At 64.4% G+C, this 54,715-nt stretch carries 58 protein-coding genes and 1 tRNA gene (2 of these 59 running past the window's edge); 21 read left to right on the plus strand and 38 right to left on the minus strand.

The window, feature by feature from the left end; translation table 11 throughout:
• Positions 1-297: the 5' end (the start) of a 3-deoxy-7-phosphoheptulonate synthase AroG gene (gene aroG, locus MHZ91_RS02620; RefSeq protein ID WP_175124622.1), read on the minus strand. It extends 777 nt beyond the left edge of the window; the window shows 297 of its 1,074 coding nt (coding positions 1-297); the start codon lies at positions 295-297; the stop codon falls past the left edge of the window.
• Between the two features lie 246 nt (positions 298-543).
• Positions 544-2,004, minus strand: coding sequence for a metalloprotease TldD (tldD, locus tag MHZ91_RS02625; RefSeq protein ID WP_239212375.1), 1,461 nt, complete (start codon positions 2,002-2,004; stop codon positions 544-546).
• Between the two features lie 746 nt (positions 2,005-2,750).
• On the opposite strand from tldD, the gene MHZ91_RS02630 reads away from it, so the two are divergent.
• Entirely contained in the window at positions 2,751-3,134 is a 384-nt protein-coding gene (locus tag MHZ91_RS02630; RefSeq protein WP_056567295.1) for an H-NS family nucleoid-associated regulatory protein, read from the plus strand.
• 88 nt (positions 3,135-3,222) lie between these two features.
• Here MHZ91_RS02630 and MHZ91_RS02635 read toward each other — a convergent pair whose 3' ends face one another.
• On the minus strand, positions 3,223-3,858 hold the full coding sequence (locus MHZ91_RS02635) for a DUF4136 domain-containing protein (RefSeq protein WP_175124624.1): 636 nt from the start codon (positions 3,856-3,858) through the stop codon (positions 3,223-3,225).
• Between the two features lie 151 nt (positions 3,859-4,009).
• Here MHZ91_RS02635 and pepN point away from each other — a divergent pair, with 151 nt between their 5' ends.
• Together pepN and MHZ91_RS02645 are read left to right on the plus strand one after the other, a co-directional pair.
• Positions 4,010-6,715, plus strand: coding sequence for an aminopeptidase N (gene pepN / locus MHZ91_RS02640; protein ID WP_239212377.1), 2,706 nt, complete (start codon positions 4,010-4,012; stop codon positions 6,713-6,715).
• Positions 6,716-6,725: 10 nt separating this feature from the next.
• On the plus strand, positions 6,726-7,745 hold the full coding sequence (locus tag MHZ91_RS02645) for a class 1 fructose-bisphosphatase (RefSeq protein ID WP_175124626.1): 1,020 nt from the start codon (positions 6,726-6,728) through the stop codon (positions 7,743-7,745).
• Positions 7,746-7,836: 91 nt separating this feature from the next.
• Here MHZ91_RS02645 and MHZ91_RS02650 read toward each other — a convergent pair whose 3' ends face one another.
• The 4 genes from MHZ91_RS02650 to alaC form a co-directional block, all read right to left on the minus strand.
• The gene (locus MHZ91_RS02650; protein ID WP_056567306.1) at positions 7,837-8,058 is read right to left on the minus strand and encodes a YgdI/YgdR family lipoprotein; all 222 of its coding nucleotides are present in this window, start codon (positions 8,056-8,058) and stop codon (positions 7,837-7,839) included.
• A 177-nt stretch (positions 8,059-8,235) separates the two neighbouring features.
• On the minus strand, positions 8,236-9,645 hold the full coding sequence (gene thrC, locus MHZ91_RS02655; RefSeq protein ID WP_175124627.1) for a threonine synthase: 1,410 nt from the start codon (positions 9,643-9,645) through the stop codon (positions 8,236-8,238).
• Positions 9,646-9,696: 51 nt separating this feature from the next.
• Positions 9,697-11,001 (minus strand): homoserine dehydrogenase, encoded by a 1,305-nt coding sequence (locus MHZ91_RS02660; RefSeq protein WP_175138809.1) that lies wholly within the window; start codon positions 10,999-11,001, stop codon positions 9,697-9,699.
• 168 nt (positions 11,002-11,169) lie between these two features.
• Positions 11,170-12,357 (minus strand): alanine transaminase, encoded by a 1,188-nt coding sequence (gene alaC / locus MHZ91_RS02665; protein WP_056567313.1) that lies wholly within the window; start codon positions 12,355-12,357, stop codon positions 11,170-11,172.
• Between the two features lie 234 nt (positions 12,358-12,591).
• Here alaC and MHZ91_RS02670 point away from each other — a divergent pair, with 234 nt between their 5' ends.
• From MHZ91_RS02670 to MHZ91_RS02680, 3 genes are read left to right on the plus strand one after another with little or no spacing between them, the layout of a single operon-like run.
• Positions 12,592-13,053 carry an Mth938-like domain-containing protein gene (locus tag MHZ91_RS02670; protein WP_239212379.1) on the plus strand — a complete coding sequence of 154 codons (462 nt, stop codon included), beginning with the start codon at positions 12,592-12,594 and terminating at the stop codon, positions 13,051-13,053.
• On the plus strand, positions 13,050-13,514 hold the full coding sequence (locus MHZ91_RS02675) for a peroxiredoxin (RefSeq protein WP_056567320.1): 465 nt from the start codon (positions 13,050-13,052) through the stop codon (positions 13,512-13,514). The genes MHZ91_RS02670 and MHZ91_RS02675 overlap by 4 nt, the downstream gene beginning before the upstream one ends.
• Positions 13,515-13,569: 55 nt before the next feature.
• The gene (locus MHZ91_RS02680; RefSeq protein WP_175138774.1) at positions 13,570-15,270 is read left to right on the plus strand and encodes a PhoH family protein; all 1,701 of its coding nucleotides are present in this window, start codon (positions 13,570-13,572) and stop codon (positions 15,268-15,270) included.
• 71 nt (positions 15,271-15,341) lie between these two features.
• Here the strand turns inward: MHZ91_RS02680 and MHZ91_RS02685 are convergent, their stop codons facing one another.
• From MHZ91_RS02685 to MHZ91_RS02720, 9 genes are all read right to left on the minus strand, one after another.
• Positions 15,342-15,473: an entericidin A/B family lipoprotein gene (locus MHZ91_RS02685; RefSeq protein WP_056567326.1), complete on the minus strand. Its 132-nt coding sequence runs from the start codon at positions 15,471-15,473 to the stop codon at positions 15,342-15,344.
• Positions 15,474-15,511: 38 nt separating this feature from the next.
• Positions 15,512-16,207 carry a fumarylacetoacetate hydrolase family protein gene (locus MHZ91_RS02690; RefSeq protein WP_128827800.1) on the minus strand — a complete coding sequence of 232 codons (696 nt, stop codon included), beginning with the start codon at positions 16,205-16,207 and terminating at the stop codon, positions 15,512-15,514.
• A 291-nt stretch (positions 16,208-16,498) separates the two neighbouring features.
• The gene (gene ppa / locus MHZ91_RS02695; RefSeq protein ID WP_175124630.1) at positions 16,499-17,029 is read right to left on the minus strand and encodes an inorganic diphosphatase; all 531 of its coding nucleotides are present in this window, start codon (positions 17,027-17,029) and stop codon (positions 16,499-16,501) included.
• 29 nt (positions 17,030-17,058) lie between these two features.
• Positions 17,059-18,696, minus strand: a complete 1,638-nt coding sequence (locus MHZ91_RS02700) for a heme biosynthesis HemY N-terminal domain-containing protein (RefSeq protein WP_175124631.1) — start codon at positions 18,694-18,696, stop codon at positions 17,059-17,061.
• A gap of 4 nt (positions 18,697-18,700) precedes the next feature.
• Entirely contained in the window at positions 18,701-19,891 is a 1,191-nt protein-coding gene (locus tag MHZ91_RS02705; RefSeq protein WP_239212381.1) for a uroporphyrinogen-III C-methyltransferase, read from the minus strand.
• Between the two features lie 37 nt (positions 19,892-19,928).
• A complete protein-coding gene (locus MHZ91_RS02710; protein WP_175124633.1) occupies positions 19,929-20,747 on the minus strand; it encodes a uroporphyrinogen-III synthase in 819 nt (272 codons plus the stop codon).
• Complete coding sequence (hemC, locus tag MHZ91_RS02715) at positions 20,747-21,688, minus strand: hydroxymethylbilane synthase (RefSeq protein ID WP_239212383.1); 942 nt, start codon at positions 21,686-21,688, stop codon at positions 20,747-20,749. The genes MHZ91_RS02710 and hemC overlap by 1 nt, the downstream gene beginning before the upstream one ends.
• 9 nt (positions 21,689-21,697) lie before the next feature.
• Complete coding sequence (locus MHZ91_RS28230) at positions 21,698-21,820, minus strand: hypothetical protein (RefSeq protein ID WP_255357201.1); 123 nt, start codon at positions 21,818-21,820, stop codon at positions 21,698-21,700.
• Positions 21,807-22,505 (minus strand): TerC family protein, encoded by a 699-nt coding sequence (locus MHZ91_RS02720; protein ID WP_218895259.1) that lies wholly within the window; start codon positions 22,503-22,505, stop codon positions 21,807-21,809. Before MHZ91_RS02720 ends, MHZ91_RS28230 begins: the two co-directional genes overlap by 14 nt.
• On the opposite strand from MHZ91_RS02720, the gene MHZ91_RS02725 reads away from it, so the two are divergent.
• Entirely contained in the window at positions 22,392-22,667 is a 276-nt protein-coding gene (locus MHZ91_RS02725) for a hypothetical protein (protein WP_239212497.1), read from the plus strand. The genes MHZ91_RS02720 and MHZ91_RS02725 overlap by 114 nt on opposite strands.
• Here the strand turns inward: MHZ91_RS02725 and MHZ91_RS02730 are convergent.
• The 5 genes from MHZ91_RS02730 to metE form a co-directional block, all read right to left on the minus strand.
• A complete protein-coding gene (locus MHZ91_RS02730; protein ID WP_239212385.1) occupies positions 22,641-23,339 on the minus strand; it encodes a TerC family protein in 699 nt (232 codons plus the stop codon). The genes MHZ91_RS02725 and MHZ91_RS02730 overlap by 27 nt on opposite strands.
• 264 nt (positions 23,340-23,603) lie before the next feature.
• Positions 23,604-24,485: a succinate--CoA ligase subunit alpha gene (gene sucD, locus MHZ91_RS02735; RefSeq protein WP_056567350.1), complete on the minus strand. Its 882-nt coding sequence runs from the start codon at positions 24,483-24,485 to the stop codon at positions 23,604-23,606.
• A 21-nt stretch (positions 24,486-24,506) separates the two neighbouring features.
• On the minus strand, positions 24,507-25,667 hold the full coding sequence (sucC, locus tag MHZ91_RS02740) for an ADP-forming succinate--CoA ligase subunit beta (protein WP_056567354.1): 1,161 nt from the start codon (positions 25,665-25,667) through the stop codon (positions 24,507-24,509).
• 10 nt (positions 25,668-25,677) lie between these two features.
• Positions 25,678-26,280: a DUF2889 domain-containing protein gene (locus MHZ91_RS02745; RefSeq protein ID WP_175124635.1), complete on the minus strand. Its 603-nt coding sequence runs from the start codon at positions 26,278-26,280 to the stop codon at positions 25,678-25,680.
• A 174-nt stretch (positions 26,281-26,454) separates the two neighbouring features.
• The gene (gene metE, locus MHZ91_RS02750; RefSeq protein WP_239212386.1) at positions 26,455-28,752 is read right to left on the minus strand and encodes a 5-methyltetrahydropteroyltriglutamate--homocysteine S-methyltransferase; all 2,298 of its coding nucleotides are present in this window, start codon (positions 28,750-28,752) and stop codon (positions 26,455-26,457) included.
• 184 nt (positions 28,753-28,936) lie between these two features.
• On the opposite strand from metE, the gene MHZ91_RS02755 reads away from it, so the two are divergent.
• Positions 28,937-29,854: a LysR family transcriptional regulator gene (locus tag MHZ91_RS02755; RefSeq protein ID WP_175138779.1), complete on the plus strand. Its 918-nt coding sequence runs from the start codon at positions 28,937-28,939 to the stop codon at positions 29,852-29,854.
• Positions 29,855-29,932: 78 nt separating this feature from the next.
• Here the strand turns inward: MHZ91_RS02755 and recX are convergent, their stop codons facing one another.
• Positions 29,933-30,661, minus strand: a complete 729-nt coding sequence (gene recX / locus MHZ91_RS02760; RefSeq protein ID WP_239212388.1) for a recombination regulator RecX — start codon at positions 30,659-30,661, stop codon at positions 29,933-29,935.
• A gap of 141 nt (positions 30,662-30,802) precedes the next feature.
• Positions 30,803-31,864 (minus strand): recombinase RecA, encoded by a 1,062-nt coding sequence (gene recA, locus MHZ91_RS02765; RefSeq protein ID WP_175124639.1) that lies wholly within the window; start codon positions 31,862-31,864, stop codon positions 30,803-30,805.
• Positions 31,865-32,089: 225 nt separating this feature from the next.
• Between recA and MHZ91_RS02770 the strand changes: the two genes are divergently transcribed.
• The 3 genes from MHZ91_RS02770 (at position 32,090) to MHZ91_RS02780 (ending at position 36,124) form a co-directional block, all read left to right on the plus strand.
• Complete coding sequence (locus tag MHZ91_RS02770; RefSeq protein ID WP_175124640.1) at positions 32,090-32,779, plus strand: response regulator transcription factor; 690 nt, start codon at positions 32,090-32,092, stop codon at positions 32,777-32,779.
• Between the two features lie 112 nt (positions 32,780-32,891).
• Positions 32,892-34,268 carry a sensor histidine kinase gene (locus MHZ91_RS02775; protein WP_175124730.1) on the plus strand — a complete coding sequence of 459 codons (1,377 nt, stop codon included), beginning with the start codon at positions 32,892-32,894 and terminating at the stop codon, positions 34,266-34,268.
• Between the two features lie 194 nt (positions 34,269-34,462).
• Positions 34,463-36,124, plus strand: coding sequence for an MFS transporter (locus tag MHZ91_RS02780; protein WP_370633080.1), 1,662 nt, complete (start codon positions 34,463-34,465; stop codon positions 36,122-36,124).
• 399 nt (positions 36,125-36,523) lie between these two features.
• Here MHZ91_RS02780 and MHZ91_RS02785 read toward each other — a convergent pair whose 3' ends face one another.
• A complete protein-coding gene (locus MHZ91_RS02785) occupies positions 36,524-36,733 on the minus strand; it encodes a hypothetical protein (protein ID WP_056322527.1) in 210 nt (69 codons plus the stop codon).
• 150 nt (positions 36,734-36,883) lie between these two features.
• Between MHZ91_RS02785 and MHZ91_RS02790 the strand changes: the two genes are divergently transcribed.
• Positions 36,884-37,783 carry a recombination-associated protein RdgC gene (locus tag MHZ91_RS02790; protein WP_056567374.1) on the plus strand — a complete coding sequence of 300 codons (900 nt, stop codon included), beginning with the start codon at positions 36,884-36,886 and terminating at the stop codon, positions 37,781-37,783.
• Between the two features lie 51 nt (positions 37,784-37,834).
• Here the strand turns inward: MHZ91_RS02790 and MHZ91_RS02795 are convergent, their stop codons facing one another.
• The 5 genes from MHZ91_RS02795 to MHZ91_RS02815 form a co-directional block, all read right to left on the minus strand.
• Positions 37,835-39,280: a diguanylate cyclase gene (locus MHZ91_RS02795; protein ID WP_239212390.1), complete on the minus strand. Its 1,446-nt coding sequence runs from the start codon at positions 39,278-39,280 to the stop codon at positions 37,835-37,837.
• Positions 39,281-39,405: 125 nt separating this feature from the next.
• Complete coding sequence (locus tag MHZ91_RS02800; RefSeq protein WP_056322519.1) at positions 39,406-40,698, minus strand: aspartate carbamoyltransferase; 1,293 nt, start codon at positions 40,696-40,698, stop codon at positions 39,406-39,408.
• A 99-nt stretch (positions 40,699-40,797) separates the two neighbouring features.
• Positions 40,798-41,208, minus strand: coding sequence for a hypothetical protein (locus tag MHZ91_RS02805; RefSeq protein ID WP_175124643.1), 411 nt, complete (start codon positions 41,206-41,208; stop codon positions 40,798-40,800).
• Between the two features lie 4 nt (positions 41,209-41,212).
• On the minus strand, positions 41,213-41,644 hold the full coding sequence (locus MHZ91_RS02810) for a BPTD_2524 family lipoprotein (protein ID WP_175124644.1): 432 nt from the start codon (positions 41,642-41,644) through the stop codon (positions 41,213-41,215).
• A gap of 132 nt (positions 41,645-41,776) precedes the next feature.
• Entirely contained in the window at positions 41,777-41,911 is a 135-nt protein-coding gene (locus MHZ91_RS02815; protein ID WP_105241420.1) for an entericidin A/B family lipoprotein, read from the minus strand.
• 184 nt (positions 41,912-42,095) lie between these two features.
• On the opposite strand from MHZ91_RS02815, the gene MHZ91_RS02820 reads away from it, so the two are divergent.
• Together MHZ91_RS02820 and MHZ91_RS02825 are read left to right on the plus strand one after the other, a co-directional pair.
• Complete coding sequence (locus MHZ91_RS02820; protein WP_175124645.1) at positions 42,096-42,455, plus strand: hypothetical protein; 360 nt, start codon at positions 42,096-42,098, stop codon at positions 42,453-42,455.
• Positions 42,456-42,519: 64 nt separating this feature from the next.
• Positions 42,520-42,924 (plus strand): hypothetical protein, encoded by a 405-nt coding sequence (locus MHZ91_RS02825; RefSeq protein WP_175124646.1) that lies wholly within the window; start codon positions 42,520-42,522, stop codon positions 42,922-42,924.
• A gap of 50 nt (positions 42,925-42,974) precedes the next feature.
• Here the strand turns inward: MHZ91_RS02825 and MHZ91_RS02830 are convergent, their stop codons facing one another.
• The 4 genes from MHZ91_RS02830 to MHZ91_RS02845 form a co-directional block, all read right to left on the minus strand.
• The gene (locus tag MHZ91_RS02830; RefSeq protein WP_239212392.1) at positions 42,975-44,210 is read right to left on the minus strand and encodes a TIGR03862 family flavoprotein; all 1,236 of its coding nucleotides are present in this window, start codon (positions 44,208-44,210) and stop codon (positions 42,975-42,977) included.
• Between the two features lie 304 nt (positions 44,211-44,514).
• The gene (locus tag MHZ91_RS02835; protein ID WP_175124648.1) at positions 44,515-44,859 is read right to left on the minus strand and encodes a hypothetical protein; all 345 of its coding nucleotides are present in this window, start codon (positions 44,857-44,859) and stop codon (positions 44,515-44,517) included.
• Positions 44,860-45,084: 225 nt separating this feature from the next.
• Positions 45,085-45,161: transfer RNA gene (locus MHZ91_RS02840), tRNA-Met, on the minus strand.
• A 20-nt stretch (positions 45,162-45,181) separates the two neighbouring features.
• Positions 45,182-45,574, minus strand: coding sequence for a hypothetical protein (locus MHZ91_RS02845; protein WP_370647775.1), 393 nt, complete (start codon positions 45,572-45,574; stop codon positions 45,182-45,184).
• 157 nt (positions 45,575-45,731) lie between these two features.
• Here MHZ91_RS02845 and MHZ91_RS02850 point away from each other — a divergent pair, with 157 nt between their 5' ends.
• The gene (locus tag MHZ91_RS02850) at positions 45,732-47,171 is read left to right on the plus strand and encodes a PLP-dependent aminotransferase family protein (RefSeq protein WP_239212395.1); all 1,440 of its coding nucleotides are present in this window, start codon (positions 45,732-45,734) and stop codon (positions 47,169-47,171) included.
• On the plus strand, positions 47,168-47,731 hold the full coding sequence (locus MHZ91_RS02855; protein WP_175138786.1) for a DedA family protein: 564 nt from the start codon (positions 47,168-47,170) through the stop codon (positions 47,729-47,731). The genes MHZ91_RS02850 and MHZ91_RS02855 overlap by 4 nt, the downstream gene beginning before the upstream one ends.
• Before the next feature lie 12 nt (positions 47,732-47,743).
• Here MHZ91_RS02855 and MHZ91_RS02860 read toward each other — a convergent pair whose 3' ends face one another.
• A complete protein-coding gene (locus tag MHZ91_RS02860; protein ID WP_224776755.1) occupies positions 47,744-47,974 on the minus strand; it encodes a hypothetical protein in 231 nt (76 codons plus the stop codon).
• A 226-nt stretch (positions 47,975-48,200) separates the two neighbouring features.
• Complete coding sequence (locus tag MHZ91_RS02865) at positions 48,201-48,446, minus strand: hypothetical protein (protein ID WP_056567399.1); 246 nt, start codon at positions 48,444-48,446, stop codon at positions 48,201-48,203.
• 205 nt (positions 48,447-48,651) lie between these two features.
• Here MHZ91_RS02865 and MHZ91_RS02870 point away from each other — a divergent pair, with 205 nt between their 5' ends.
• The 5 genes from MHZ91_RS02870 to MHZ91_RS02890 all read left to right on the plus strand — a co-directional run bounded on the left by MHZ91_RS02870 (position 48,652) and on the right by MHZ91_RS02890 (position 52,301).
• On the plus strand, positions 48,652-49,257 hold the full coding sequence (locus MHZ91_RS02870) for a hypothetical protein (RefSeq protein ID WP_175124654.1): 606 nt from the start codon (positions 48,652-48,654) through the stop codon (positions 49,255-49,257).
• Positions 49,258-49,336: 79 nt separating this feature from the next.
• Positions 49,337-49,795 (plus strand): Lrp/AsnC family transcriptional regulator, encoded by a 459-nt coding sequence (locus MHZ91_RS02875; protein ID WP_175124655.1) that lies wholly within the window; start codon positions 49,337-49,339, stop codon positions 49,793-49,795.
• A gap of 82 nt (positions 49,796-49,877) precedes the next feature.
• A complete protein-coding gene (locus MHZ91_RS02880; RefSeq protein WP_175124656.1) occupies positions 49,878-50,186 on the plus strand; it encodes a hypothetical protein in 309 nt (102 codons plus the stop codon).
• An 18-nt stretch (positions 50,187-50,204) separates the two neighbouring features.
• The gene (gene pdxA, locus MHZ91_RS02885; RefSeq protein ID WP_218345108.1) at positions 50,205-51,185 is read left to right on the plus strand and encodes a 4-hydroxythreonine-4-phosphate dehydrogenase PdxA; all 981 of its coding nucleotides are present in this window, start codon (positions 50,205-50,207) and stop codon (positions 51,183-51,185) included.
• Positions 51,186-51,323: 138 nt separating this feature from the next.
• Positions 51,324-52,301, plus strand: coding sequence for a bile acid:sodium symporter family protein (locus MHZ91_RS02890; RefSeq protein WP_175124658.1), 978 nt, complete (start codon positions 51,324-51,326; stop codon positions 52,299-52,301).
• A 63-nt stretch (positions 52,302-52,364) separates the two neighbouring features.
• On the opposite strand, the gene MHZ91_RS02895 is transcribed toward MHZ91_RS02890, so the two are convergent.
• From MHZ91_RS02895 to rplI, 3 genes are all read right to left on the minus strand, one after another.
• On the minus strand, positions 52,365-53,747 hold the full coding sequence (locus MHZ91_RS02895; protein ID WP_056322477.1) for a replicative DNA helicase: 1,383 nt from the start codon (positions 53,745-53,747) through the stop codon (positions 52,365-52,367).
• On the minus strand, positions 53,744-54,583 hold the full coding sequence (locus tag MHZ91_RS02900; RefSeq protein WP_239212396.1) for an RIO1 family regulatory kinase/ATPase: 840 nt from the start codon (positions 54,581-54,583) through the stop codon (positions 53,744-53,746). Before MHZ91_RS02900 ends, MHZ91_RS02895 begins: the two co-directional genes overlap by 4 nt.
• 131 nt (positions 54,584-54,714) lie before the next feature.
• Position 54,715, minus strand: partial view of a 50S ribosomal protein L9 gene (gene rplI / locus MHZ91_RS02905; RefSeq protein ID WP_175124660.1) — a 1-nt sliver only. It continues 455 nt past the right edge of the window; only 1 of the gene's 456 nt is visible here; the start codon falls outside the window, past its right edge; only part of the stop codon is in view: it crosses the right edge, with 1 base visible at position 54,715.

Below are 54,715 nucleotides of genomic sequence, written 5' to 3' on the forward strand. Positions count from 1 at the left end.
GCGCGGCTTCTCGAAGTACACGCGCATCACGATTTCCAGGTCCGCGCTCAGGCGGTCGCGCACGGGCTTCAAACGCTTGGCGTATTCGATGGCGGCGCGCGTGTCGTGGATGGAACACGGACCGATCACGACGATCATGCGATCGTCCATGCCGTGCAGGATGCGGTGCATGCCTTGCCGCGCGGCGAAGACGGTCTCGGACGCCTCCTTGGTGCACGCGAACTCGCGCATCACGTGCGAGGGCGGATTCAGTTCCTTGATTTCTCGAATACGAAGGTCATCGGTGTTGTGCGACACGGTACTGCTCCTGGGTTGCCCGCCACGGCGGCATAAAAAAAGCCGCCAGATCTGCTGGCGGCTTTTTTGGGGGGATTCTGTCCAAACTTCAGATTGAGCGCGTCCCTTCCTCCGCCAGCGGCTTCAGAAAACCAAAAAAATAAAAATAAAAGGCGGGGGACGCGAATTTCATGGGGACCGACTCTAGCACAGTTTTTTGAGGGCGTCACGCCGGATTTTTGCCGGATGCCGCCCCCATTTATGCCATCAGGCCGTGCCGCCGACCGTCAGGCCTTCCATGCGGACCGTCGGCATGCCGACACCGACGGGCACGCTCTGGCCGTCCTTGCCGCAGGTGCCCACGCCAGAATCCAGCTGCAGGTCGTTGCCGATCATGGTGACGCGGTTCATGGCGTCGGGGCCATTGCCGATGAGCGTGGCGCCCTTGACCGGATACGTAACCTTGCCGTCTTCGATCATGTAGGCCTCGGAGGCCGAGAACACAAACTTGCCGTTGGTGATGTCGACCTGGCCGCCGCCAAAGTTGACGGCATACAGGCCCCGCTTGACCGAGGCGACGATTTCGTCGGCGGGCTTGTCGCCGGCCAGCATGTACGTGTTGGTCATGCGCGGCATGGGCAGATGCGCGAAGGACTCGCGGCGGCCGTTGCCAGTGGCCGCGGTCTTCATCAGGCGCGCATTCAGCGTGTCCTGCATGTAGCCGCGCAGAATGCCGTCTTCGATCAGGACATTGCGCTGCGTGGCATTGCCTTCGTCGTCGATGTTGAGCGAACCGCGGCGGTCGGGAATCGTGCCGTCGTCGATCACGGTGACGCCCTTGGACGCCACGCGCTCGCCGATGCGGCCGGAGAACACGCTGGATCCCTTGCGGTTGAAGTCGCCTTCCAGGCCATGCCCGACGGCTTCGTGCAGCAGGATGCCAGGCCAGCCCGAGCCCAGGACAACCGTCATTTCGCCGGCCGGTGCGGGACGCGCCTCGAGGTTGATCATGGCTTCGTGCACGGCGCGCTCGACATAGCCCTGCAGCATCTCGTCGGTGAAGTAGGCCAGGCCCAGCCGCCCACCGCCGCCGGCGTGACCCATTTCGCGACGGCCATTGCGTTCGGCAATCACGGTGAGCGACAGGCGCACGAGCGGGCGCACGTCTGCGGCCAGGCGGCCGTCGCTGCCCGCGACCAGCACCACGTCGTATTCCGCGCCCAGTCCGGCCATGACCTGGATCACGTGGGGATCGCGCGCCCGCGCCATGCGCTCGATGCGCTCGAGCAGTGCGACCTTTTCGGGCGCGCTGAGGCTGGCGACGGGGTCGATGTCCGCATACAGGCTACGGCCCATCTCGGCCTCGACGTGAGCGGCGACCTTGACCTTGCCGGCGCCGCGGCGCGCGATGCCGCGCACAGCGTGCGCCGACGACAGCAGCGCGTCGGGCGACAGGGAATCCGAATAGGCGAATGCAGTCTTTTCGCCGCTGACGGCCCGGACACCCACGCCCTGGCTGATGGAGAAACTTCCCGTCTTCACAATCCCTTCTTCAAGACTCCAGCCTTCGCTGCGCGTGTACTGGAAATACAGGTCGGCGTAATCGACCTTGTGGGTGAAGATTTCACCCAGTGCCCGCGCCATGTCCGCTTCGGTCAGCCCCCAGGGGTCGAGCAGAAGGGATTTGGCGGTGGCCAGGGAAGCAATGGCGGGATCGATGATTTTCATAGGCTCAGTTCAGGAACGGCACCGGGGCCGCGCATGCGCGTCATGGCGCTCAAGACCGTATCGTACCGCCGACAAGGACCCGGCGTCGCGCCGGACACCAAAAGTCGCGGTGCGCCGTAGTGGCAAATGCGGCACGCCATGCGGGACAAAATGATCTCGCATTATCTTGCCCATACAGATGGGGGCGGCATACTGGGCATCAAGTTAAGTATCAAGTTAAGCAATTACGCCCGGACCGCATTGCCTATCAGACGATTTCGATCTTGTCGTACGACCTGACAACAAAATGAAATCCGAGGGACGGAACACCGTTGTTCCGGGGGTATACCACCGCAGGGGGGTCACAAAGCCATAATGTATAACGCGTGCGTTTGCGACAAATTCAGCACGCAGCGAGCGCTCGGTTATTGACGCCAGACTCGCTTCGATAGTTCCCCGCGCTAGCTTGCAGACCGACGATTTCGTCAGCCTGCAAGCCATTCCTGGGGTTGTCCGACAATCAACGATCCCAATGCAAACCCGTTAGCCAAGCGGCAGCTTGTTTCAGTTTGTCCCAAATTTAAGATATTGCTTCCTATGTTGTGAAAATTGCGGCGACCCGCAAGCGGTAAGTCTTCCCGCGCTTTTGATACAAAGTAATTAGTCTGAGAATGACGATACCCCGACTTAAATTCTGTATTATGCGAAGCACAACAAATAAATAACTTCGCCGGCGATTAAAGCAGTTCCATAATCAGGAATAAACCATGGCCCGAGAAACCTACGCAGCTCTGCAAGCAAAGATCGAAAAGGAAATCAACAAGCTCCAAAAGAAGGCCGAAGTCCTCCAGACGAAGCGCCGCAAGCCGGTGATCACGTCCATCATCACGTCGATGCGCGAGTACGACATCACGCCTGAAGAAATCATCGCCGCCTACGGCGCCGGCAAGCCCGCCCGCGCTGCCACGGGTGGCCGCCGCAAGGCCAGCGCCCCCGCCCGCGCAGGCGGCGCCGCGAAGCGCGCGGTGGCGCCCAAGTATCGCCACCCGCAAACCGGAGAAACCTGGAGCGGCCGCGGCAAGGCGCCGCGCTGGCTCGCTGCCGAAGAAGCCGGCGGCGCAACCCGCGAGAGTTTTCTTATCAAGGAATAAAACCTATTCCTCAGTAAGAAATAAAACGGCGCACCATCATGGTGCGCCGTTTTTATTTTAGGAAACCACCGCCGAGAACCTTCCCGGCTCAACGCGCGGGGAATTGAATCTCTCGTTCAGCGCCGTTATTGCCGGGGAAATTGTCGAATATGGCGCGCACCAGATAGGGCATGGTGCGAAGCAAATCATCGCGCTCGCTCAAAATGAAGGCGGTCGAACGGTATACCTCGGCACCGCCCTGCTGGGTATCCCGTATGAAGAGCGACAGCGAATTGCGCTGGACCACCATGGGCACGTCGACCCAGTCCGGACCCCAGAAACCCGCGCCCATGCCCCACGGTCCTGGCCCATAAAAACCGCCATAGCCGCCATAGAAATACGGATCGTACGGACGGCGCACCATCACCTGCGTCTGTGTGGTGCCATAACGGAACGACACCTCGAAGCGGGCCTTTACGCCTTGGCGGGCTTCGACCAGACCCGTAGCGCCGATACCCGCGCGCACCATGTCCTGGAACGACTGATATTCCAGATTATTGATTTGGGATGGGTCGGCGGGAACAAACTGATAGGTCTGGCCTTCGACAGCCGCCGGCCATTGCTGAAACGACGTCACGCGGGCCGAGACGGTCGGCGCGGCGCAGCCCGTCAACGTCATCGCCCCCAGGACGGCAAGAATACCGGCCCACCGGCCAAGACTGCTGAACCAAGACGACCTGGACATTTGCAACTCCTTCAGCGCACGACGGCGCCATCATAACGAGCTTTGACATAAGCGCTTGCCAAAAGTTTTCAGGCTAGCCCGTAAGCCCAAGGTTCCGCTCATCGGCCAGCCACTACAATAGCCTTCTTGTTCATACAGGACTGCAAATCCCATGCGCACCGACACGCCCGTTACCGTTTACCGCAAGGATTACCAGCCCTACCCCTACGAAATTCCCGAAGTCGCCCTCGCCTTCGACCTCGCGCCCGACGCGACCGAAGTGCGCTGCACGATGCACGTGCAGCGCAGGCCTGAGGCCAGCGCCGACGCCGCCCTGATCCTGGACGGAGAAGAGTTGGAACTCGTGTCGGTAGGCGTGAATGGCGAGCCGCTGCCCGCCGCCAGCTACCACCTTTCCGAGCACACCCTCACGCTGCGTGGCCTGCCCGCCGACGCCACGGTTGAAATCGTCAGCCGCTGCAAGCCGTCCGCCAATTCCACCCTGATGGGTTTGTACGTGTCGGGCGGCAATTTCTTCACGCAATGCGAGGCCGAAGGCTTCCGCCGCATTACGTGGTTTGCTGACCGCCCCGACGTCATGTCGCGTTATCGCGTGACGCTGCGCGCGCAGCCCGAGTATCCCGTGCTGCTGTCCAACGGCAACCTGATCGCCTCGCGCCAGTTGCCCGACGGCCGCAACGAGGTCGAATGGGAAGATCCGTTCCCCAAGCCCTGCTATCTGTTCGCGCTGGTGGCGGGCAACCTCACGCATCGCGAAACCACAGTCAAGACGGTCAGTGGCCGCGATGTGCTGCTGCAGGTCTACAGCGACCCCGGCTCCGAAACCAAGACCGAATGGGCGCTGGATTCGCTGGTGCGTTCGCTGCGCTGGGACGAAAGCCGCTTCGGGCTTGAACTGGACCTCGACCGCTTCATGATCGTGGCCGTCCATGACTTCAATATGGGAGCCATGGAAAACAAAGGTCTGAATATCTTCAACGCGGCTTACGTGCTGGCCGATCCGCAGACGGCCACCGACGCGAACTACGAAGGTATTGAATCGGTAATCGGGCACGAATACTTCCACAACTGGACCGGCAACCGCGTCACCTGCCGCGACTGGTTCCAACTGAGCCTGAAAGAAGGCCTGACAGTCTTCCGCGACCAGGAATTCAGCGCCGACATGATGGCGCGCGACATGGACGCCGCAGCCGCGGCCAGCGCGCGCGCCGTCAAGCGCATCGATGACGTCGTGGCGCTGCGCGCCGCGCAGTTCCCTGAAGACGCCGGCCCCATGGCGCATCCGATCCGTCCGGAAAGCTACCAGGAAATCGGCAACTTCTACACGGCCACCGTGTACGAAAAAGGCGCCGAGGTCATCCGCATGCAGCACACGCTGCTGGGCGAAACCGGCTTCCGCGCGGGCATGGACGAATACTTCCGCCGCCACGACGGCCAGGCCGTAACGTGCGACGATTTCGTCGCCGCTATGGAATCGGTTTACGTCAAGCAGCATCCCGGCCGCGACCTGTCAGTGTTTCGCCGCTGGTACCGGCAGGCCGGCACGCCCCGCGTTTCGGTCAGGCTCGATCACGACGCCGCCGCGCGCCGTTGCACCGTGACACTCACCCAGTCGTGCCCGCCCGTCGGCGTCGAAAAGAAGGCCGGCCCGGACTACGTCAAAGCGCCCTTCCACATTCCCTTTGCGATCGGCCTGCTGGACCGCGATGGCAATGCGCTGCCGCTGCGCCACGAGGGCGCCGTCGTGGACACCGCACTGCTGGAACTGACCACGCAAAGCCAGCAATGGGTATTCGAAGATATCGCCGAACGGCCCGTGCCTTCGCTGCTGCGCGACTTCTCCGCGCCGGTCATCGTGGATTACGACTGGTCCAACGAAGAACTGGCGCTGCTGTCCGCACACGACGGCAATCCGTTTGCGCGCTGGGAAGCCGGCCAGGAACTGGCCACCCGCCAGATTCTGGCGCTCGCGGACGCCCGCCAGGCGGGCCGTACGCTGCACGCCGAGGCGGCTTTCATCGACGCCTGGCGCGCGTTGCTCACCGATCCCGCATTGGATGCCGCCTACCGTGCGCGCGCCTTGGCGCTGCCGTCGGAAAAGACACTGGCCGAACGCATGCAGGAGGTGGATCCGCCCGCTCTGGCCGTGGCACGCGACTTCCTGCGCGCCGAACTGGGCCGTCAACTCCAGGCCGAGTTCCGCCGCGCCTTCGACGAGAACCAGACGCCGGGCGAGTACAGCCCTGCCCCGATTCCCGCCGGCATGCGCGCCCTGAAGAATCTGGCGCTCAGCCACCTGATGGCGGCCGGCGAGCCCGAAGCCCAGCGCCTGGCCGAACAACAGTACGCCAATGCGGGCAACATGACCGACAGCATGGCCGCGCTGACTGCCCTGATCAATTTCGGACAAGGCGACTTCCCGCAGCAGGCGCTGGCCGCTTTCTATACGAAATGGAGCGCCAATCCGCTGGTGGTGGACAAGTGGTTCGCGTTGCAGGCGGCCGCCCGCTCGACAACCGTGCAGACCGCCCGCGAGCTGATGAAGCACCCGGCCTTCACGCTGCGCAACCCCAATCGCGCCCGCGCGCTGATTTTCCAGTTCTGCCTCAACAACGCCCGCGGCATGCACCATCCGGACGGCTCGGGCTATGCCTTTTGGGCCGAGCAGGTGCTGGCGCTGGACGCGCTGAACCCGGAAATCGCCGCGCGCCTGGCGCGTGCGCTGGACAACTGGTCGCGCTTCGTCCCCACGCTGCGCGCGCCCATGCAGGCCGCGCTTGAAAAAGTGCGCCAGCACGACGGCCTGTCGCGCAACGTGCAGGAAATCGTATCCAAGGCTTTAGAATTCGCCGCATAGGGAGATCCTTTTGAAACGTAAAACACTGACTCAATACCTGGTGGAGCAGCAACGCTCCGCCCAAGCCCTGGCGCCGGAAGTCCGGCTGCTCATCGAAGTGGTGGCGCGCGCCTGCAAGGCCATCAGCCATGCGGTCAGCAAGGGCGCGCTGGGCGGCGTGCTCGGCAGCCTGGAAAGCGAAAACGTCCAGGGCGAAGTCCAGAAGAAGCTGGACGTGCTGTCCAACGAGATCCTGCTGGAAGCCAACGAATGGGGCGGCCACCTGGCGGCCATGGCCTCGGAAGAGATGGAAACCATCCATCTGATCCCGAACCGCTACCCCAAGGGCGAATACCTGCTGCTGTTTGATCCCCTGGATGGCTCGTCGAACATCGACGTGAACGTCTCCATCGGCACCATCTTTTCGGTGCTGCACGCGCCGCATGATGTGTCGGGCGCCCCCGTCTGCGAAGACGACTTCCTGCAGCCGGGCAACAAGCAGGTGGTGGCCGGCTACGCCGTCTACGGTCCCCAGACGATGCTGGTGCTGACCATCGGCAACGGCGTCGTGGGCTTCACCCTGGATCGCGAAATGGGATCGTGGGTGCTGACGCACGAGAACATCCGCGTGCCGGAAGACACCAAGGAATTCGCCATCAACATGTCGAACATGCGGCACTGGGCCCCGCCGGTCAAGCGCTACATCGACGACTGCCTGGCTGGCTCCACCGGCCCGTTGGGCAAGGATTTCAACATGCGCTGGATCGCCTCGATGGTGGCGGACGTGCATCGCATCCTGACCCGCGGCGGCATCTTCATGTACCCGTGGGACGCGCGCGAACCCGGCAAGGCCGGCAAGCTGCGCCTGATGTACGAAGCCAACCCCATGAGCTTCCTGATCGAACAGGCGGGCGGCGCGGCCATCAACGGCACGCAGCGCATCATGGACATCCAGCCTGAAAAGCTGCACCAGCGCGTGAGCGTGATCCTGGGTTCCAAGAACGAAGTCGAACGCGTGGGCCGCTACCACGCCGAGGACGCGGGCAAGTAAACTGCGCCCGTTCGTTCCGCACCAAAACAAAAGCCCCGGCCATGACAGCCGGGGCTTTTGCTTGGTGCAGACAGTAAAGAGTCAGGCTGGCTTACTTGACCTCTTCGATCGACTTCACGTCGTCCTTGTTGATCTGAACCTTCTTGCCGTTCTGTTCGTATTCATACATGCCCGACTTCTTGTCGTATTCGGGCTCGTCGGGCGCTACGGTCGAAGATCCGTCGCGTTGGTTGATAACCGAAGGCGACGAGCATCCGGCCAGTACTCCAACGCCGGTCATCACCAGGGCCAACGTCATGGTCTTCAGGTTCATGGTCGTGTTCTCCGAGTGTTGAATAGTGATTTCACTCTAGCCGAATCGACCCCCGAAATCGTGTCGGGTTGTGCGCAAAATGCTTAAGAACGTAATCGGACCCGGCCCCAATAAAGAAAAACCCCTCTAAGGGGGCGCCTGAGAGGGGTTGCAACCGTATACAAGCGGCAAGCGTGCTTACACCTTGGCGTGCGCCTCGATGAAACGGCGTACGGACGCTTCGTCGCAGTCCATCACTTCGACGCGCTGCGGCAGCGATTCAAGATCGGCGAGGTTGCCGGGCGGCGTCGCGGGACGGCCAAGCGCTTCCTCGATGGTCTCGGAGAACTTGGCCGGCAGCGCGGTCTCCAGCACGAGCATGGGGATGCCCGGCTCGACGAATTCGCGCGCGACCTTCACGCCGTCCGCGGTGTGCGGGTCGACCAGCACGCCAGTAGCGTCGTACAAGGCGCGAATCGTCGCCAGACGGTCCACATGCGAGCTGGCGCCCGACACGAAGCCATACTGCGACTCGAACTGATCCTTCATGTCGGACAGATCGAACGCGCCATCCCGCGGCAGCGCCGTCCACAGCGCCTTCACGCGATCGGTATCGCGGCCCACCAGATCGAACACGAAGCGCTCGAAGTTGGAGGCGCGCGAGATATCCATCGACGGGCTGGAGGTGGCGTACGTCTGCTCGGCGGGACGCGGACGATACACGCCGGTACGGAAGAACTCTTCCAGCACGTTGTTCTCGTTCGTGGCCAGCACGAGGCGGCGGATCGGCAAGCCCATGCGGCGGGCAATGTGACCCGACAGGATGTTGCCGAAGTTGCCCGACGGCACGGCAAAGGACACTTGCTGTCCGGCGCGTTCGGTGGCGCGCAGCCAGCCGTGGAAGTAGTAGACGACCTGGGCGGCAATGCGCGCCCAGTTGATCGAGTTCACGGCGCCCAGGCGATACCGGTTCTTGAAGTCCAGGTCGCCGGCCAGCGACTTGACGATGTCCTGCGCCTGGTCGAACACGCCGCGCACGGCGATGTTGTGGATGTTCTCGTCTTGCAGCGAGTACATCTGCGCGCGCTGGAAGGCGCTCATTCGGCCGTGCGGCGACAGCATGAACACCGCCACGCCCTTCTTGCCGCGAAGCGCGTATTCCGCCGCCGAGCCCGTGTCGCCGGAGGTGGCGCCCACGATGTTCAGCGTAGTGCCGCGCTTTTCCAGCACGTATTCGAAGACCTGGCCAAGAAACTGCATGGCCATGTCCTTGAACGCCAGCGTCGGCCCTTCCGACAAGCCCAGCAACGACAGCCCGCCGTCGAGCGGACGCAGCGGCACGATGTCCTCGCTGCTGAAGATCTGCGGCGTGTAGGCGGCGCGGGTCAGACGGCGCAGGTCGTCCGCGGGAATGTCCGTGGCGAACAGCGACAGCACTTCGAATGCCAGGTCGGCATACGAAAGGCCGCGCCAGGATTCCAGCGTGTCAGCAGAGACCTGGGGCAGCGTCTGCGGCACGGCCAGCCCGCCGTCGGGCGCCAGGCCTTCGAGCAGGATGTCGGAGAATTCGAGCGGGGCCATGCCGCCGCGCGTCGAGATGTATTTCATATCAATGGCTCCTCGATGGGCCGGACTCCCTGGCGAGGGAGCCAGGCTTCATCAGGTCAGGTTCTCCACGCGCAGACGCGTCACCTTGGACCGCACGAACGGCAGCGATTCGATGCGCTCAATGGCCTGGTTGACGTTGCCTTCCATGGCCTCGTGCGTGAGGAAGATGATGTCCGCGCCGCCGATGTGCGACGGTTGCTGGATCATCGAACCGATGGAAATGCCGCGGTCGGCCAGGATGCGGGCGATGTCCGCCAGCACGCCGGGCTGATCGTCGACGCGCAGGCGCAGGTAGTAGGACGTGCTGACCTGTTCGATCGGCAGGATGGGCGTGTCCGACATGGCGTCCGGCTGGAAGGCCAGATGCGGCACGCGGTTGCCCGGATCGGCGGTGTGCAGGCGCGTCACGTCGACCAGGTCGGCCACGACGGCCGAGGCGGTGGGCTCTTCGCCCGCGCCCTGCCCGTAATACAGCGTGGGGCCGACGGCGTCGCCCTTGACCAGCACCGCGTTCATCGCGCCTTCGACGTTGGCCAGCAGACGCTCGGACGGCACCAGCGCCGGGTGCACGCGCAGCTCGATGCCGTCGGGGCGGCGCTTGGTGATGCCAAGCAGTTTGATGCGGTAACCCAGACGCTCGGCGTGCTCGATGTCTTCGGCTGCCAGTTGCGAGATGCCTTCGATGTGGGCGCGGTCGAATTGCACCGGCACGCCGAATGCCAGCGAGGCCAGCAGCGTAAGCTTGTGCGCGGCGTCCACGCCTTCCACGTCGAACGTGGGATCGGCTTCGGCGTAACCCAGGCGCTGGGCTTCGGCCAGCACGTCGGCGAACGGCAGGCCGCGCGAACGCATTTCGGACAGGATGAAATTGGTGGTGCCGTTGATGATGCCGGCCACCCACTGGATGCGGTTGGCGGTCAGGCCTTCGCGGATCGCCTTGATGATGGGGATGCCACCGGCGACGGCGGCTTCAAAGTTCACCATCACGCCGCGCTCAGAGGCGGCGGCGAAGATCTCGTTGCCATGCTTGGCCAGCAGCGCCTTGTTGGCCGTGACCACATGCTTGCCGTTGGCGATGGCTTCCAGCACCAGCTCGCGGGCCAGGGTGTCGCCGCCGATGAGCTCGACGACGATGTCGATCTCAGGATCGCGCACCAGCGCGTGACCGTCCGTATCAACCACGATGGAATCGCCCACGCGGGCGCGGGCCTTTTCCACGTCGCGCACGGCGGCGCGAACGACTTCAATGCGGCGGCCGGCGCGGCGCGCGATTTCCTCGGCGTTGCGGGACAGCACGGTCCACGTGCCGCCGCCAACCACGCCAAGACCCAGCAGACCCACCTTCATGGGTTTCATCGCGCCGCCCTCTGCGGGCGGGCGTTGAGGGGAATTCATTTCACTTCTCCATAATCCTGTGCATGAAGCTGTTGCCACCTGATCGCGATGCCGCGGATCCGGCTCCGCCGGTCCGCAGGCATGCCCCCTAGAGGGGGAAGCGCGCAGCGCTGCGGGGGTGGGCACTCATCACTTCAGCAGACCGTCCTTGCGGAACATATCTTTGATGCCGCGCACCGCCTGGCGGGTGCGCTGCTCGTTTTCGATAAGAGCGAAGCGCACGTATTCGTCGCCATACTCGCCGAAGCCGATCCCGGGGGACACGGCCACTTTCGCATCCGACAGGACACGCTTGGCAAATTCCAAAGAGCCCATCGCCCGGTAGGGTTCGGGGATCTGCGCCCAGATGTACATGGACGCCTTGGGAATTTCCACATTCCAACCTGCTTCATGCAGGCCGCGCACGAGCACGTCGCGGCGGCTTTGATACTGCGCCACGATTTCGTTCACGCAGTCCTGCGGACCGTCCAGCGCGGCGATGGACGCCACCTGGATCGGCGTGAACGTACCGTAGTCGTGATAGCTCTTGATGCGCGCGAGCGCGTTCACGAGCTCGCGGTTGCCGACCATGTAGCCGATGCGCCAGCCTGCCATGTTGTAGCTCTTGCTCATCGTGAAGAACTCGACGGCGACGTCGCGCGCGCCGGGCACCTGCATGATGGACGGGGCCACGTAGCCGTCGAACGTGATGTCGGCGTAGGCCAGATCATGCACGACGAGGATGTCGTGTTCCTTGGCCAGCGCGACCACGCGCTCGAAGAACGACAGGTCGACGCACTGCGCGGTCGGGTTGCTGGGAAAGCCCAGCACCATCATCTTGGGCTTCGGGATGGATTCGCGCACGGCGCGTTCCAGTTCCTCGAAGAAGTCCACGCCCGGCGTCATGCGCACGGAACGAATGTTGGCGCCGGCGATGACGGCGCCATAGATGTGGATCGGGTAGCTGGGATTGGGCACCAGCACGGTGTCGCCGCGGTCCAGCGTGGCCAGCATCAAGTGGGCCAGGCCTTCCTTGGAACCGATGGTGACGATGGCTTCGGAGTCCGGATCGAACTCGACCGCGTAGCGGCGCTGATACCAGTCACAGATCGCCTTGCGCAGACGTGGGATGCCTTTGGACACCGAGTAGCCGTGCGTGGTGGGACGGCTGGTCGCCTCGACCATCTTGTCGACGATGTGCTTGGGCGTTGCCCCATCCGGATTGCCCATCGACATGTCGATGATGTCTTCGCCACGCCGACGCGCCGCCATCTTGAGCTCGCCGGTAATGTTGAAAACGTACGGGGGCAAACGCTCGATGCGAGAGAACTTCCTCATGATGGGAATCCTTAGGGGCGAAAAGGCAAAAAGACCAGGGCGCGGTCGCGCGAAGGGGAAAGGGGGCTTAGAACCGCGCCAGCACACGATTGCAGCGCAGCAAAACCCTGTAATCTAGCGCAACGACGCCTGAGGGGCAAATGGGAAAAAAAAGCCCCTTTTCCCTCGTGGATACGTTGCAACATGCGCCGTGTCCGATGCGCTATTATCAAGCACGTATAGCCGGAGTTTTTATTGAAGCTGCATACCGATCCTGCGACGGCCGCTCTTAACACTGTCACCGCTTACGGCGATGGCTATATCGAGGTCAACCAGGTACGTTTTTCCTCCTCGGTCGCTTTCGGCCCCGAAGGCGAAGTGACCATCTGGCCCGTTGAGTCGCCGGCCGACATTACCTCCTCCCTCTTGCTCCAGGCAGCCGGATTGTCCGAGCCCGCCCGCACCCCCCTGGATTTTCTGGATGCCCCGGAAGCCGCGCCCAGCCGGCCGGCCAACGCGCCCGAAGTCCTGCTGGTGGGCACCGGCGGCAAGCAGCAGTTCCTGCGCCCTGAAGTATTGCGTCCCCTTTTGGCCGTGGGCATTGGCGTGGAAACGATGGACACCCACGCCGCCTCGCGCACCTACAACATCCTGATGGCTGAGGGACGGCGCGTGGTCGTCGCCCTCATCCCGCCCAATGGAGCTACCAGTCAATGACGCCGAGCATAGGCAAACCCGCCCCGCTGTTCACCGCCGAAAGCACGATAGGCCCCATCAGCCTTGAACAATGCCAGGGGCGGGCCGTGATCCTGTATTTCTACCCCAAGGACAACACGCCCGGCTGCACCACCGAAAGCCAGGATTTCCGCGATCTGCATGGCGACTTCCTGTCGGCCAGTGCGATCGTGATCGGCATCTCGCGCGACTCGCTGAAGTCGCACGAGAATTTCAAGGCCAAGTACGAGCTTCCTTTCCCTCTCATCTCCGACGCCGACGAAACCGTCTGCAACCTGTTCGGCGTCATCAAGCAGAAGAACATGTATGGAAAGCAGGTGCGCGGCATCGAACGCAGCACCTTCTTGATCGACGCCTATGGCGTGCTGGTGCAGGAGTGGCGCGGGGTGAAGGTCCCGAACCACGCGAAGGAAGTCCTGCAAGCCGCCAAGAGCATCGGTTAGCCGCACAGGAAACCCGTCAGGCGCTATAGCCGGCCCAAACAGGAGAGTGACGCATATGCCGCTTCCGAAGTTGCCTACCCGCCCCGCAGCCATCCTGACCTTCCCCTCGGGCGAATCCGCCCGGGCGCAGGCCCGCACCACCAAGACTGCCGCTGCGCGGTCCAACACCCAGGCAGCCCTCGCCGAAGACGAGGACGAACTGCTGGTACAACCAGAACTTGAAGGCATGGCGGCGCCGGCACGCAAAGCCCACACGCCGTCGCCCGCTCACCAGGCACCGCCCCCCGCCGCGCCGGCCGCTCGCGCCCCAGCGCGCCAGCAGACCAAGGCCGCGCCCGCCCCCGCCAAGCGCGGCAAGGCGCGCGCCCAGAATGAACCTCGCAAGCTGTTCGTGCTGGACACGAACGTGCTGCTGCACGATCCCAGTTCGCTCTTCCGCTTCGAAGAGCACGACATCTTCCTGCCGATGATGACGCTGGAAGAACTGGACCACCAGAAAAAGGGCATGTCGGAAGTCGCGCGCAACGCGCGCCAGGTCAGCCGGTCGCTCGATTCGCTGGTGCAGGACGCCACGCACCTGGACGAAGGCCTTGAGCTGGCCAAGCTGGGCAACAAGGATGCCACGGGCCGCCTGATGTTCCAGACCACGGCCATCCACAGCACCCTGCCCTCGGACCTGCCGATGGGCAAGGCCGACAACCAGATCCTGGGCGTGGTGCGCGCCCTGCAGGAAAAGTACCCGCAGCGCGAGGTCGTGCTGGTGTCCAAGGACATCAACATGCGCCTGAAGGCGCGCGCGCTGGGCATGGCCGCCGAAGACTACTTCAACGACCACGTCCTTGAAGACTCGGACTTGATGTATTCGGGCGTGATGCAGTTGCCTGAAGACTTCTGGAACAAGCACGGCAAGGACGTCGAATCCTGGCAACAGGGCGGCACCACCTTCTACCGCATTCACGGCCCGCTGTGTTCGCAGTTCGTGGTCAATCAGTTCGTCTACTTTGAAGGCCAGATGCCGCTGTATGCGCAGGTACGCGAAGTCAGCGGCAAGATGGCGGTGCTGGCCACCCTGCGAGACTACACCCACGGCAAGAACAATGTCTGGGGCATCACGGCGCGCAACCGCGAGCAGAACTTCGCCATGAACCTGCTGATGAACCCGGAATGCGACTTCGTGTCGCTGCTGGGCCAGGCGGGCACCGGCAAGACGCTGCTGGCGTTGGCGGCGGGCATCACGCAGGTGCTCGAAACCAAGCGCTATACCGAGATCATCATGACGCGCGTCACGGTGCCTGTCGGTGAAGACATCGGTTTCCTGCCTGGCACCGAAGAGGAAAAGATGCTGCCCTGGATGGGCGCGCTGGAAGACAACCTCGACGTGCTGAACATGGGTGATGGCGAAGGCAACGGGGACTGGGGCCGCGCGGCTACCATGGACCTCATCCGCTCGCGCATCAAGGTGAAGTCCCTGAACTTCATGCGCGGCCGCACCTTCCTGAACAAGTACCTCATCATCGACGAAGCGCAGAACCTGACGCCCAAGCAAATGAAGACGCTGGTCACCCGCGCGGGTCCCGGCACCAAGGTGATCTGCCTGGGCAACGTCGCCCAGATCGACACCCCCTACCTGACCGAAGGCAGCTCCGGCCTGACGTTCGTGGTCGACCGCTTCAAGGGCTGGCCGCACTCCGGCCACGTCACGTTGCAACGCGGCGAACGTTCGCGTCTGGCCGACTACGCGGGCGACGTGCTGTAGTTCTTCTTCGCGCTCGCAACAAAAAAGCCCCTTGATTGCTCAAGGGGCTTTTTTTCACTGCCGCGCGCCGATTATTTGTCGGCGGCGTTGGTGATGGCATTGCCCGCCCGGGACACATCCTTGCCCATGCCGGCAACGGTATTGCAACCGGCCAGCACGAAGCCGAATACGACAAAGGCAGTCAGCACAAACTTGCCGCGCATGCTCTAACTCCAAAATGAAAAGATGAAAGCGCCTATGCTCAGGCGATCTGCACGCGCAGTTCGCCCAGGCCTTCGACGCCGCCAGTGATCACGTCACCTTGGCGCACGGCGCCCACGCCTTCAGGCGTACCGGTGAAGATGATGTCGCCGGGCTGCAGTTCAAACAGGCCCGACAGATAAGAAATGCTTTCCGGAATGTTCCACAGCATCTGCGAGATGTCGCTGGATTGCTTGCGCTCGCCGTTGACGTCCAGCCAGATGGCGCCCTTGTCGAGCGTGCCGACCACGCTGCGCGGGTGGATGGGACCCAGCGGCGCGGACTGGTCGAACGCCTTGCCGATTTCCCAGGGACGGCCCTGCTTCTTCATTTCGCCTTGCAGGTCACGGCGGGTCATGTCCAGACCCAGCGCATAGCCCCACACGCATTCGTTGGCCTGATCGACGGGGATGTCGCGGCCGCCCTTGCCCAGCACCACGACCAGCTCCATTTCGTAGTGCAGGTTGGACGTCTTGGGCGGGTACGGCATCTTGCCGGTTTCGCCATCGGCCACGAACAGCACCGCGTCGGCGGGCTTGCAGAAGAAGAACGGATCTTCACGGCCGGTGAAACCCATTTCCTTGGCGTGTTCGGCGTAATTGCGGCCGACGCAATACACGCGGCGCACGGGGAACAGCGCGGCGCTGCCGGCAACGGGAACCGCGACGGGCGGCTGGGGAGGCAAAACGTAGTCCATGAGCTATCAACCTATGACAAATACGTGACCGGAAAAACCGGGAAAAATATTACCCCGACGCGCGCGCGCTTGGCTTGCCCTGTGACCCCGCGATGGGGCGGTGTTGTTGTTGGGCGGCCGGGCGTTTGAAAAAGCACTCGCGAGTGTAGCCCTTTCTGCGGCCAAAGCGAGTGCCGGATGGATCGGGCGCCCCATAAGACAACGGCGCGGCTGCGACTGGCCGCAGCCGTCGCGGCCGCGCCGCAGGAAAGTGCCAGCCAACACGATGATGCCGGCTGGCCGATAGCCTGATCAGCCCTTGGTGTAGCGCTCGGCGCTGCGCACGATTTCCTCGTGTGCGGCGTCCACGCCCTTCCAGCCCTTGACCTTGACCCACTTGCCCTTTTCCAGGTCCTTGTAGTGCTCGAAGAAGTGCTGGATGCGGGAGATGTCTTCCGTCGGCAGATCTTCGTAGGACTTGATATTGCGGTACGGGGGGTACAGCTTTTCGATCGGCACGGCCAGCAGCTTGGCGTCGCCGCCCGACTCGTCGTCCATTTCCAGCACGCCGATGGCGCGGCAGCGCACGACGGCGCCGATCTGGATCGGGAACGGCGTCAGGACCAGCACGTCGGCGGGGTCACCGTCTTCGGACAGGGTCTGGGGGATGTAGCCGTAGTTGCACGGGTAGTGCATGGCCGTCAGCATGAAGCGGTCAACGAAGATCGCACCGGAATCCTTGTCGACCTCGTACTTCACCGGGTCGGCGTTCATGGGGATTTCGATGATGACGTTGAAGTCTTCGGGCAGCTTCTTGCCAGGGGAGACGCGATCAAGACTCATGGTTCAACCTTGTTTGTCTGAAAAGATATTCAAATCGAGCCGTCGTCCTTGAACGGCGGCTTGGTGGTCGGCACGGGCGCCGCGGGCGGCGCCGGCTTGGCGGCGGGCGCAGCGGGCGCCGGCATTGGCGCGTAGGTGGGCACCGGCTCGTCGAAAGCGGCAGCCGGGATCGGCGCGCTGTCGAAGTATTCATCAATGTCGGACGTGCCGCGTGCCAGCGGCGCATCTTCGGGCGCGAGGGCGCGGTCGTGCTGTGCCTTGCTGACGCGCGCGTCCGGGTCCAGCACGTAGTCCGAGGCCGACGCGGCGACGGGCGCTGCCGCGGCACCGGCGGGCAAGGCCGGGTAATCGCCGCCGACGTCCGTGTCGCTGTCGGTGTCCGACAGGCCGACGGCATAGCCGCCTTCGGCGTCCACGCGGTAGGGATCCGAACCGGTGTCCGCGGCGGGAAGCGCTGCATCCGAGGCCAGCACGGGCAGAGCCATGCTGGCGGCCGTCGCCAGGCGCCAGTGGCGCACAGCGTCGACCGGGCGATCCAGGCGATCGTAGAGACTGCCCAGCAATGCATGCGTTTGCGCATCGCTGCGTCGCGCGAGGCTGCGCAGCAGATAGCGTTCGGCCTGGCCCCAAAGCTGGCCGTTCAGGCACAGCATGCCCAGCGCAGTCAGCAGGTCGGGATCGGTAGGACGTTGATGCAGCCAGGTTTCGGCCTTGGCCAGGCGGCGCGACACGTGTTCGGCGTCGCAGCGGGCGTAGGCCGCCACCAGGGCGGGATTGAACTTGACGGCGATGGCCGACTCCAGCACACGGGCGGCTTCGTTGGGTTCGCCAGCGGCTTCGAAGGCCGCCGCGCCCGCCAGGGCGATTTCAGGCAGCAGGCGCTCTTCGGCCTTGAGGTCTTTCCAGATGGGGCGCCAGGCATCCTGGCCTGCCGCAGCCCGCAGGCGCGCGGCGCCGGCCGCGTCGATCAGCACGTCGGCTTCAGGGCGGCCCAATGCATTGCGGCGCAGAAGACCGCGCGCCAGCGTGAATACCTGCTCCTGGTGATTCAAGGCCGTATGTGCGCGCAGCAGCAGGCGCATGGTGTGCAGATGGCGCGCGCCACCGTCGGCCAGTGGCCCCAGCACGGTCAAGGCCCGCTCGGCGCGGCCCTGATCCAGCAGCATATCGGCGGAAACCGTGGCCGTGGCTTCAAGCAGGCCGGGATCCGTGCCGGCCTGTTCCTGCGCGTTGGCAAGCAGGCGATCGCGCCGGTCGAATTCACCGAGGCCATGCGCGGCACGGGCGGCCGACAGCGCGGCCAGGACGCGGCGCGTACGGACCTTGGTCTGGTCCAGAAGCTTCGTCAGGTCTTTTTCGGCATGGGAATAGCGGCCTTCGAGAAGACCAATCCAGCCACGTTCCAGCAATTCATGGTCGCGCGCCTGGGCACGCTTGCCGCGCCAGGCCCGGACGCGATCGGGAATGGCGAGCAGCCATGCCAGCAGGCGCAGGCCGACATACAGGATGATGAACGTCGCGACGATGAGCAGGACGGCGAGCGTCAGCGACATCTCGATGCGCCACGGCCACACCAGAAGCAGCACGTTGCCCGAATGCGAGCGCAGAACCACCGCCAAGGCGACGGCGACGACGGCGAGCAGCAGGGTCCAGAACCAGGTACGCATGAGCTCAGTCCTGCTCGCTGGTCTTGAAGCCCGCGGCGCGCAAGGCCGCGACGGCATTCAGGCTGTCCGCCACGTCCGGCATGCGCACGGCGATGTCGGTCTGGGCCAGCTCGCGCGCGAGGGTTTGCGCGGCGACGGTGTCGGGCGAACGGCCATCGAAGTATTTGGACAGCGTCGAACCGACGTTATCGAGCTCGCTCTTCCAGACGGACGGCTGGCGCATCAGCATTGCCAATTGCGCCGTCAGCAGCCGCTGGCGCAGCGTGCCGCGCACCTGATCGGCTTGCTCGGGCGACAACAACAGCGCGGCGGGTTCATCCACGCGCTGGATGGTGATGAGTCCGCCAAGTTCATGGGCCAGCGCGGAGCCCGCGCGGCCAGGCCACGAGGCGACTTCGGCGCGCCAGCGCTGCCACCAGGGCGCGTCGGCGGGGAGCCCTGCCTGCGGATCAACGACGGGGGCCGGCGCGGGAGGCTGGGCCTGGCCTACCGGCGCCACGCCGGGCGACACGGTGTCCGGCACCAGCAGCGGCGCCTTGCCGATCAGCGCGACCAGGCGCTCGATGCGGCCCGACTGGGCGGGGATATCGACGGTGGACACGGCGCGCAGGCGGTCCAGGTCGCCGTTGATCGATTGCTGCAGGCTGGAGAAACGCGGACGGTCGGCGCGCGCAAGGCGCGATTGGGCGGTTTCCAGCGCAACGATCGCGTTGGAGACATTGCCCGCCAGACGCAATTGCTGGTTGGCGATCGTCAGCAGACGCTCGACGTCGTTGGCCAGCAGTTCGTCGCTGGCGCTGTCGTTGAAGTTCTGCCAAGCCTGCTGCAGGGCGTTGTACTGGCTTTGCGTCTCGCGCAGCGTGTCTTCGAGTTCGGCGACGCGGCCCGACTGCGCCTGCGCCAGAGCGAGGGCTTCGCGGGTGTCCTTGCGGGCTTGCGCGACGTCGGCGCCGAGCGTATCCAGGCGCGTTGCGACTTCGCGGCCGGCGGAGACGAACTGGGTGCGTTGCTTCCACAGCGCATAACCCAGGCCAACGGCCAGCAGGATGACGATTATCAGGGCGGTGACCAAGGAGCCACTGCCGCGCTTGGCCGGACGGGCCTTGACGGAGTCGGCCGGGGCCGATGCGGACGCACTTGCGTCCGGGGCGGCCGGATGAACGGCCGAATCGGTAGCGGGAGTCTTATCTGTCATGACGCGATTGTATTCGGTGTCAGTCCGAACCAACGAATCAAGCAGCAACAAAAGCCTGGAATATCGACTCGTCGTTCGGCACGCAGATTTTTACCATCGCCGCTCCGGACGCGCCATGACAGGACGGTGGCAGGCGGCGCACCAGCGAGGGGTGCGTGATCACAAAGCGGCAGCGCAGCCACCAGTCAGTCAGACCTGCTGCGTGAAGCTGATTCTGGACGGCGTCTGCGCCCTCCCCGCTGGTGAGCAGCCAAGTGGCAGAGACGTCCGCTTCGGCCCAGCGCCGCAGTGCGCCAAGCTGGTCAGAGGTCCAGTCAGCCGCGCGCCGCTGGTAGGCGGCGTGACGCGTTACGTGGACGCCATGGGCCTCGAGTTTGTCGCCGAGCCAATCGCGTCCCTGGGTGCCACGCACCACCAGCACGCGCGCGGGCAGCGTAGGCTGGGCCTCGAGCACTCGCCACAGCGCCTCGGAATCGTGGGTGGGTGCGGACTCGTCCGGATGCAGAACTGTTGTATTCGCGCCAAAAAAGCCCGTCTCGCGCAGCGCCTGTGCGCTGGCGGGCCCGACCGTGGCCGCGGCCACGCCCGCGGGCCAATCGGCGGCGCCTTCAGCCTGGGAAAGCTGGTTCAGGTACTGGCGGGCCGCATTGCCGCTGACGAACACGACGAGGTCGAACGCCGAAGGCCGGGGCAGGTCTTCGGATGCGACGGAGATGGGATGGATTTCAAGCGCGGGCAGGATGCAAGGCTGCCAACCGGCGCCCTGCAGGCGGCCAGCCAGCGCTTCGTTGCGCCCCGCGGGCCGCGTCAGGATGGCGATGCGCGGCCCTTCGGCGGCTGCAAACGCCGGATCCATCAGTGCGGCTCGTTGTGCAGGAGTTCGCGGAGGATCGCCGCGGCGCCCGCGTCCAGCAATTCGGAGGCGGCGGCTTCGCCGATGGCTTCGGCCTGATCCACCGGACCGGTGTGCGTGGCGTGAACGATGCGGGTGCCGTCGGGCGACGCGACCAGCGCGCGCAGCGACAGTGTGTCGCCGGCGATCTGGGCAAACGCGGCCAGAGGAACCTGGCAGGAGCCGCCCAGCTTGCGAGACACAGCGCGCTCCGCGAGCACGCAGGCGGTGGTATCTGCGCTGACCAGCGGCGCGAGCCACGCACGCATGTCGTCGCGATCGTCGCGGATTTCGATGCCAAGAGCGCCCTGCCCTGCGGCCGGCAGGCTGTCGGCAGGGTCGAGCAGGCTGCGAATGCGCTCGCCCATGCCAAGACGTTCCAGACCCGCCGCCGCCAGCACGATAGCGGCGTAGTCGCCTTTGTCGAGCTTGCCGAGGCGCGTATCCAGGTTGCCGCGCAGGGGCTTGACCACCAGGGCGGGAAACCGGGCACGGATCTGGGATTCGCGGCGCAGACTGGACGTGCCGACCACGGCGCCCGCGGGCAAGTCCGCCAGCGAGGCATACCGGTTGGACACGAAGGCATCGCGCGGATCCGCGCGATCGAGGACGGCGCAAAGCTCGAACGGGGCTTGCAGATCCACCGGCACGTCCTTGAGGGAGTGGACGGCGAGATCGGCGCGCCCGTCGAGCAGCGCGTTTTCGAGTTCCTTGACGAACAGACCCTTGCCGCCCACCTTGGACAGCGTGCGGTCGAGGATCTGGTCGCCTCGGGTCGTCAGGGTAAGAAGTTCAACTGCGCACGCTGGGTACAGCGTGCGCAGCCGATCGCGCACATGCTCGGCTTGCCACAGGGCAAGCCGGCTGGCGCGGGTCGCAATGACCAGACGTTGCGGCAGAGACACGTGATGCCATCAAACGAAGTTGGAGACGATGATCGTCGCGACTACGCCGAGGATGGCCAGCACGAACAGACCCTGAAGAAGGCTCAGGCCCGATTCGGATTGCTGGGGATCGGTGGATCTACGCAGACTCATGTGCTGATTCCTTGGAAGCGTTCTTGCGGCTTGCAAGCCACCGTCCAAGGACAACAACGAGCAAGGCGCCAATAATTTCAGCGGCGATTTTAACCGTAGTCGGCTGAACGCCAAATTGACGCTCGACAATAACGTCGGTGACCAGCATGCCGCCGGCGATCCAGCCCAACAGGCCCGCGCCGAAGGTGACGACCAGCGGATAGCGGTCGATGAGCTTGAGCACCAGCGTGCTGCCCCAGATGATGATCGGCACACTGACGACCAGGCCGAAGATGACCAGACCCAGTTGATGGTCGGCGTGCGCGTTTTGCGCGGCGCCGGCAATGGCGATCACGTTGTCCAGGCTCATCACGAAGTCAGCGATGATGATGGTCTTGATGGCCGCGACGATGGATGTTCCACCCTTGATGTCGCCATGCGCATCGTCTTCGGGAACCAGGAGCTTGACGCCGATCCAGACGAGCAGCAGCGCGCCCACGACCTTCAGGAACGGGATGTTCAGAAGCTGCATTGCGAAGGCGATCAGCACGACGCGCAGAATGATTGCGCCCGCGGTGCCCCACAAAATGCCTTGCATCCGTTGCTTGGGCGCCAGGTTGCGACACGCCAGCGCGATCACGACAGCGTTGTCGCCGCCGAGCAGGATGTCGATAAGGATGATTTGGAATACCGCTGCCCAACTCAGCGTCTGAAAAAACTCAAGCACTTTGAACCCCCGAAGGCATTTATGAAAAGAATGGCCGGTCCCGGCCCGGCCGCCCTGCCGCGCGCCTTCGCGCGGCAGGTTTATTTAGAAAAACATATTATTGTAGTTCAGCTTTCAGTCAGCTTTCTGGCGCATCAGTAAAACTTTACCAATCAGCAGCACCAGCACTGCACCGAGTGCGCCCGACATCAGCGCGAAGCTATGCTGCGTCACACCCAGCGCGGCGTCAATACGCGCAACGGGCTCTTGCAAAGCCGGATCGCCCACCAACAGTTCGCCCGCGATGAAGCCCAACAGCGCCGCGCCGACCCAGACGATGAGCGGGAAGCGTTCGATGACCTTCAGGAGCAGCGTGCTGCCAAAGATGACCAGGGGAATACTGATGGCCAGGCCGAGCACCAGCAACGTCGTATCGCCCATTGCCGCGGCGGCGACGGCCACCACGTTGTCCAGGCTCATGACCAGGTCGGCGATCATGATGGTGCGGATGGCGGTGAAAAGATTGCCCTGCGTCTTGCCGGCGCCGTCTTCTTCGCCTTCCGGCAGCAGCAGCGTCACGCCGATGTAGATCAGAAGCAGTGCGCCGATCAGCTTGAGCCACGGCAGCAGCAGCAACTTGGCCGCCACGAGCGTCAGCACGATACGCATGATGATCGCAGCGGCGGAACCGACCACGATCGCTTTTTTCTGTTGTGCCGGAGGCAGTGAACGCGCCGCCAGCGCAATAACCACGGCGTTGTCGCCTGATAGCAGAATGTTGACCCAAATGATCTGGAGCAACGCGATCCAGAATGCCGCTGAACTGAGTTCCATGCCTCTCTTTCCTAGGTGTGATCCCCCTAGGACAAAACCAAATTAATGGATGAATTTGAACGGAGAAACGTACTGACCGTCTTGGTGCGAGCCCGACGGCATTCTTGCTGGTACGCGCAAAATTTCTTTCATTATAGTTTCGTTCAGCTTTCCGTATGATTGCCCCGACCGCTTCCTGGACGCGGGATTACCCTAAGAAATCACCAAAAAGATGGACGAAAAAAAGCCCGCCGAAGCGGGCTTTTTATTGCGCAATGCTGAGACTTACAGCACCGACTTGAGCAGCTTGCCCATTTCGGAGGGGTTGCGCGTGGTGCGGATGCCGCAGGCTTCCATGACTTCCAGCTTGGCGTCGGCCGTGTCGGCGCCGCCGGAGATCAGCGCGCCGGCGTGGCCCATGCGCTTTCCGGGAGGGGCGGTGACGCCAGCGATGAAGCCGACGACCGGCTTCTTCATGTTGTCCTTGGCCCACTGCGCGGCGTTCACTTCGTCCGGACCGCCGATTTCGCCGATCATGATGACGGCGTCGGTGTCGGGATCGTCATTGAACAGCTTGAGCACGTCGACGTGCTTCAGGCCGTTGATGGGGTCGCCACCGATACCGACAGCGCTGGATTGGCCCAGGCCCAGTTCGGTGACTTGCGCCACGGCTTCGTACGTCAGGGTGCCCGAACGGCTGACGATGCCGATGCGGCCCTTGCGGTGGATGTGACCGGGCATGATGCCGATCTTGATTTCGTCCGGGGTGATCAGGCCGGGGCAGTTCGGGCCCAGCAGCAGCGTCTTGCTGCCCTTGGCCTTCATGCGGTTCTTGACTTCGAGCATGTCGCGGACCGGGATGCCTTCGGTGATGCAGATGACCAGTTCCAGCTCGGCTTCGACGGCTTCCCAGATGGCGGCAGCGGCGCCGGCGGGCGGCACGTAGATGACCGACACGGTGGCGCCGGTGTCAGCCTTGGCGTCCTTGACCGATGCGAAGATCGGCACGCCTTCGAAGTCTTCACCAGCCTTCTTGGGGTTCACGCCGGCCACGAAGGCGGCCTTGCCATTGGCGTACTCACGGCACATGCGGGTGTGGAACTGGCCCGTCTTGCCCGTGATGCCCTGGGTGATGACCTTGGTGTCCTTGTTGATGAGAATCGACATTGTGAATCCTTGATTTTCTCTTTACTTGACGGCGGCTACGACGCGGGTGGCAGCTTCGGCCATCGTGTCGGCGCTGATGATGGGCAGACCCGATTCAGCCAGCATCTTCTTGCCGAGCTCTTCGTTGGTGCCCTTCATGCGGACGACCAGCGGCACGTTCAGGTTGACGGCCTTGCAAGCAGCGATCACGCCTTCGGCGATGACGTCGCAGCGCATGATGCCGCCGAAGATGTTGACCAGGATGGCCTTGACGCTCTTGTTGGCCAGCATGATCTTGAAGGCTTCGGTGACCTTCTCGGCCGTGGCGCCGCCACCGACGTCCAGGAAGTTGGCCGGCTCGCCGCCGAACAGCTTGATGGTGTCCATCGTGGCCATGGCCAGGCCGGCGCCGTTCACCAGGCAGCCGATGTTGCCGTCGAGCTGGATGTAGGCCAGGTCGAACTTGCTGGCTTCGATTTCAGCGGGATCTTCTTCGTCCAGGTCGCGGTAGGCGACGATTTCCGGGTGACGGAACAGGGCGTTGGAGTCGAAGTTGAACTTGGCGTCCAGGGCGATGATGTTGCCCTTGCTGTCGCGGTTCAGGGGGTTGATTTCGACCAGGGAGGCGTCGGTGTCCATGTAGCACTTGTAGAGCTTCTGGAACACGTCAACGGCCTGGGCGGTCGAGTCGGCGGGCAGGCCGATCGCGTTGGCGATCTTGGTGGCTTGCTCGGCGGACAGGCCGGTCAGCGGGTCGATGTATTCGGTGATGATCTTTTCGGGCGTGGAGTGAGCCACTTCCTCGATGTCCATGCCGCCTTCGCTGGAAGCGATGAAAGCGACATTCTGCGTGGCGCGGTCGGTGACCAGCGACACGTAGTATTCCTTCTGGATGTCGGCGCCGTCTTCGATGTACAGGCGGCGGACCTTCTGGCCTTCGGGGCCGGTCTGGTGCGTGATGAGCTGCATGCCCAGGATTTCGGAGGCCAGCTTGCGGACGTCGTCCAGCGAGCGGGCCAGCTTGACGCCGCCGCCCTTGCCGCGGCCACCCGCGTGGATTTGTGCCTTGACGACCCAAACCGGTCCACCCAGCTTTTCAGCGGCAGCCACGGCCTCGTCGACGGAAAGAGCGGGGATCCCGCGCGGCACGGGGACGCCAAATTGCTTCAGCAGTTCCTTGCCTTGATACTCGTGGATTTTCATGTGTTACCTGTCAGGACGTATGAGAAAAAGAAGGTGAATCGGAGGACGACTCGGCCGATGCCTCAGCGCTACCCCCGGTGTACCACTCGGGATAATGCTCAGCCACCACAGGGCCGCCAGTGCTGAGCGCATGGCAGCCGTCCAGTTGGAATGGACGCCGGTTCGGGTTGGGTTCCTGCCGCCGGCGGTTGGCCATGGTCTGGACCGCCGCGGTGGGAAGCACCTGCGACAGTTCGGTCATGTGCGTACAGCCTTCCACATGCCCGAACCGCTCTTTGACCTGGCGACGGAACCCCTTGAGCAGGTTCATGCCGATCAGGTCAGTGTACGCCGGCTCGATGGCCTTGCAATGCTCGCCGTAAGGCGCCGCGTCATAGACGGCCTGAGCCGCCACGATCGAGAATTGCTCGTCGATGGTGATGCGCAGGTGCATATGGTGGATGGGTTGCCCCGCCTTGAACATCTCGCCGTCGCGCTTGGGAAAATCGTACGCCTTGACGTCGATAAGCTCGGCTTCCAGGTCCCAGTTGCCGTCGTCGCGCGCGTACGACTGCACACGTATGGAACGCGTATGCAGCGGCTGACGAGGACAATCCGGCGGTGGCAAGGGCATGCGTGGGGCCTGCGGGGCAGAGACGGCCAGCGCGTAATGGTGCGCGGCAACAAAACTTTCAAAGTATAGCGCAGGCGGCCTGCCGCAATCGTATTAATTGGCCGGGGGATGGCCCGCTATCCCACCCGCTGGCATGCGCGGCGGCACCGGCACGCGCGGGGCTGGCCCATGGCTTCAGGCCGCGCCGCGCAGCGCGCGGGCCGCCTGGACCATGCCGATCAGTGCCGCCTCGGTTTCCGGCCAGGCACGCGTCTTCAGGCCGCAATCGGGGTTCACCCACAGGCGCTCCTTGGGCAGGCGCGCGGCAGCCTTGTTCATCAGGTCCACCATCCAGTCCACCTCGGGCACGTTGGGCGAGTGGATGTCGTACACACCGGGGCCGATGTCGTTCGGGTAACGGAAATCCTCGAACGCCTTGAGCAGTTCCATATTGGACCGCGACGTTTCGATCGTGATCACGTCAGCGTCCATGGCCGCGATGGATTCGATGATGTCGTTGAACTCCGAATAGCACATATGGGTGTGGATCTGCGTCTCGTCGCGCACGCCGGCGGTCGACAGGCGGAAGCAGTCCACGGCCCAGTCCAGGTACGCCTGCCAGTCGGCGCGGCGCAGCGGCAGGCCTTCGCGGATGGCGGGCTCGTCGATCTGGATGACGTTGATGCCGGCCGCTTCCAGGTCCACGACCTCGTCGCGCAGGGCCAGCGCAAGCTGGCGGCAGGTCTGTTCGCGCGGCTGGTCATCGCGCACGAACGACCATTGCAGGATGGTGACCGGGCCCGTCAGCATGCCCTTGACCGGCTTATCGGTCAGCGACTGCGCGTAGGACGACCAGCCGACCGTCATGGGCGCGGGGCGCGCCACGTCGCCGAAGATGATCGGCGGTTTCACGCAGCGCGAGCCGTAGCTCTGCACCCAGCCGTTCTTCGTGAAGGCGAAGCCGGCCAGCAGCTCGCCAAAATACTCCACCATGTCGTTGCGCTCGGGCTCGCCGTGCACCAGTACGTCCAGGCCCACCTTTTCCTGGAAGCGGATGACTTCCTCGATCTCCTTGCGGATGGCGGCTTCGTACGCGGAATCCGTCAGGGCGCCGGCCTTCCAGTCGCGGCGCAGCGCGCGGATTTCGGTGGTTTGCGGGAACGAGCCGATGGTCGTGGTGGGATAGGCGGGCAGCCCCAGCTGCTGCTGTTGGCGCACGATGCGGCCGGCGAACGGCGCGCGGTCGCGCGACACGCCCGGGGCGGCAGCCATGCGCTGGGTTACGGCCGGATTGTGGATGCGCGCCGAAGCGCGTCGCGCGGCCAGTGCAGCGCGTTGCGCGGCCAGCCCATCCTGCACCGTCGGGTCCGTGGCGCTGTCGAGCGCGCGGCCCAGCAGGCTCAGCTCATCCAGCTTCTGGGCGGCAAAGGACAGCCAGCTCTTGAGTTCGGCGTCCAGATCCGTTTCGCTTTCCAGGTCGACCGGCACGTGCAGCAGCGAGCACGACGGCGCCAGCCACAGGCGGTCGCCCAATTGGCGCGCGACCGGAGCCAGCGTGGCGATGGCAGCGTCCAGGTCGGTGCGCCAGATGTTGCGGCCATTGATGATGCCCGCGGACAGCACCTGCCCGTCATTCAGGCCGGCGACCACCGCGGCCAGCTGCTCCGGCGCGCGCACCAGATCCACGTGCAAACCGGCCACCGGCAAGGCCTGCGCCGTCGGCAGGTTGTCCTTCAGACCATCGAAGTAGGTCGCGACGAGCAGCTTGACCGGGTTGGCGGACAGCGTTTCGTAAACCTGTTTGAACGCGTCGCGCCAGGCTTGCGGCAGATCGAGCGCCAGGATGGGCTCGTCGATCTGCACCCACTCGACGCCCAGCTTGGCAAAGCGCGCCAACACGTCCTGGTAGACCGGCAGCAGCGCCGTCAGAAGCTGCAGTTTGCCGGCATCGGCGGGGCCGCCGGAGAATGCGTCGCCCTTGCCCAGGAACAGCCAGGTCAGCGGGCCGGGAATGACCGGCTTGACCTGCAGACCCAGCGCCTGCGCTTCCTTGACCTGTTCAAACAGGGTGTCGCGGGCAACGCGGAAGGTCTGGCCGGGCACCAGCTCGGGGACGATGTAGTGGTAGTTGGTATCAAACCACTTCGTCATTTCGCAGGCGGCGGCGGGCTTGCCCGACGGCGCGCGTCCGCGGCCCATGCGAAAGAGCGTGTCCAGCGAGACCGGCTCATTGTCCTTCTGACCGAAGCGCGCGGGCACCGCGCCGAGCAGGGTCGTCCATTCGAGGATCTGGTCGTACCACGCGAAATCGCCCACGGGCACAAGCTTGACGCCCGCCGCCGCCTGAAGGCGCCAATGGCGGGCGCGCAGTTCGCGGCCCGTTTCCTCCAATGCTGCGGCGGTTTGCTTGCCGGCCCAATAGCCTTCAACGGCCCGCTTGAGCTCGCGTTGGGCGCCAATGCGGGGGAATCCCAAATTATGAATCGTAGTCATGTGAACTCGCCATCCCACAAAATTTGTTCAAGTGACGAGCATTCTGACGCCAAATCAAAATGAATCAAAATCAATGTCTACATTCATAAGATGAAGAAACCTCATAGAATGTCGGCTTGGTCCCGGGAAGCTAGATTCGTCGCCGGGATGCCCTTGTAGTTTCGTCTTGTATGAAGCCGCCCCGATGCTGGAAATTCGCCACCTTGAAACACTGACCGCCATCCGTGACGGCGGCAGCCTGCAGGAAGCTGCAGAGCGCCTGCACCTGACTCAATCGGCGCTGTCGCATCAATTGCGGGACCTGGAAACCCGGCTGGGTACGCCCCTGTTGAATCGCCGCACGCGGCCGGCCCGGCTGACGACGGCGGGCTTGCGGGTACTGGCGCTGGCCGACGAGGTCTTGCCGCGCATCCGCGCCACGGAGCGCGATTTGCAGCGCCTGGCTGCAGGACGCACCGGCCGGCTGCACCTGGCGATCGACTGCCATTCCTGCTTTCAGTGGCTGATGCCGGCGCTGGACGCCTTCCGCGTGCAATGGCCGGATGTGGCGCTGGACCTGTCCGCGGCGTTCTCCTTCGCCCCCCTGCCCGCGCTGGTGCGCGGCGACCTGGACCTGGTCATCACGTCGGACCCGCAGCCGCTGGACGCAGTGGACTACCTGCCGCTATTCAAATATGAACTGGTGCTGGCCGTGTCCGAATCCAACCCGCTTGCCGGCAACAAATTCGTCATGCCGGAGCAGTTGGCGGACCAGACGCTGATCACCTATCCGGTGGACAAGCAGCGCCTGGACGTCTTTACCGCCTTCCTGGACCCGGCGGACGTGGAGCCGGCCGCCATCCGCAAGGCCGAGCTGACGCCGATCATTGCGCAACTGGTGGCGAGCAATCGCGGCGTGGCAGCCCTGCCCAATTGGGCGCTGACGGAATACATGAATCAGGGATGGCTGCGGCTTTGCCGCCTGGGCCCGCAAGGCGTGTGGCGCACGCTGTATGCGACGGTGCGCAGCGAAGACACGGACGCCTCTTACATCGATGAATTTCTGACCATTACCCGCGACGTCTGCTTCAAGACGCTGTCGGGCATCAAGTCGGCGAAGTGATCACGTAAGGGACAGCGGCGACTGCAGCGGCGCCGGCTGGGCCGACGCCCGCGGGAACAACGCCCGCCGCTCCCCGCGTCAGTCTGCGTCGCCCTCGCCCAGGATGCGCCGGATGACGTCGTGCGCGAAACCGCGGCTGGCCAGAAAGCGCGCCTGCTTTGCATAGACGGTGCGATCTTCGGGCTTGGCGCTGAAGCGCTTTTTCCAGACCTCAAGCGCCCGGTCGTATTCGGTGGCGCGAAGCTGGTCGCGCAATTCCGCCACCTGATTGTCGTCCACGCCGTGCTGGCGCAGTTCCTGCACGATGCGCGCCGCACCCTGCCGTGAGGCGCGTCGATGGACCAGGCTTTGGGCGAAGCGCTCGGTGGACAGCCAGCCCTCTTTCTCGAGCGCGTCGAGCACGGATTCGACTTCGGCTGCGTCTTCGGCATAAGCGGCCAGCTTGCGCGCCAGTTCTTCGCGCGCGTGTTCGCGCCGCGATAGATACCCCACTGCCCGCATCTTCAGCGACGGCCCCTTGCGGGCCTGCTTGCCATCAGACGTGGTTGCCTCGCCAGCGCTGTCGGCAGGGTCGGCACGCCGGCTGCGCGCGGCGCCGCGTTGAGCCGAAGTACGTTGCTCGGAACTGCGCTGCCACAGGCCGGCGGGTTCGACGCCATCGGCCGAATCGTCAGGCGCCGCGGCCTCGCGGGCCACCCGCGCATCGGACGTGCGCCGCAAGCCTTGCGGCTTGGCGACCGTTTCGAATTCGTCGTCCAACCTGGCGCGTTGGCGCTCGGCGGATGCGGGAGTCGATTTCCAGCTCATGCGCTTTCCTGCTTGCTAAACAAAACGGCAGGCCCAAGGGAAAAACGGCAGGCCCAAGTGGCGCCTGCCGCGTTTCCCAGCCCAGACGGGCCGGCGAAGGGGCTAGCCCGAACCGCGGCGAGCCCAGTCGGATGCCCGGGATTACTCGGCGGTGTCTTCCGCCGTGGGCACGAATTCAGCGGCGCGGCTGACAATGCCCTGGTTTTCGCGGACGCGGTTTTCGATCTCGATGGCCATGTCCTTGTGTTCTTTCAGGTATTCGCGGACGTTGTCCTTGCCCTGGCCAATGCGGTTGCCGTTGTAGCTGTACCAGGCGCCCGACTTGTCGACGACGTTGGCGGCCACGCCCAGGTCGATGATTTCGCCTTCGCGCGAGATGCCCGCGCCGTACATGATGTCGAACTCAGCCTGCTTGAACGGCGGCGCCACCTTGTTCTTGACGACCTTGACGCGGGTTTCGTTGCCGACGACCTCGTCGCCCTTCTTGATGGAGCCAATGCGGCGGATGTCCAGACGCACGGATGCGTAGAACTTGAGCGCATTGCCGCCGGTGGTGGTTTCGGGGTTGCCGAACATGACGCCGATCTTCATGCGGATCTGGTTGATGAAGATGACCATGCAGTTGGTCTTCTTGATGGTGGCGGTCAGCTTGCGCAGGGCCTGGCTCATCAGGCGGGCCTGCAGGCCGGGCAGCGAATCGCCCATTTCGCCTTCGATTTCAGCCTTGGGAACCAGCGCGGCCACCGAGTCGACGACGATCAGGTCGACCGAGCCCGAGCGCACCAGCGCGTCGGTGATTTCCAGTGCCTGTTCGCCCGTGTCCGGTTGCGAGATCAGCAGGTCGGACAGATTGACGCCCAGCTTGGAGGCGTACTGGACATCCAGGGCGTGTTCGGCGTCGACGAAGGCGCAGGTGCCGCCCAGCTTTTGCATTTCGGCGACGACCTGCAGCGTGAGCGTGGTCTTGCCCGACGATTCCGGACCGTAGATTTCAACGACGCGGCCGCGCGGCAAGCCGCCGACGCCCAGCGCGATGTCCAGACCGAGCGAGCCCGTGGAAACCACCTGGATGTCGTGCGAGACCTCGTTGTCGCCGTAGCGCATGATCGAGCCCTTGCCGAACTGCTTTTCGATCTGCGAAAGTGCGGCGGCAAGCGCCTTGGCTTTTTCCGAAGCGGCGGCCTTGGTGGTTTTGTCGTCCATGAGGAGTCCTGTCTGTAACGTATCTGGAAGTCGGAAAACTGCGGGTCTGGCAATGAGGTTCAGATTATGGCATCGGATTGTACTGGACAAATAACCAGTGTGCCAGTTCTTTGCACGTATACCCTGAGTGGCAAGCCCGGCGGCGTGTGACAGAATCCGGAGCGATCCCGGTATTTTGCCCTTTTTCCGCCCCCGGGCCGCGGTGTTTCTTCCTAGCAGCAGCCCATGCGTATCCTGATCGCCGAAGACGACAGCATCCTGGCCGACGGCCTGTCCCGCTCGTTGCGCCACAACGGCTATGCCGTGGATGCCGTGCGCGATGGTCTTTCCGCCGATTCCGCGCTGGCCGCCCAGGCTTTCGACCTGCTCATCCTGGACCTCGGCCTGCCGCAACTGGCCGGACTTGAAGTGCTGCGCCGCCTACGCGCCCGCAATTCCGCCCTGCCCGTCCTCATCCTGACCGCCGCCGACAGCATCGAACAGCGCGTCAAGGGCCTGGACCTGGGCGCCGACGACTATATGGCCAAGCCATTCGCGCTGTCAGAGCTCGAAGCCCGCGTGCGGGCGTTGACGCGACGCGGCGCGGGAGGCGGCGGCACCATGCTCAAGCATGGCAAGCTGCTCTTTGACCAGACCGGCCGCGTCGCCATCGTCGACGACCAGACGCTGGATCTGTCGGCGCGTGAGGTCAGCCTGCTCGAGATCCTGCTGACGCGCAGCGGCCGCATGGTCAGCAAGACCCAGCTCGTGGACCACCTGTGCGAATGGGGCGAGGAAGTCAGCACCAACGCCATCGAGGTCTACGTGCATCGCCTGCGCAAAAAGCTCGAGCCCAGCGGCGTGAAGATCGTCACCGTGCGCGGCCTGGGCTACTGTCTTGAGCGGGACCAGGGTGCGGCGTACCTCGCAAGCTGAGCCCGCCCCAGAGCCGCTCAACCAGGAAGCCCTGGACATCATGCAAGCCGGGTCCAAGGGCCCGAGTTTCGCGCCGCCGCAACGGTCGCTGCTGGGCGAGATCCTGGACTGGATGCTGGCGCCGCTGTTCCTTTTGTGGCCCATGAGTGTCGCCATCACCTACGTGGTGGCGCAGAACATCGCCAACGTTCCCTACGATCGCGCGCTGGCCAACAACCTGCACGTGCTGACACGCCAGGTTCACGCGCAGGATGGCCGCGCGGTGCTGAAGATGACCGATGCCGCCCGCGACGTGCTGCGCGCCGACGAGACCGACAGCGTGTTCTGGCTGGCGCTGGGCAGCCGCGGCGAATACCTGGGCGGCGACCGCGCGCTGCCGTTGCCGACCACCGTGGGCCAGCCCCGCCCCGGCGAAGTCCAGTACGAAGACGACACGCTGCGCGGCTTTGGCATCCGCCTGGCCTTCACCTGGGTGGACCTGCACCTGCCCGGCACGCAGCCCGCGCTGTTCATCGTGGCCGAGACCGTGGAAAAGCGCACGCAGCTCGCCAACGACATCATCAAGGGCGTGATCATTCCGCAGTTCGTGGTGCTGCCCATCGCCGTGCTGCTCGTCTGGTTCGGCCTGTCGCGCGGCGTGGCGCCGTTGAACGCGCTGCAGCAGCGGCTGCGCGCACGCCGGCCCGACGACCTCTCGCCCATCGACGAACGCGCCGCGCCTTCCGAGATTGCCCCGCTGGTCGCGGCCATGAACGACCTGCTGGACCGCCTGTCCGCCAACGTGCAGGCGCAGCGCCGTTTCGTGGCCGACGCGGCGCACCAGTTGAAGACGCCCCTGGCGGGATTGCGCACACAGGCTGAATTGGCGCTGCGGGACGCCAGTCCCGAGGAAATGCAGTCCAGCCTGCGCCAGCTCGTGACCGGTTCTGAGCGCGCGACCCGGCTCGTCAATCAGTTGCTGCTGCTGGCCCGGGCTGAAAATCCCAGCGCGATCGGCCTGACACGCACCGACATCAACGCCATCGCTTACGAGCAGACCATGCACTGGGTGCCGCTGGCGCTGTCGCTCAGCACGGATCTGGGGTTCGAAGGCTCGGACACGCCTGTCGAGATAAATGGCAATCCGCTGCTGCTGGCCGAGCTGCTGAACAACCTGGTCGACAACGCGCTGCGCTACACCCCGCGCGGCGGCCATATCACCGTGCGCGTGCTGCAAGCGGACGGTCAAGGCATCCTGGAAGTCGAGGACTCCGGGCCGGGCATTGCGCCCGACGAACGCGAGCGCGTGTTCGACCGCTTCTACCGCGTGCTGGGCACGTCATCCGACGGCAGCGGCCTGGGCCTGGCCATCGTGCGCGAAATCACGCAGAAGCATCAGGCGAGCGTCGAAATCGGCGACCATCCCACCGAACACTCCGACTTGCCAGGCACCCGCATCCGTGTCGTTTTTCCCCTCTACACGCCCCCATCCGAGACGTCCGACAGCTAAGGACTATCCCTAGCCTTCCCCGGTGCGTTTACTATTTGTTTCAATTTTAAGATTCAAGTAAGGGTCACGTCAGAACCTCGTCAGCCTCGGCCCCCAATGTGGCGATAGCTCGATGTCGGTCTCGCCGGCGGAGGGTCAAGCACGGCGGAAAACCGCCGGCCTAAAAACGAGGAGACATCATGAGCACAACTACCATGGCAGGCCGCGGTCCATCCGCGGATCCGCGACCGATGACCAAGGAGGAGCGCAAGGTCATCTTCGCGTCTTCACTCGGCACGGTGTTCGAGTGGTATGACTTCTATCTTTACGGCTCGCTCGCAGCCATCATTGCCCAACACTTTTTCTCCGGCGTGAACCCGACCGCGGGCTTCATCTTCGCGCTGCTGGCCTTCGCGGCCGGTTTCGCGGTGCGGCCGTTCGGCGCGCTGGTGTTCGGCCGGCTGGGCGACCTGGTCGGACGTAAATACACCTTCCTGGTCACGATCGTGATCATGGGCCTGTCCACGTTCCTCGTCGGCATCCTGCCCAGCTACGCGAGCATCGGCCTGGCCGCTCCCGCCATCCTGATCGTCCTGCGCCTCTTGCAAGGCCTGGCGCTCGGCGGCGAGTACGGCGGCGCGGCAACCTATGTTGCCGAACACGCCCCGCACGGCCGCCGCGGCTTCTATACGTCCTGGATTCAAACCACCGCGACGCTGGGGCTGTTCCTGTCGCTGCTGGTCATCCTGGGCATCCGCACGTTCATGGGCGAAGACGACTTCAAGGCCTGGGGCTGGCGCATTCCGTTCCTGATCTCGGTCGTGCTGCTGGGCATCTCGGTCTGGATCCGGCTGCAGCTGAACGAATCCCCCACCTTCAAGCGCATGAAGGAAGAAGGCAAGGGTTCGAAGGCGCCGATCGCCGAATCGTTCGGCCAATGGAAGAACCTGAAGGTCGTGCTCCTGGCGCTGCTGGGCTTGACCGCCGGCCAGGCCGTAGTCTGGTACACGGGTCAGTTCTACGCCCTGTTCTTCCTGACGCAGACGCTGAAGGTCGACGCCAACACCGCGAACATCCTGATCGCCATCGCGCTGCTGCTGGGCACGCCGTTCTTCGTGATCTTCGGCGCGCTGTCGGACAAGATCGGCCGCAAGCCCATCATCATGGCGGGCTGCCTGATCGCTGCCGCGACCTACTTCCCGATCTTCCAGGGCCTCACGCACTTCGCCAACCCGGCGCTGGAAAAGGCGCAGGCGTCCGCTCCGGTCACCGTGATCGCGGACCCCAGCACTTGCTCGTTCCAGTTCAACCCCGTGGGCACCGCGTCGTTCACCAGCTCTTGCGACGTGATCAAGTCGTTCATGGCCCGCAACTCGGTGAACTACCGCAACGAAGCAGCTCCGGCCGGTTCGGTGGCCCGCGTCAAGATCGGCAACGAAGAGTTCACCTCGTTCGACGGCCGCTCGCTGGCGCCCGCCGAGTTCAAGGCCAAGGTTGCTGAACTCGACAAGACGCTGACCGCCTCCATCCGCAGCCACGGCTACCCGGCCAAGGCCGATCCGGCCCAGACCAACAACGTGATGGTCGTGGTGCTGCTGACGATCCTGGTGCTGTACGTGACCATGGTGTACGGCCCGATCGCCGCCATGCTGGTGGAAATGTTCCCGACGCGCATCCGCTACACGTCGATGAGCCTGCCCTACCACATCGGCAACGGCTGGTTCGGCGGCTTCCTGCCTCCCGTCGCGTTCGCAGTGGTGGCTGCCACCGGCAACATCTACGACGGCCTCTGGTATCCGATCATCATCGCGGTCATGACCCTGGTCATCGGCACGCTGTTCGTGCGCGAATCCAAGGACAACGACATCAACGCCTGATAGACCATCCCCCGCCGGGCGGGACTGCTGCGCCTGCCCGGCCTTTCAAAAGCTCCTTATGGGAGCTTTTTTTTTATTCGCACTTTCAGGACCATGTCAGACCGGCGCCAGTAGACTGAGCGCTCAGATTACGGCCTTGCGCAAGATTGCCTGACGATTGATCCCCCTGTCAGACGATTGCAGGGTTGCTCTTCTGACACCGATGCCGCGTTCCCCGCGAGCCTTTTATGACGCGGCATTGTGTGCTCCCGTACCGGCCCGACTCTTTATTGAGCCGGGCCGCTTTTTTTTGTGGCCGCGGATCGTGCGACCGCTCGTGCCAAGACAAAGGGCGGCCGCAATGCGACCGCCCTCTCATGCCTTTCGATGGCACACGGCCGGCCTCGCGGCCGGCGCGGATCAACGACGCATGCCCACGCCGATCGCGACCACACCCGCCACGATCGCGGCAATGCCTGCCCACGTCGGGATGGGAACCGACTTCTCGGTTTCCGCGGTGGCCTTCACGGATCCGATCTGCAGGACCGTTTCCTCGGACTTGTAGCTGAAGCCCTTGTAGGCCAAGGCAACCACGCCCAGGACAATCAGGATCGCGCCAATGATTTTCATGTATTTACTCCAATCTCACGTTGGTGCGCGGGACATTACCGGATAGGCTGATCGCTGTCAGTGACAGAACGTGTCGCCTGTTGCGGGCGTACTCAGCCCCTTCGGCAAAGCCGCCGCGTCGTATAGAATCAACCCTTTTGGCCGACGCTCATGTGGTTCAAGAACCTCAAGATTTACCGCCTCTCCTCGCCCTGGACCCTGACCGGCGATCAGCTTGAAGACACGCTGGCAAAGCATGCGTACCAGTCCGGCAACAACCTCGAAATGCAAAGCCTGGGCTGGGTGCCCCCGCGCGAGAACGGCGGTCTGGCCCACGAAGTCAATGGCCAGATCCTGCTCAGCCTGCGCGCCGAAAAGAAGCTTCTGCCGGGCACCGTGATCAACCAGGTCGCCAAGGCGCGCGCCCAGGAAATCGAAGAGCAGCAAGGCTACAAGCCGGGCCGCAAGCAGATGAAGGAAATCAAGGAGCGCGTCACCGACGAGCTTCTGCCGCGCGCCTTCAGCGTCTATCGCGACACGCGCGTGTGGATCGACCCGAAGAACAACTGGCTCGTCATTGACGCGGCTGCGTCGGCCAAGGCCGACGAAGTCATCGGCCTGCTGGCTAAGTGCGTCGATCCCTTCCCGCTGGAAAACCTGTACGTCGCCCAATCGCCAGCGTCGGCCATGACTGGCTGGCTGGCCGAGGACGAAGCACCCAGCAACTTCACGATCGACCAGGACACCGAGCTGCGCTCGTCCGGCGAAAGCGGCGCGGCCATCCGCTACGTCAAGCACTCCATTGACGCCGACGACGTGCGCCGCCACATCCAGTCCGGCAAGCAGTGCACGCGCCTGGCCATGACCTGGGCCGACCGCGTGTCGTTCGTGCTGACCGAAGGCCTGGACGTCAAGCGCGTAGCGCCCCTGGACGTACTGAAGGAAGGCAACGAAGGCGTCGCCGCGAATGACGACGAAAAGTTCGATTCCGACATGATGCTGATGACCGGCGAACTGGCCAAGATGATGGCCGAGCTGGTCGAGGCGCTGGGCGGCGAAAAGAAGATCTAAGCCTTTACCGGCATCGGCAACAAGGGCTGCCCCTGACGGAGCAGCCCTTTTTCATGCCTCGACGCTGCGGTCGCGGCCGGCCTGCTTGGCCTTGTACAACGCCTTGTCGGCGCGATCGATAAGATACGCGTAGTCGGGATGGCCATCGAAGGTCGCCACGCCGATGCTGGCCGTCACCTGCAGCGCGCCCGCCTCGGCAAGCATGAAGCGGTGCCGGCGGATTTCGGCATTGAGTTTTTCAGCGGCGGCCAGCGCGGCGCCGGGTCCCGTGTCCACCAGCACGACCAGAAATTCCTCGCCGCCATAACGGAACACGAAGTCGCTGGAACGACAGGTCTGATGGACGACCTCGGCGAACTGGCGCAGGATCTGGTCACCGCCCGCGTGGCCATGCGCATCGTTGATGGCCTTGAAGTGATCGATGTCCAGCAGCAGCACCGAAAAACTCGACCGCTGACGCTGGGCCAGCGAGATCTCACGGCCGATGACGGACGGCAGGAATCGCCGGTTCAGCACGTTGGTGAGCGGATCGCTGCCGCTTTCGATCTCGGCCACCATGTCGAACAGGCCGTTGAGCAGATGCTTGATACGCGCCACCAGCTCTTGCAGTTCACGAACCTGGTCGGGCAGCGATTCCTGTTCGTGGCCGCTGCCTTGCATCATCCGCGGCAGCACCGTGTCATCCAGGCGCGCCACGGCCTCCGTGATCTGGCGTAGCGCCGGCGCGCTTTCAAAGAGCACCGCGCCCTTGTGCTGCAGCCACAGACCGAACTCCGAGGCTGCCAGACGCGGCAGCGCCTGCTCTGGCGTCCGGTAATGCAGGCCGATCAGCACCGCCTGACTCCACTCCAGCAACGCGGCGCGTTGGCGCTCCCGTTCGGTCGAGATGTTCTGCCCCAGCGCGAAGAGGCGATAGGCCTCGTCATTGCGCGCGCCGCGGTTGATGTCGCGCATGAACGCGCGGCTCATCTGCTCGATCGCCAGATCGAACAGGTTGCAGACGTATTGCGTGGCCACCGATGTCGCCATGCCATCCAGACCGCTTGCGCGCAGACGCTGCGCAATCTCGTTCTTCAGGATGCGGGCGCCTGCCATCACCAGATGGATCGGAATGTGGACGCGCGCATGGACCTCGCCGACCTTTTTCTGCGTGGCCAACAGCACGTCGATGTCGCCCTGGTCGCGCACACACAGCAGGCCCTTCAGCCAATGCGTCATGCCGCGATGCAGGCGGGTCGACACGATTTCATGCGAGAGCCGCGGGCCGGCCTCGGCATCGGCGAGCAAGGTGGAATAGAAGGCGTCGACGAGCTGCGTGGCGTGGTCCGACACCACCGCCGCAACCTGGCCGCGCGTATCGCTGTCGACCGATTGATAGACCGCCTCCCAGGCCTGCGCGTTGGATGCGCTCAGGTAGCAATCGTGGCCGCCGGCCGCGTTTGCGGGGGCCGCGTTTGCGGTGGCTGCAGGAGGAACACCGGTACTGCTCGAAGACATAAGCTCATCCGCCCAAGAACGGCGTGCGCGCCTGGCAGCGGCGCGCGCCCGAAAAACCAGCGCGGATTATGCTTGAATTCACCGCGGCGGGGCCGCGCTTGCGGCGCCGCCAAGAACCGTTGACGTCAATCCAGGCCGTGGAAGACCGAATCGTCGGGACCGACATGCGACGGATGCTGCCACGTCACGTCACGCAGCGAATGCTGCACCAGCCCTTCCACCCCCAGCAGCACGGCGAAGATCGCCATGCGGATGGGAATGCCGTTATCGGTCTGGCGGAAGATGGCCAGACGCGGATCGTGGTTCAGGTCCACGCTGAGGTCGTTGGCGCCCGGGCGGCTGTCGCGCGGCAGCGGGTGCATCACGATGGTCTCGGGGCTGCAATAGGCGTCGATGATGGCGCGGTTGACCTGGAAGTCCGGCGTGTAGCCTTCGTTCTCTTCGTTGGCGAAGCGCTCCTTCTGAACGCGCGTCGCGTAGATGACGTCGGCGCCGGCCAGGCCTTCGGCCAGCGAAGACTTCTGTTCGATGATGTTGCCGTTGCGGCTGGCCTGCTCGACGATGTAGGTCGGCATCTCCAGGCCCTTGGGCGAAATCAGCGAGAACTTCACGTTCTTGTACAGCGCCATCAGCTTGATGAGCGAATGCACGGTGCGGCCGTATTTCAGGTCGCCGACCATCGCAATGTGCGCGCCGTCCAGCAACTTACCCAGGCGCGAGAACTCGGTCAGGATGGTGTACAGGTCCAGCAGCGCCTGGCTGGGGTGTTCGCCCGGGCCGTCGCCGCCGTTGACCACGGGAATGTTCGTGGCGCGCGCAAATTCCGCCACCGAGCCTTGATCGGGGTGGCGGATGACCATCGCGTCCACATAGCCGCTCATGACGCGGCTGGTGTCGTAGATGGACTCGCCCTTGGCCATCGACGAGAACGTGAAACCGGTGGTGTCGCACACCGAGCCGCCCAGGCGGCAGAAGGCGGAACCGAAGCTGACGCGGGTGCGGGTGCTGGCCTCGAAGAACAGGTTGCCCAGCACGGCGCCTTCCAGCACGCGCGAGACCTTCTGACGGCGCGCGATGGGCTGCATCATGTCGGCCACGCGGAACAGGTCTTCGACGGAGTCGCGGGTGAACTGGTCTACCGACAGAAGCTGGTTCTTGCCTTCAACGGCGATGCGGTCACGCAAGGGACCGTCTTGTACGCTTTGCGTATATTTTTCCAGCAGCACACCGTTTTGCACGATTTCGCTGACAAAGCGCTGCACGACTTCCGGCATGGCGCGGAATTCCTGCGAACCTTCAGGCAGAAGCCAGGTATCAAGCGCCCGGCGCTTGACGCCAATGCGCGTGGCAAACACGTCGCGGGTGAGGTTGAGGCGGCGCATGGCGTCGCGCAGGAAGGCTTGCTGGGAGATGCTCATGACGGGCCCCAAAAAGAGGATTTATATACGCAGTGCGCATATTATTCCGACCATCTACACAAGTCCAATATTTTTGCGCATACGGGTTTACCCGCGTTTTTACCGCTGAGCGTAGGCCGCCGCCTGTGGTGTCGCCGTCACGGCCTGTCCGGCCGCGAACCAGCACGCCGCGCAGAAGGCCAGCATGCTTGCCACGAAGCAAATCAGTGCCAGCAATTGCGCGGGCCAATGACCACGCGTCAGATGGCCGCTGTAGCCTTGCCGCAACAGGCTGACCTGCGCCAGGTACGCAAACGCCACTCCCAGGCCGGCCAGCACCAGACCGGCCAGGAAAAACAGCAGGGGAATCTGCAGATCGGGCGCGGCAATGTCCGGCCCCACGATGCCCAATGTGAATCCGACCAGGATCAGGGCGGCACCGCCATTCAACCACCCCAGAAAACGAAACGCGCCGGCCAGCAGCGCGAACGACGTGCCGTTTGCGCGGAGCTGCTGGGCGCGGGCGTCCATGGTATTAGCCGCCGGTCGCGCTACGGCACGTCGGCGTCGCGCTCTGTATCGACTTGCGCGCCGCCGCGATCTCGGCCTCGTCCCAGCGCCCTTCGCCCAGCACCGTCACGGTCACTTTGGAGGTGGCGGGACCATCGGCCTCCGCCGAAATCAGTTCGAGCACGGTTGCCGGCTGGCCGACCTTGTAAAGCTGGATTTCGTCCGGCGCGCCCTTCTCGCCAAGGCTATGGCGCCAGGCATAAGAGACGCCATAAGGATGGCTGACCTGCGTATGGCACGCGCGCACGTATTCGCCGGCTCGGCGGAATGCCGCCTGATAATTGGTGTCGACGCTGAAGGTTTCCTTCTTTGCGGTTTCCGACTCGTAGACCCCGGTGCTGGCGCATCCGGCCAACGTGGCCGCCAACGTGACAGCCACCCATACAGACTTGCGCATGATTCTTCCCGCCATTGCTATTCGGACTTTCGCGATTATGCCAGCGGCTGCAAAAAGGCCACGCCGAAAGTGCCCAAGTACGGCACTTCCTGCGTGGCCTTGCGCCGTCATGACGGCAAAGGGCCTGATGCCCTACCGCTTTTCCGCGGCTCCTTCGATCTTTTCCCCGCCCCGCTGAATATCTTTACCGGCCCCGGCGACGGTATTGCAACCCGCCGTCAGCGCAGCAATAGAAAGCATCATGACGAGAAAGACTTTGTTCTTCATAAACATCTCCTGTCTGGGCATGGAAAAAACCGAACCCAGCATACCTCAAAGGCCGCGTCGGTGACACAAGCCGGTCACGTGTAACAACACCGACAAAAAACCGTCACCACCCTTACGCGCCGGTGACACTTGCGACGCATTCTCGCCTGTCGCGTATTTGCCGCCAATGGATTAGGATGCGCACATGACGAAGAAACAAGCATCACAATCCGCTGGCGCCAGCCCGCAAGGCTGGGGCTGGGAACAGCCCCAGTGCCGCGGACAGGCCGCCCTGGCGCTGTTCATCGACGACCTGCATCGCATCTTGCAGACCCATGCCGCCGGCAAGCTGGCGGATAGCAGCACGCTTGCGGACGCGCAGGCCCAGGTCAATGAATTGCTGGCGCGGTACAACGAAATTTCTGCCGCTCCGGAAATTTTTCTGGGGCAGTCAGTCGAACTCAAAGAAGGCATCGACCGCAGCGGCGTAGCGCATACGGTGCCGATTTTCTCGCCGCGCCTGAAGCAGTCGCTGGTGTCGATGCTGGGACAAGGTCCGGGATGACAACCCGGCAAGCGGCCCGGCTGGCGATCGCAGAGTACAGCCCCCAAAGGAAGGAGACTACAAGATGAGCACGGACAACGTTGTTGAGTTTCTCCGCCTGCTGTCCCTGGACGTCACGCTGGGCACCGCTGCCCAGCACGCCGCAAGCCAGGCAGACGCGCCGCTGGCCCTGGCCCGCTTGGCAACCTCACACGGTCTGCCGTGCAACGCTTCGGATTGGTCTTCCTTTGCACGCAACTGCCTGGACAACCTCGACCTGACCGAGGGCGACACGGGCATGGCGAACGCCACGATCTGGCAGCTGGTGCAGGATCCCGCCCACGGAACCACCATTCCCGCCAGCGCCATCACCCGTGTGATCGGCATCATCTCGCAGCCCGAAGGCGAGCCGCCGGTGGTTGGTCACGTCGTCAGCGATCTGGCGCCCCGCGCCCCGATGAGCATGGCGCCGCACCCGACGGGTTCCTGATCTTCCGGGGCTCGCGGCCCACTCAGGGATGCGGGTTCAGGACAGACCTTTCAAGCCTGTCCCTTCAAAAAATCAATCACGCCGGCCGCGCCGCATGCGCCGCTGGCCATGCAGGCGGTCAGCAGGTAGCCGCCCGTCGGCGCCTCCCAATCCAGCATTTCCCCCACACAGAAAACGCCGGGCACGGCTTTGAGCATCAGACCGCCCGTCAGTCCCTGGAACGCCACCCCGCCCGCCGTGCTGATCGCTTCGTCGATCGGGCGAGCTCGCCGCAGCGTCAACGGCAAGGCCTTGATCCGCTGACCGAGGCGCTCGGGGTCCTTGAAGTCTTCGGCGCTGGCGCATTCCCGCAGCAAGCCCGCCTTCACCCCCGTCAGTCCCAGCCGGCTTTGCAGATGGCTTGACATCGAGCGGGCGCCGCGCGGATGCGTCACCGCCGCCATCACCTTTGCGTGCGGCCAGTCCGGTGCAAGATCCAGCATGGCCACGGCGCTGCCATCGGCCTCGATTTGGTCGCGCAGGGTTGCGGACAATGCATAGACGAGACTGCCTTCAATGCCCGTTTCGGACACGACGAATTCGCCCTGGCGGACAGGCCCGCCGCAGGACATGGCCACCGACTTGACCGGCTGGCCGGCAAAGCGGCTGCGAAAATGATCGGACCAGTCCACGTCGAACCCGCAGTTGGCGGGCCGCAATGGCGCAACCGGCACGCCGTGCGCCTGCAGATCCGGCACCCAGGCGCCATCGGATCCCAGCTTGGCCCAACTGCCGCCGCCCAGCGCCAGCACGACCGCATCCGCTGCATGGCGCGCTTCACCGTCGGGCGTCGCAAAGCGCAGCAAGTCCACGCCGGGATTGTCACCACGCCAGCCAAGCCAGCGATGCCGCATATGAAACCGCACGCCCTGTCCGCGCAGCCGGGCAAGCCAGGCCCGCAACAGCGGCGCCGCCTTCATCTCCTGCGGAAACACCCGGCCCGACGAGCCCACGAATGTCTGGATACCCAACGCATGCGCCCAATCGCGCAGACCGGCGCCGTCTATCGTCTGCAGCCATGGCTGCACGAACGGGGCGCCGTCGCCAAAGCGGGCAAGGAAAGGCTCGGCGGGCTCGCTGTGCGTCAAGTTCAGACCGCCCCGTCCCGCCATCAGGAATTTGCGTCCCACCGAGGGCATGGCGTCGAAGACGTCCACCTGCGCCCCGGCTTCGCTCAGCCTTTCCGCCGTCATGAGACCGGCGGGGCCGCCCCCGATGACGGCAACGCGTTTGGCGGACAGGCTCATGGCGTCGTCGCCTTCATGACGGGACGCGAGCGGGAAAAGGCGGAGAGCATGCGGGAGAAGTCGGAAGGAAAAGGGACGAAAGCACGGCGCAGCCATGGGGCGCAGATTGTCTCACGGCGTCAGTGGGCTTCCCACGAGCGCGCGTCGCATCTGCGCGTTCCCTTGTCCGAATGGCTCGCAGCGGCCATTTCTTGACCGCAGACGCCAAGCCTATGTTTTTGCGGGAAAAATTCGATATACGCAGCAGCTATCCCAAGGGTTTTCCACAATCCCTGTGGGTAACTACCGCGTTCTGGGGATGACGTCAGGCGCGTTCGGCCGCATGCATGGGGCCGGACCAGGGCTCGGCATCGAGCTGGAAACGCAGTTCCTGATATTCGCCGTCGACCGCGACGCTGCGCAGCAGGCCGGCATCTAGCGCCTGACCCAGCGCGCGGCGGCACAGGGTTTCGGGATCGTCCGGCAGCGACTGGAACACGCCGTCGGGGATGCGCAGCCTCAGCAAGGCAGAGGGATCGCCGCGGTCGGCCGGACGGCCGATATGGATGTGGGCGGGATACCCGTGCGGGCACCAGATGCCCACGTGGTACTTGCCCTCAGCGCCCGTATCAGCAACGTAGCCGGGATGATCGTATTTTGCGGTTCCCATGGACACTCCTTCTGTGCGGCAATGTAGCGCGCGTGGCCCATGGTAGCGCAGGGTTGCGGCCGTGTGCGGCCGCGGACACCCGGGAAACTCCGGACGCGAACCGGGCATGACCCAGCGCAATCGCCAGGCGAAAAAAAAGCCGCGACAATGTCGCGGCCTTTTTTACTGCGGTCTTGCCAGGTGCACTTGAAATGCGCCGCCGGGAGACCGGGTACTGCTTGAAACTGGTTGCGGGGGCAGGATTTGAACCTACGACCTTCGGGTTATGAGCCCGACGAGCTGCCAGACTGCTCCACCCCGCGTCTGATGTGTGAATCATACATCATTTTGAAATCTTGTGCAGCGCACCCACGCGAATGTTTCCGTTTTTCGACAGAAAACCGCGAAAAACATTGGCGACGTGGCGCAGGATCGTGCCAAGGCGCCCGGTGCAATTCAGGCAGATCACCTGCGCATCATCCAGCGCGGTGAGGCGCACCGCGCCGCCGTACGACACCCCGTGAACCTCGCCCGCGTTGAGCCGGGCCGGTACGACGCGATGCAGGCCGCCTGCGGCTTCCAGGCCGCTTGCCGCTTCCTCGACGCGCACGCTGCCTTCGACGCAGACAACGGCAGCGCCTGCGCGCAGGATGAAACTCCGGCTGGCGCCGGCAGGTAGTTCCAGGCGAAGGCCTGGCGAGGCGGGGTCGGAATGCGGGGTCATGATGATCTCCAAAAGGACCATCACAGGCTACGCGCGCCCTGCTTTGCGCAACAGCCACAAAAATCGGCTTTCTGTACCGATGCAGAGGGTCGATTTTGTGGCTGTTATGGTGTACTTTGCCTGCATCTGTGCCTACCCACCGTCCAACCCCGGGGAGCAAGATCGGCGCATGGAACCTCAACCGCTGTACCTACGCCTGGCCAATCACTACCGGCGCGCCATCCAGACGGGCGTGCTGGCCCCCGCCCAGCGCATGCCCTCGGTTCGCACGCTGGTGCGCACCCATCACGTCAGCCTGTCCACGGCGCTGCAGGCCTGCCGCCAGCTCGAGGACGATGGCCTGATCGAGGCCCGTCCCCGCTCCGGCTACTTCGTGCTGAAATCTCGCCGCAACAGCATTCCGCCCGTGGCCGAGCCGGACATCCGCCAGACCCTGGGCGCGGCGCAGTATGTCGGCATCCACGACCGGGTTTCGGACTTCATCGCCAAATGTGAAGCGCACCGGGTCAGCGCCAACTTTGCGCTGGCCGCGGCGGTGCCCCAGGCCTATCCCATGGAGGCGCTCAAGCAGGCGATGACGCGCGCGCTGCGGCAGTCGCCCGAGGTGCTGGTCAGCCCGGTGCCGCCGCAAGGGCATCCTGACCTGCGCGGCGTGCTGGCCCGTCGCGCGCTGGCCAACGGCATCAATGCCACGCCGGACGACGTCATCGTCACGCATGGCTGTATCGAGGCCCTGAATCTGGCGCTGCGTGCCGTAGCCCGGCCGGGCGACACCATCGCCGTGGAATCGCCCGCCTACTTCGGTCTGCTGCAGATCCTGGAAAGCCTCGGCATGCGCGCGCTCGAGATTCCCACCAGCCCCCAGCACGGGCTGTCGATCGAAGCGCTGGACCTGGCCTTCCAGACGCACGGCAATATCCGCGCGGTCGTCGTTGTGCCGAATTTCCAGAATCCGCTCGGTTGCGTCATGCCCGACGCGCACAAGGCGCGGCTGGTGGCGCTGTGCGAGCGCCAGCAGGTGCCGCTCATTGAAGACGACACATACGGCGCACTGACCGACGACGACACCCCGCTGGCCGCGGCGAAATCCTGGGACGCCACGGGCAACGTCATCTATTGTTCGTCGATGCACAAGACGCTGGCCCCCGGCATGCGGCTGGGCTGGCTGCTGGGCGGCCGGTGGAAAGCCCGGATCGCCATGCTGAAGTTCGCGCAAAGCCGGCCAAACGAACCGCTGGCGCAGATCGCCGTGGCGGAGTACATGGGCTCGCGCGCCTATGATCGCCATCTGGCCCGGCTGCGTCGAGAACTGAAGACGCAGCGCGACCTGACCGCCGAGGCCATCGCCGCGCATTTTCCGCGGGGCACGCGGCTGAGCGTGCCGCAAGGCGGGATGCTGCTCTGGGTGGAAATGCCCGAGGGCGTGTCGGGCATGGACGTCTTCGAGGCCGGGCTGCGGCAAGGGATACGCGTGGCGCCCGGCGCGATGTTCTCCAATGGCGCCCGCTACAACCACTTCCTGCGCATCAGTTGCGGACAACGCATCACGCCGGAGATCTCGCACGCACTGGTGACGCTCGCGCGCATCGTGGAAGAAAGGACAGCATGAACGCGGAACTGCATCAATTCATCGCGGACTATGGCCTGTGGGCCGTGCTGGGGGGGACCTTCCTGGAAGGCGAAAGCGTGGTGGTGTTTGCGGGATTCCTGGCGCACCAGGGATTGTTCCATCTGCCCTACGTCATGCTCTGCGCGTTCGCCGGCTCGTTCATGGCGGATCAACTGCTGTTCCTGCTGGGCCGCCGCTACCGCGACCATCGCTACGTGCAGCGCATCCGCGCCAAGCCGGCGTTCGGCAAGGCGCTGGCGGCCATCGACCGATACCCCAACGGATTCATACTGGCGCTGCGCTTTCTGTATGGGTTGCGTACGGTGGGGCCGGTTGCCGTGGGCGTGTCCAAGGTGCCGGCCTTGCGCTACCTGGTGCTGAACGCCATCGCCGCCATGATCTGGGCGCTCTGCTTCAGCCTGCTGGGATTCGTGTTCGGCCGGACCATCGAAGCGCTGCTGGGACGCCTGCACGGCGTGGAAACCAAGTTGGCCGTGGCAGTGGCGCTCGGCGTGCTGGTGTGGCTGGCCTATCAGGTCTACGCACGCCGCCGCAAATAGCGGCGGGCGCGTTCAGAACACCAGTTTGCCGTTTGCGCGCTGCACATGGCGGCGGCGCGCGTTGCGGTACAGCATTCCGATGATGGGCAGCTTTGCAAGGCGGCGCAGGATCGGGTGACGCTGGTCGAAGTCGTGCCAGGCCTTGAAGCCATGGCCCATGCGCTCCCAGCTCTCCCTCGCCTCGGGGGAAAGCTTGCCGGGGTCAAATGCCGCCAGCTTTGCCGCTTCCGAAACGCGCGCCACGAGGGCGCGGTTCCGGCCTTCCAATGAATACTGATTCCGCATGGGGCCGCATATTACCCGGGCTTGGCCTGCCGTGGCGGCGGGCCGGTTGCGCGTTGCTTCGGCGCAATGGCGCCGCTTTTGACCGCCTCGCGCAAGCCGTTGTAATTGAAGGAGTTTGTGAATCTATGCCCGCGCTATCCCAAGGCTTGTCCACAGAACCTGTGGGTAACTGCCGCCGGGCTCATCACTTCAGGGCGGTCAGGACCATGTCACGCACGCTTTCGAAACCCGCGACGTATTGCGGATTCTCGGAACGCGCCAGCAGGCCGGAGTAATTCTGCTCTAGTTGCGCCTCGATGGCCTCGCGCAGGCCCGGCGAATTCTTCGCCAGATGCAGCATCGAGAGCAGCGTGGTATTGAGCGCGTCGATGCGCCCACCCTGATGCGAGATGGTGTGCACGACAACGGCGATCTGTTCCTGGATGTCCATGATGTAAGCCTCCTGGCGATGAAATCTGGCGCGAATCCTAGCATGATGGCCGGGCGCGCCAGGGCTGACAGCAAGCGGCGCGCCTCCCCTGCCGCGGCTAGGCAAGCACCGGACGCGGCGCTAGCATGAAGCGTAGCCGCAAGAGGCACCGCGGCGCACGCCGCCGGCGCTGTCTCCGGGCGCCCGGCTCAACCGGAGCGCGCACATGAAAACGATCCAGAACTATGTCCCGCCAAGCGCCCAGTCGCTGCAACGGCTGCAGGACAGGCTGGGCTATCCCGACAGCAGAATGGCCGAGCTGGCCGGACTGGACGCTTCGACGCCATGGCCCAGTTATGTGGGCGGGCCCGAACCTCGCACGCTGGGCCGGCAGCGGCTGTTCTACATGATGGCCCGTCTGACGCTGGAAGAACCGGAATGGCAACGCGTGCTGGCCGCCATGCGTGAGGCCGGCGCGCATTTCGATTGCCAGGATCCGCACGGCGATGGCGCGGCGCCGCCGCCCGAACCGATGGCGGACGAAGAGCGCAAGTTCGGCATGCTGCTGGTCAGCCGCAACGGCTCGTTCCACGAAATGGAGCAACTGCGCGAGTTCGCCCATTTTGCGCACGAATCGGACGTCAGCCGCTTCGTGCACAGCGCGTTCTATGACAGCGACATCGACCTGTGCCGTTTCAGCTTTGCGGACCACGACGGCCTGGACGCCGCCAGCCGGGACCGCATCTTCGATGCCGCGCACAAGACCATCACGCGCTTCGAGTTCGACGGCCGCATCTATCACGGCGGCATTCCGCCCGAGTCCGACGGCTAGCGGCAACGCATTGACGCGGGCAGGCAGGCGCCTGTACCGTCGCCACTTCGCCTTCCCGCTCAACGCCATCGCTCATCGCATGAACGAACGACTTGACGCCATCGACCGGCAACTGCTGAGCCTTCTGCAGGCCAATGCGCGCGAACCCGCCGCCATCCTCGCGCGCAAGCTCGGGCTGGCGCGCACCACCGTAGTGGCGCGCATCGCGCGGCTGGAACGTGAAAGCATCGTTTCCGGCTACGGCGTGCGCCTGGGCCGGCTGCTCGAAGAGGCGGCGGTGCGCGCCTATTGCTTCATCAGCGTGCTGCCCAAGACGCCGGCCGCCGTGATCCGTGAACTGGAGCGGATGCCGGAGGTCGAGGAAGTGTCCTCGGTCAGCGGCCCCTACGACTACCTGATCTTCCTGCGCTGCGAGACTCACGAACAACTGGACGCGCTGCTGGACCGTATCGGGCTCATCGACGGCGTGAAGCAGACGCAGACCTCGATCGTGCTCAGTCGCAAGGTTGATCGGCGCAGCGCGGTTGCCGCTCCCTGAGCCGCCTCGCGCCCCTCGCGCGTCTTTCCGGCGGGCGCCACATGGTGGTGTAATGGGGCCTGTCGCGAATCCTGGATTTTTCATGCTTGCTCGCCTTGCCCCTGCCGCCGCCCTCCTCGTCCTGTTGACCGCGTGTTCCAGCATGAGCGAGGTCACGTCCGTCAACAAGGACCAATACAGCGTCACCTATAGTTCCGGCACGCAATTGCTGAGCTGGGTCGAGATCAAGAACCAGGCATTGCAGCGTGCCGACCAGCACTGCCAGTCGCTTGGCCGCAAGCTGGTCAAGCCCAGCGTGACGTCCAACCACGCCACCGGGCTGGGTTCCAAGCGCGCCACGGTCACGTTCGAATGCGCGCCTATCGATCCTCCCAAGAGCACCGCTCAGTAAGCGCCCACGGCCACCATTGTGAACACTCTCCTGCCTGTGGGCATCACCATGGGCGATGCCGCCGGCATCGGTCCTGAAATCGTCGTCAAAGCCTGTGCGCAGGGATTGGGCGCGCCCTGTGTGGTGTATGGCGATGCTGGCGCGCTGCGCCGCGCGGCGACGCAATTGGGCGCCCGCCTGGATATCACCGAGATCGCGGACATCAGCCAGGCCCGGCCGGACGCGGCTGGCATCCAGGTGGTGGCTTGCAGCCCCACCCTGCCCGCGGACCTGCCGCTGGGTAAGGTCAGCGCCCTGGCGGGCCGCGGCGCCTACGATTATGTGTGCGCGGCCATCGACGATGCGCTTGCCGGACACATCCGCGCCATCGTGACCGCCCCGCTGAACAAGAAGTCCATGCACGAGGCCGGCATCGACTATCCGGGCCACACCGAAATCCTGGCGGACCGCTCCGGCACGCAGGACTTTGCGATGATGCTGGCCAACAATGAGCTGCGCGTGCTGCTCGTGACCATCCACGTCGCACTGGCCGACGTCATGGCGCGCATCACGCCGCAGGCCGAATTGACCGCGATGCGGCTTGCGGATCGCGCCTGCCGCCAGATGGGCATCGCGCAGCCGCGCGTCGCCGTCGCGGGTCTGAATCCGCATGCGGGCGAAGGCGGCAAGTTCGGCCGCGAAGACATGGACATCATCGAACCGGCCATCGCTGCCGCCCGCGCGGAAGGCATCGATGCCAGCGGCCCCTGGCCGGGCGATACCGTCTTCATGCGCGCCCGCCGCGGAGAGTTCGACATCGTGGTGGCGCAGTACCACGACCAGGGCCTCATCCCGGTGAAGTATCTGGGCCTGGACCACGGCGTGAACGTCACCGTCGGCCTGCCGTTCGTGCGCACCAGCGTGGACCACGGAACCGCATTCGACATCGCCGGCCAGGGCGTGGCCGACCACGCGTCGCTGGTGGAAGCGTTCGATCTGGCGCTGGCGATGACGCCTTGAGCGCGTAAAGATCCGCAGACTGCCTCAGCGCGCGGACGCTTGCGGCCTTCTCGCGACGGGTCCGCGACGGTGCGGGTCTACAATACGCCCCGTTTCCGGCGCCCCGCGCCGCCGCTTTTCCGTTCTTCCTCCCTTCCCATGTCCCGCCTCGTTCGACTTCTGCCCGACCGCTTCACCCTCTACCTGATCTGCACCGTCATCATCGCCAGCTTCCTGCCCGCTCATGGGCAAGGCGTGGTGGTGTTCGGCTGGATCACCAACGTGGCCGTCGGCCTGCTGTTCTTCCTGCACGGGGCGCGCCTTTCGCGCGAGGCCATCATCGCCGGCCTCACGCACTGGAAGCTGCACCTGACCATCTTCTCGGCCACGTTCCTGATGTTCCCGCTGCTGGGGCTGGCGCTGCAACCCGTGCTGGAGCCGCTGGTCACCCCGGAGCTTTACCTGGGCATCCTGTTCCTGTGCTGCCTGCCTGCCACCGTGCAATCGGCCATCGCGTTCACCTCCATGGCGCGCGGCAACGTGCCCGCCGCGGTGTGCAGCGCGTCGGCCTCCAGCCTGCTGGGCATCTTCCTCACGCCCCTGCTGGTCGGTACGGTCGTCGCCAACGCAGGCAGTGCGCCGATCTCGTTCGACGCCGTCGGCAAGATCATGCTGCAACTGCTCCTGCCGTTCGTGCTGGGCCAGTTCGCGCGGCGATGGATCGGCGCGTGGGTGCACAAGCGCAAGGCCATGCTGAAGTTCGTGGACCAGGGCTCGATCCTGCTGGTGGTCTACACGGCGTTCTCCGAGGCCATCAATGAAGGCCTGTGGAGCAGCACCCCGATTCCCGCGCTGGTCGGCCTGGTCGTGAGCTGCGGCGTGATCCTGGCGCTGGCGCTGGGCCTGTCCGCACTGGCCGGCCGGATGTTCGGCTTCAGCATCGAAGACCGCATCACGCTGCTCTTCTGCGGCTCGAAGAAAAGCCTGGCCAGCGGCATTCCGATGGCCCAGGTGCTGTTCGCCGGTCACGCCGTGGGTGCTGTGGTGCTGCCGCTGATGCTGTTCCACCAGATCCAGCTCATGGTCTGCGGCGTATTGGCGGCGCGCTACGGCAAGCGCCCCGACGCCACGCACTGATCGCCGTCTCGTAAAAAAACCGCGCTGCTGCGCGGTTTTTTTTTGATGTGGCGATGTGCGGAATCAGTACATGTCCCGCGGCTGCGCGCCGGAGAAGTTCAAAAAGCGCGTGCTGGAACCCTGGAACGTCAGGCGCACCGTGCCGATCGGGCCGTTACGCTGCTTGCCGATGATGATCTCGGCCGTGCCCTTGTCTGGCGAATCGGGGTTGTAGACCTCGTCGCGGTAAATGAACAGGATCACGTCCGCGTCCTGTTCGATTGCGCCGGATTCGCGCAGGTCGCTCATGACGGGGCGCTTGTTGGGACGCTGTTCCAGGCTTCGGTTGAGCTGCGACAGTGCGATCAGCGGGCAATTCAGTTCTTTGGCCAGACCCTTGAGCGAGCGGCTGATTTCCGACACTTCGGTGGCCCGGTTTTCGCCGGAACCGTTGCCGGACATGAGCTGAAGGTAGTCGATGATGATGAGGCCAAGCTGGCCGCACTGGCGCGCCAGACGACGCGCGCGGGCGCGCACTTCCATGGGACTGAGCGCCGGCGATTCGTCAATGTAGACCTGCGCATCCTGCATGAGCTGGACGGCGTGCGTGACGCGCGGCCAGTCTTCGGCGATCAGCTTGCCGGTACGCATGCGGTGCTGGTCCAGGAGTCCCACGGAACCCAGCATACGCATGGCGAGCTGCACCGCGCCCATTTCCATGGAGAACACCGCCACGGGCAGGCCCTCTTCGATGGCGACGTGCTCTCCGATGTTCATGGAGAACGACGTCTTGCCCATGGACGGGCGGCCGGCCACGATGATCAGGTCGCCACCCTGCATGCCCGACGTCATCTTGTCCAGATCGGTGAAGCCCGTGGGCACGCCCGTCACGTCGGACGTGCTCTCGCGGTGGTAGAGCTCGTCAATGCGCTCGACCACCTGCGTCAGAAGCGGTTGGATCTCCTGGAAGCCGGCCGCGCCGCGCGCGCCTTCCTGGGCGATCTTGAACACCTTGGATTCGGCCTCGTCCAGCAGCTGGCGCGCTTCCTTGCCCTGCGGGTTCATGGCAGCCGACGAGATTTCGTCCGCGATCGACACCAGCTTGCGCAGCATCGCGCGCTCGCGCACGATCTCGCCGTACCGGCGGATGTTGGCGGCCGACGGCGTGTTGTGCGCCAGGGCATTCAGGTAAGCCAGGCCGCCGGACTCTTCGGCCTTGCCCGCGCTGACGAGGGACTCGTGCACGGTGATGACGTCGGCCGGGCGCGCCAGACCAATCAGGCGCGCAATGTGGTGCCAGATCAGCCGGTGGTCGTGACGGTAGAAGTCTTCTTCGAGAAGCACATCCGCGATACGGTCCCAGGCAGCGTTGTCCAGCAGCAGTCCGCCCAGGACCGACTGCTCCGCCTCGATGGAATGCGGGGGGACGCGCAGGTACTCGAGCTGGGAATCGGCGGGTGTGTTCATGGCTTCAATAGTAACGGCTGCAGGATATCCGCGACGCGGAAAAACCCTTGGATGTCGCGCGAGGGGAATCGGGCAAGGATGGGGCGCAGCGGCATGGCGATGCCGCACAGCACGCGCGCCAGGCGCTTCAAGCGGGCCCTGACCTCGGGGTCGGGATTGCAGTCCAGGTAGACATCGAACGCCAGCTTGCCCAGCGTGCGCGCATCTGCATCGCCCAACTTGCGCAGCGAGACCAGCGAGGCCAGCATCTGGAACAGGTCATAGGCCTGCGCCAGCGGCCGCGACAGCGTCGCGCCGATGTTTTCCTCGAAGTCGATGCGCCAGATCTCGCCATCGCGCAGCGTAACGTTGCGGATCTGCGCCCCACCATGCCACATGCCGCGGGCATGGAAAGCGGCCAGATCGGCCGCCGCGGCGCGCGCGAGCCACATGCGCGAGGTGGAGTCTTCGTTGCGGATGAGGTCCGCCAGGTCTTCGCCCACGAACTCCAGCACCAGCAGGTTCTGCTCCCGCCACCACACCTCGGGGACGCGCGACCCCGCTTCCAGCAACTGCGCCAGGCGCTGCCCTTCGTGGGCCAGACCATTGCGCAACAGCACGCTGGGACGCGGAAACTCGCCCAGGAAGACCTTGCAGCCCACGGCGAGGAACAAGGCGCGCACGTAGCGCAGCACATAGCTCACGCTCTGCAGGATGCCGGGCCGGCGCCGCTTGATGATGCAGCGCACGCCATCTATCGTCACATCCCGCACCGAAGGTTCACGCGACGCATCCACGCTGTCGAGCCAGGCTCGCAGGCCGGGCGGCGCGTTGTGATGGACAGGCGGATGAGTCAAGAGGTCCTCTGGAATGACAGCGTAAAACGAGGGTGCGTCGCCGCGCACCATTCAGCACGACATCGGCACAGGGCTGAAAAAAGAAAAAAAGCCGGCGCGCGGGCCGGCTTCTTTTTACCGCGACTGCCGGAT

It is taken from the genome of Achromobacter sp. ACRQX (assembly GCF_022346505.1).
In the GTDB taxonomy this organism is placed as follows: Bacteria; Pseudomonadota; Gammaproteobacteria; order Burkholderiales; family Burkholderiaceae_B; genus Achromobacter; species Achromobacter animicus.

What these genes read in the sequence shown, in the direction of transcription:
- MHZ91_RS02790 (WP_056567374.1), top strand. Translation starts at nt 36,884, where the DNA reads ATGTGGTTCAAGAACCTCAAGATTTACCGCCTCTCCTCGCCCTGGACC.
- MHZ91_RS02870 (WP_175124654.1), top strand. Translation starts at nt 48,652, where the DNA reads ATGAAAACGATCCAGAACTATGTCCCGCCAAGCGCCCAGTCGCTGCAA.
- MHZ91_RS02815 (WP_105241420.1), bottom strand. Translation starts at nt 41,911, where the DNA reads ATGAAGAACAAAGTCTTTCTCGTCATGATGCTTTCTATTGCTGCGCTG.
- MHZ91_RS02805 (WP_175124643.1), bottom strand. Translation starts at nt 41,208, where the DNA reads ATGGACGCCCGCGCCCAGCAGCTCCGCGCAAACGGCACGTCGTTCGCG.
- thrC (WP_175124627.1), bottom strand. Translation starts at nt 9,645, where the DNA reads ATGAAATACATCTCGACGCGCGGCGGCATGGCCCCGCTCGAATTCTCC.
- MHZ91_RS02745 (WP_175124635.1), bottom strand. Translation starts at nt 26,280, where the DNA reads ATGCCCTTGCCACCGCCGGATTGTCCTCGTCAGCCGCTGCATACGCGT.
- sucD (WP_056567350.1), bottom strand. Translation starts at nt 24,485, where the DNA reads ATGTCGATTCTCATCAACAAGGACACCAAGGTCATCACCCAGGGCATC.
- MHZ91_RS02865 (WP_056567399.1), bottom strand. Translation starts at nt 48,446, where the DNA reads ATGGACATCCAGGAACAGATCGCCGTTGTCGTGCACACCATCTCGCAT.
- MHZ91_RS02850 (WP_239212395.1), top strand. Translation starts at nt 45,732, where the DNA reads ATGGAACCTCAACCGCTGTACCTACGCCTGGCCAATCACTACCGGCGC.
- MHZ91_RS02635 (WP_175124624.1), bottom strand. Translation starts at nt 3,858, where the DNA reads ATGTCCAGGTCGTCTTGGTTCAGCAGTCTTGGCCGGTGGGCCGGTATT.
- MHZ91_RS02650 (WP_056567306.1), bottom strand. Translation starts at nt 8,058, where the DNA reads ATGAACCTGAAGACCATGACGTTGGCCCTGGTGATGACCGGCGTTGGA.
- MHZ91_RS02875 (WP_175124655.1), top strand. Translation starts at nt 49,337, where the DNA reads ATGAACGAACGACTTGACGCCATCGACCGGCAACTGCTGAGCCTTCTG.
- recA (WP_175124639.1), bottom strand. Translation starts at nt 31,864, where the DNA reads ATGGACGACAAAACCACCAAGGCCGCCGCTTCGGAAAAAGCCAAGGCG.
- MHZ91_RS02680 (WP_175138774.1), top strand. Translation starts at nt 13,570, where the DNA reads ATGCCGCTTCCGAAGTTGCCTACCCGCCCCGCAGCCATCCTGACCTTC.
- MHZ91_RS02880 (WP_175124656.1), top strand. Translation starts at nt 49,878, where the DNA reads ATGCTTGCTCGCCTTGCCCCTGCCGCCGCCCTCCTCGTCCTGTTGACC.
- MHZ91_RS02660 (WP_175138809.1), bottom strand. Translation starts at nt 11,001, where the DNA reads ATGAAACCCATGAAGGTGGGTCTGCTGGGTCTTGGCGTGGTTGGCGGC.
- MHZ91_RS02795 (WP_239212390.1), bottom strand. Translation starts at nt 39,280, where the DNA reads ATGTCTTCGAGCAGTACCGGTGTTCCTCCTGCAGCCACCGCAAACGCG.
- MHZ91_RS02800 (WP_056322519.1), bottom strand. Translation starts at nt 40,698, where the DNA reads ATGAGCATCTCCCAGCAAGCCTTCCTGCGCGACGCCATGCGCCGCCTC.
- MHZ91_RS02630 (WP_056567295.1), top strand. Translation starts at nt 2,751, where the DNA reads ATGGCCCGAGAAACCTACGCAGCTCTGCAAGCAAAGATCGAAAAGGAA.
- MHZ91_RS02785 (WP_056322527.1), bottom strand. Translation starts at nt 36,733, where the DNA reads ATGAAAATCATTGGCGCGATCCTGATTGTCCTGGGCGTGGTTGCCTTG.
- MHZ91_RS02705 (WP_239212381.1), bottom strand. Translation starts at nt 19,891, where the DNA reads ATGACAGATAAGACTCCCGCTACCGATTCGGCCGTTCATCCGGCCGCC.
- metE (WP_239212386.1), bottom strand. Translation starts at nt 28,752, where the DNA reads ATGACTACGATTCATAATTTGGGATTCCCCCGCATTGGCGCCCAACGC.
- MHZ91_RS02820 (WP_175124645.1), top strand. Translation starts at nt 42,096, where the DNA reads ATGACGAAGAAACAAGCATCACAATCCGCTGGCGCCAGCCCGCAAGGC.
- pepN (WP_239212377.1), top strand. Translation starts at nt 4,010, where the DNA reads ATGCGCACCGACACGCCCGTTACCGTTTACCGCAAGGATTACCAGCCC.
- MHZ91_RS28230 (WP_255357201.1), bottom strand. Translation starts at nt 21,820, where the DNA reads ATGAGTCTGCGTAGATCCACCGATCCCCAGCAATCCGAATCGGGCCTG.
- MHZ91_RS02855 (WP_175138786.1), top strand. Translation starts at nt 47,168, where the DNA reads ATGAACGCGGAACTGCATCAATTCATCGCGGACTATGGCCTGTGGGCC.
- MHZ91_RS02685 (WP_056567326.1), bottom strand. Translation starts at nt 15,473, where the DNA reads ATGCGCGGCAAGTTTGTGCTGACTGCCTTTGTCGTATTCGGCTTCGTG.
- MHZ91_RS02830 (WP_239212392.1), bottom strand. Translation starts at nt 44,210, where the DNA reads ATGAGCCTGTCCGCCAAACGCGTTGCCGTCATCGGGGGCGGCCCCGCC.
- MHZ91_RS02780 (WP_370633080.1), top strand. Translation starts at nt 34,463, where the DNA reads ATGGCAGGCCGCGGTCCATCCGCGGATCCGCGACCGATGACCAAGGAG.
- MHZ91_RS02810 (WP_175124644.1), bottom strand. Translation starts at nt 41,644, where the DNA reads ATGCGCAAGTCTGTATGGGTGGCTGTCACGTTGGCGGCCACGTTGGCC.
- MHZ91_RS02895 (WP_056322477.1), bottom strand. Translation starts at nt 53,747, where the DNA reads ATGAACACACCCGCCGATTCCCAGCTCGAGTACCTGCGCGTCCCCCCG.
- MHZ91_RS02775 (WP_175124730.1), top strand. Translation starts at nt 32,892, where the DNA reads ATGCTGGCGCCGCTGTTCCTTTTGTGGCCCATGAGTGTCGCCATCACC.
- MHZ91_RS02675 (WP_056567320.1), top strand. Translation starts at nt 13,050, where the DNA reads ATGACGCCGAGCATAGGCAAACCCGCCCCGCTGTTCACCGCCGAAAGC.
- MHZ91_RS02825 (WP_175124646.1), top strand. Translation starts at nt 42,520, where the DNA reads ATGAGCACGGACAACGTTGTTGAGTTTCTCCGCCTGCTGTCCCTGGAC.
- MHZ91_RS02700 (WP_175124631.1), bottom strand. Translation starts at nt 18,696, where the DNA reads ATGCGTACCTGGTTCTGGACCCTGCTGCTCGCCGTCGTCGCCGTCGCC.
- tldD (WP_239212375.1), bottom strand. Translation starts at nt 2,004, where the DNA reads ATGAAAATCATCGATCCCGCCATTGCTTCCCTGGCCACCGCCAAATCC.
- MHZ91_RS02835 (WP_175124648.1), bottom strand. Translation starts at nt 44,859, where the DNA reads ATGGGAACCGCAAAATACGATCATCCCGGCTACGTTGCTGATACGGGC.
- MHZ91_RS02710 (WP_175124633.1), bottom strand. Translation starts at nt 20,747, where the DNA reads ATGGATCCGGCGTTTGCAGCCGCCGAAGGGCCGCGCATCGCCATCCTG.
- MHZ91_RS02755 (WP_175138779.1), top strand. Translation starts at nt 28,937, where the DNA reads ATGCTGGAAATTCGCCACCTTGAAACACTGACCGCCATCCGTGACGGC.
- sucC (WP_056567354.1), bottom strand. Translation starts at nt 25,667, where the DNA reads ATGAAAATCCACGAGTATCAAGGCAAGGAACTGCTGAAGCAATTTGGC.
- MHZ91_RS02730 (WP_239212385.1), bottom strand. Translation starts at nt 23,339, where the DNA reads ATGGAACTCAGTTCAGCGGCATTCTGGATCGCGTTGCTCCAGATCATT.
- recX (WP_239212388.1), bottom strand. Translation starts at nt 30,661, where the DNA reads ATGAGCTGGAAATCGACTCCCGCATCCGCCGAGCGCCAACGCGCCAGG.
- MHZ91_RS02690 (WP_128827800.1), bottom strand. Translation starts at nt 16,207, where the DNA reads ATGGACTACGTTTTGCCTCCCCAGCCGCCCGTCGCGGTTCCCGTTGCC.
- alaC (WP_056567313.1), bottom strand. Translation starts at nt 12,357, where the DNA reads ATGAGGAAGTTCTCTCGCATCGAGCGTTTGCCCCCGTACGTTTTCAAC.
- MHZ91_RS02770 (WP_175124640.1), top strand. Translation starts at nt 32,090, where the DNA reads ATGCGTATCCTGATCGCCGAAGACGACAGCATCCTGGCCGACGGCCTG.
- MHZ91_RS02890 (WP_175124658.1), top strand. Translation starts at nt 51,324, where the DNA reads ATGTCCCGCCTCGTTCGACTTCTGCCCGACCGCTTCACCCTCTACCTG.
- ppa (WP_175124630.1), bottom strand. Translation starts at nt 17,029, where the DNA reads ATGAGTCTTGATCGCGTCTCCCCTGGCAAGAAGCTGCCCGAAGACTTC.